This window comes from Gluconobacter sp. P5E10 (assembly GCF_018812145.1).
Taxonomy (GTDB): Bacteria; Pseudomonadota; Alphaproteobacteria; order Acetobacterales; family Acetobacteraceae; genus Gluconobacter; species Gluconobacter cerinus.
This window is the reverse complement of record NZ_JACRVZ010000003.1, coordinates 459,904-512,307: the sequence shown is the minus strand read 5'-3', so window position 1 is coordinate 512,307 and position 52,404 is coordinate 459,904. Positions and strand designations below refer to the sequence as shown.

49 protein-coding genes, 2 tRNA genes and 1 rRNA gene (1 of these 52 only partly in view) are annotated in these 52,404 nt (G+C 55.5%); 33 read left to right on the top strand and 19 right to left on the bottom strand.

Annotated elements, in window-relative coordinates:
• Together rrf and KP707_RS08915 are read left to right on the top strand one after the other, a co-directional pair.
• Positions 1 to 115: ribosomal RNA gene (gene rrf / locus KP707_RS08920) — 5S ribosomal RNA — on the top strand.
• Between the two features lie 48 nt (positions 116 to 163).
• A tRNA-Met gene (locus tag KP707_RS08915) sits at positions 164 to 240 on the top strand.
• Between the two features lie 59 nt (positions 241 to 299).
• On the opposite strand, the gene sodC is transcribed toward KP707_RS08915, so the two are convergent.
• Positions 300 to 830, bottom strand: a complete 531-nt coding sequence (gene sodC / locus KP707_RS08910; RefSeq protein ID WP_211502827.1) for a superoxide dismutase[Cu-Zn] — start codon at positions 828 to 830, stop codon at positions 300 to 302.
• Positions 831 to 1,192: 362 nt separating this feature from the next.
• Here sodC and KP707_RS08905 point away from each other — a divergent pair, with 362 nt between their 5' ends.
• Positions 1,193 to 2,395 (top strand): MFS transporter, encoded by a 1,203-nt coding sequence (locus KP707_RS08905; RefSeq protein ID WP_211502826.1) that lies wholly within the window; start codon positions 1,193 to 1,195, stop codon positions 2,393 to 2,395.
• 76 nt (positions 2,396 to 2,471) lie between these two features.
• Here the strand turns inward: KP707_RS08905 and KP707_RS08900 are convergent, their stop codons facing one another.
• From KP707_RS08900 to KP707_RS08890, 3 genes are all read right to left on the bottom strand, one after another.
• Positions 2,472 to 4,946 carry a TonB-dependent receptor gene (locus KP707_RS08900; RefSeq protein WP_086634254.1) on the bottom strand — a complete coding sequence of 825 codons (2,475 nt, stop codon included), beginning with the start codon at positions 4,944 to 4,946 and terminating at the stop codon, positions 2,472 to 2,474.
• Positions 4,947 to 5,083: 137 nt separating this feature from the next.
• A complete protein-coding gene (locus KP707_RS08895) occupies positions 5,084 to 6,355 on the bottom strand; it encodes an MFS transporter (protein ID WP_211502825.1) in 1,272 nt (423 codons plus the stop codon).
• Positions 6,355 to 7,248 carry a LysR family transcriptional regulator gene (locus KP707_RS08890; protein WP_249202871.1) on the bottom strand — a complete coding sequence of 298 codons (894 nt, stop codon included), beginning with the start codon at positions 7,246 to 7,248 and terminating at the stop codon, positions 6,355 to 6,357. Before KP707_RS08890 ends, KP707_RS08895 begins: the two co-directional genes overlap by 1 nt.
• A gap of 123 nt (positions 7,249 to 7,371) precedes the next feature.
• Here KP707_RS08890 and ggt point away from each other — a divergent pair, with 123 nt between their 5' ends.
• Genes ggt through KP707_RS08875 form a run of 3 tightly spaced genes read left to right on the top strand, consistent with a single transcriptional unit; the run spans position 7,372 to position 11,253 of the window.
• Positions 7,372 to 9,138 carry a gamma-glutamyltransferase gene (gene ggt, locus KP707_RS08885; RefSeq protein ID WP_249202870.1) on the top strand — a complete coding sequence of 589 codons (1,767 nt, stop codon included), beginning with the start codon at positions 7,372 to 7,374 and terminating at the stop codon, positions 9,136 to 9,138.
• 28 nt (positions 9,139 to 9,166) lie between these two features.
• Positions 9,167 to 10,474: a lipase family protein gene (locus KP707_RS08880; protein WP_211502823.1), complete on the top strand. Its 1,308-nt coding sequence runs from the start codon at positions 9,167 to 9,169 to the stop codon at positions 10,472 to 10,474.
• Between the two features lie 44 nt (positions 10,475 to 10,518).
• A complete protein-coding gene (locus KP707_RS08875) occupies positions 10,519 to 11,253 on the top strand; it encodes a copper homeostasis protein CutC (RefSeq protein ID WP_211502822.1) in 735 nt (244 codons plus the stop codon).
• Positions 11,254 to 11,362: 109 nt separating this feature from the next.
• On the opposite strand, the gene KP707_RS08870 is transcribed toward KP707_RS08875, so the two are convergent.
• The 3 genes from KP707_RS08870 to KP707_RS08860 form a co-directional block, all read right to left on the bottom strand.
• On the bottom strand, positions 11,363 to 12,643 hold the full coding sequence (locus KP707_RS08870) for a DEAD/DEAH box helicase (RefSeq protein WP_211502821.1): 1,281 nt from the start codon (positions 12,641 to 12,643) through the stop codon (positions 11,363 to 11,365).
• A 179-nt stretch (positions 12,644 to 12,822) separates the two neighbouring features.
• Entirely contained in the window at positions 12,823 to 13,260 is a 438-nt protein-coding gene (locus tag KP707_RS08865; protein WP_099212049.1) for a hypothetical protein, read from the bottom strand.
• Positions 13,261 to 13,556: 296 nt separating this feature from the next.
• Positions 13,557 to 17,300 (bottom strand): glycoside hydrolase family 99-like domain-containing protein, encoded by a 3,744-nt coding sequence (locus KP707_RS08860; protein WP_215751894.1) that lies wholly within the window; start codon positions 17,298 to 17,300, stop codon positions 13,557 to 13,559.
• A 151-nt stretch (positions 17,301 to 17,451) separates the two neighbouring features.
• Between KP707_RS08860 and KP707_RS08855 the strand changes: the two genes are divergently transcribed.
• The 3 genes from KP707_RS08855 (at position 17,452) to KP707_RS08845 (ending at position 20,990) form a co-directional block, all read left to right on the top strand.
• Positions 17,452 to 18,645: a homoserine O-acetyltransferase gene (locus tag KP707_RS08855; RefSeq protein ID WP_099212053.1), complete on the top strand. Its 1,194-nt coding sequence runs from the start codon at positions 17,452 to 17,454 to the stop codon at positions 18,643 to 18,645.
• The gene (metW, locus tag KP707_RS08850) at positions 18,645 to 19,244 is read left to right on the top strand and encodes a methionine biosynthesis protein MetW (protein ID WP_064273068.1); all 600 of its coding nucleotides are present in this window, start codon (positions 18,645 to 18,647) and stop codon (positions 19,242 to 19,244) included. The genes KP707_RS08855 and metW overlap by 1 nt, the downstream gene beginning before the upstream one ends.
• A 426-nt stretch (positions 19,245 to 19,670) precedes the next feature.
• Entirely contained in the window at positions 19,671 to 20,990 is a 1,320-nt protein-coding gene (locus tag KP707_RS08845) for a DEAD/DEAH box helicase (protein WP_211502819.1), read from the top strand.
• Between the two features lie 177 nt (positions 20,991 to 21,167).
• Here KP707_RS08845 and KP707_RS08840 read toward each other — a convergent pair whose 3' ends face one another.
• Both KP707_RS08840 and KP707_RS08835 read right to left on the bottom strand, forming a co-directional pair.
• Positions 21,168 to 21,923, bottom strand: a complete 756-nt coding sequence (locus KP707_RS08840; protein ID WP_211502818.1) for an anti-sigma factor — start codon at positions 21,921 to 21,923, stop codon at positions 21,168 to 21,170.
• On the bottom strand, positions 21,920 to 22,426 hold the full coding sequence (locus tag KP707_RS08835) for an RNA polymerase sigma factor (RefSeq protein ID WP_211497282.1): 507 nt from the start codon (positions 22,424 to 22,426) through the stop codon (positions 21,920 to 21,922). The genes KP707_RS08840 and KP707_RS08835 overlap by 4 nt, the downstream gene beginning before the upstream one ends.
• A gap of 174 nt (positions 22,427 to 22,600) precedes the next feature.
• Here KP707_RS08835 and KP707_RS08830 point away from each other — a divergent pair, with 174 nt between their 5' ends.
• The 7 genes from KP707_RS08830 to KP707_RS08800 all read left to right on the top strand — a co-directional run bounded on the left by KP707_RS08830 (position 22,601) and on the right by KP707_RS08800 (position 28,738).
• Positions 22,601 to 23,686, top strand: a complete 1,086-nt coding sequence (locus KP707_RS08830) for a catalase family peroxidase (protein ID WP_211497281.1) — start codon at positions 22,601 to 22,603, stop codon at positions 23,684 to 23,686.
• Positions 23,683 to 24,228, top strand: coding sequence for a cytochrome b (locus tag KP707_RS08825; protein ID WP_211502817.1), 546 nt, complete (start codon positions 23,683 to 23,685; stop codon positions 24,226 to 24,228). The genes KP707_RS08830 and KP707_RS08825 overlap by 4 nt, the downstream gene beginning before the upstream one ends.
• A gap of 539 nt (positions 24,229 to 24,767) precedes the next feature.
• Positions 24,768 to 26,060, top strand: coding sequence for a phage integrase central domain-containing protein (locus KP707_RS08820; RefSeq protein ID WP_215751893.1), 1,293 nt, complete (start codon positions 24,768 to 24,770; stop codon positions 26,058 to 26,060).
• A gap of 520 nt (positions 26,061 to 26,580) precedes the next feature.
• Positions 26,581 to 26,787 (top strand): hypothetical protein, encoded by a 207-nt coding sequence (locus KP707_RS08815; RefSeq protein WP_215751892.1) that lies wholly within the window; start codon positions 26,581 to 26,583, stop codon positions 26,785 to 26,787.
• A complete protein-coding gene (locus KP707_RS08810) occupies positions 26,784 to 27,374 on the top strand; it encodes a hypothetical protein (protein ID WP_215751891.1) in 591 nt (196 codons plus the stop codon). Before KP707_RS08815 ends, KP707_RS08810 begins: the two co-directional genes overlap by 4 nt.
• A 72-nt stretch (positions 27,375 to 27,446) precedes the next feature.
• Entirely contained in the window at positions 27,447 to 28,094 is a 648-nt protein-coding gene (locus KP707_RS08805) for a hypothetical protein (protein WP_215751890.1), read from the top strand.
• On the top strand, positions 28,091 to 28,738 hold the full coding sequence (locus tag KP707_RS08800; protein WP_215769413.1) for a hypothetical protein: 648 nt from the start codon (positions 28,091 to 28,093) through the stop codon (positions 28,736 to 28,738). The genes KP707_RS08805 and KP707_RS08800 overlap by 4 nt, the downstream gene beginning before the upstream one ends.
• Positions 28,739 to 28,874: 136 nt before the next feature.
• Here KP707_RS08800 and KP707_RS08795 read toward each other — a convergent pair whose 3' ends face one another.
• The 4 genes from KP707_RS08795 to KP707_RS08780 form a co-directional block, all read right to left on the bottom strand.
• On the bottom strand, positions 28,875 to 29,273 hold the full coding sequence (locus tag KP707_RS08795) for an outer membrane protein assembly factor BamE (protein ID WP_215751888.1): 399 nt from the start codon (positions 29,271 to 29,273) through the stop codon (positions 28,875 to 28,877).
• A gap of 86 nt (positions 29,274 to 29,359) precedes the next feature.
• Complete coding sequence (locus tag KP707_RS08790; RefSeq protein ID WP_099212183.1) at positions 29,360 to 29,656, bottom strand: hypothetical protein; 297 nt, start codon at positions 29,654 to 29,656, stop codon at positions 29,360 to 29,362.
• A 6-nt stretch (positions 29,657 to 29,662) separates the two neighbouring features.
• Entirely contained in the window at positions 29,663 to 29,839 is a 177-nt protein-coding gene (locus KP707_RS08785; protein WP_224777768.1) for a hypothetical protein, read from the bottom strand.
• Between the two features lie 213 nt (positions 29,840 to 30,052).
• Entirely contained in the window at positions 30,053 to 30,691 is a 639-nt protein-coding gene (locus KP707_RS08780; RefSeq protein WP_215751699.1) for a LexA family transcriptional regulator, read from the bottom strand.
• Between the two features lie 191 nt (positions 30,692 to 30,882).
• Here KP707_RS08780 and KP707_RS08775 point away from each other — a divergent pair, with 191 nt between their 5' ends.
• The 5 genes from KP707_RS08775 to KP707_RS08755 all read left to right on the top strand — a co-directional run bounded on the left by KP707_RS08775 (position 30,883) and on the right by KP707_RS08755 (position 38,003).
• Complete coding sequence (locus KP707_RS08775) at positions 30,883 to 31,125, top strand: hypothetical protein (RefSeq protein WP_007284186.1); 243 nt, start codon at positions 30,883 to 30,885, stop codon at positions 31,123 to 31,125.
• Between the two features lie 90 nt (positions 31,126 to 31,215).
• Positions 31,216 to 32,064 carry an FkbM family methyltransferase gene (locus KP707_RS08770; RefSeq protein WP_215751693.1) on the top strand — a complete coding sequence of 283 codons (849 nt, stop codon included), beginning with the start codon at positions 31,216 to 31,218 and terminating at the stop codon, positions 32,062 to 32,064.
• 284 nt (positions 32,065 to 32,348) lie between these two features.
• On the top strand, positions 32,349 to 34,754 hold the full coding sequence (locus KP707_RS08765; protein ID WP_306792305.1) for an ATP-dependent endonuclease: 2,406 nt from the start codon (positions 32,349 to 32,351) through the stop codon (positions 34,752 to 34,754).
• Positions 34,747 to 36,681: a UvrD-helicase domain-containing protein gene (locus KP707_RS08760; RefSeq protein ID WP_373687792.1), complete on the top strand. Its 1,935-nt coding sequence runs from the start codon at positions 34,747 to 34,749 to the stop codon at positions 36,679 to 36,681. Before KP707_RS08765 ends, KP707_RS08760 begins: the two co-directional genes overlap by 8 nt.
• Positions 36,682 to 37,121: 440 nt before the next feature.
• Entirely contained in the window at positions 37,122 to 38,003 is an 882-nt protein-coding gene (locus tag KP707_RS08755) for a hypothetical protein (protein WP_211508881.1), read from the top strand.
• 176 nt (positions 38,004 to 38,179) lie between these two features.
• Here KP707_RS08755 and KP707_RS08750 read toward each other — a convergent pair whose 3' ends face one another.
• From KP707_RS08750 to KP707_RS08740, 3 genes are all read right to left on the bottom strand, one after another.
• Positions 38,180 to 39,169 carry a hypothetical protein gene (locus KP707_RS08750; protein WP_211508880.1) on the bottom strand — a complete coding sequence of 330 codons (990 nt, stop codon included), beginning with the start codon at positions 39,167 to 39,169 and terminating at the stop codon, positions 38,180 to 38,182.
• A gap of 265 nt (positions 39,170 to 39,434) precedes the next feature.
• Positions 39,435 to 39,866 (bottom strand): isoprenylcysteine carboxylmethyltransferase family protein, encoded by a 432-nt coding sequence (locus KP707_RS08745; RefSeq protein WP_211508879.1) that lies wholly within the window; start codon positions 39,864 to 39,866, stop codon positions 39,435 to 39,437.
• Between the two features lie 439 nt (positions 39,867 to 40,305).
• A complete protein-coding gene (locus tag KP707_RS08740; protein ID WP_198942065.1) occupies positions 40,306 to 40,707 on the bottom strand; it encodes a helix-turn-helix domain-containing protein in 402 nt (133 codons plus the stop codon).
• Positions 40,708 to 40,807: 100 nt separating this feature from the next.
• Here KP707_RS08740 and KP707_RS08735 point away from each other — a divergent pair, with 100 nt between their 5' ends.
• Genes KP707_RS08735 through KP707_RS08725 form a run of 3 tightly spaced genes read left to right on the top strand, consistent with a single transcriptional unit; the run spans position 40,808 to position 43,446 of the window.
• Positions 40,808 to 41,827, top strand: coding sequence for a zinc-binding alcohol dehydrogenase family protein (locus KP707_RS08735; protein WP_215751690.1), 1,020 nt, complete (start codon positions 40,808 to 40,810; stop codon positions 41,825 to 41,827).
• A gap of 52 nt (positions 41,828 to 41,879) precedes the next feature.
• The gene (locus KP707_RS08730) at positions 41,880 to 42,314 is read left to right on the top strand and encodes a cupin domain-containing protein (RefSeq protein WP_215751689.1); all 435 of its coding nucleotides are present in this window, start codon (positions 41,880 to 41,882) and stop codon (positions 42,312 to 42,314) included.
• A 13-nt stretch (positions 42,315 to 42,327) separates the two neighbouring features.
• The gene (locus KP707_RS08725; protein ID WP_252348844.1) at positions 42,328 to 43,446 is read left to right on the top strand and encodes a major royal jelly family protein; all 1,119 of its coding nucleotides are present in this window, start codon (positions 42,328 to 42,330) and stop codon (positions 43,444 to 43,446) included.
• 85 nt (positions 43,447 to 43,531) lie between these two features.
• On the opposite strand, the gene KP707_RS16780 is transcribed toward KP707_RS08725, so the two are convergent.
• The 3 genes from KP707_RS16780 to KP707_RS08710 all read right to left on the bottom strand — a co-directional run bounded on the left by KP707_RS16780 (position 43,532) and on the right by KP707_RS08710 (position 45,028).
• Positions 43,532 to 44,224 carry a hypothetical protein gene (locus KP707_RS16780; RefSeq protein ID WP_252348843.1) on the bottom strand — a complete coding sequence of 231 codons (693 nt, stop codon included), beginning with the start codon at positions 44,222 to 44,224 and terminating at the stop codon, positions 43,532 to 43,534.
• 45 nt (positions 44,225 to 44,269) lie between these two features.
• On the bottom strand, positions 44,270 to 44,509 hold the full coding sequence (locus KP707_RS08715) for an AlpA family transcriptional regulator (RefSeq protein ID WP_215751688.1): 240 nt from the start codon (positions 44,507 to 44,509) through the stop codon (positions 44,270 to 44,272).
• A gap of 429 nt (positions 44,510 to 44,938) precedes the next feature.
• Positions 44,939 to 45,028 (bottom strand) — tRNA-Ser (locus KP707_RS08710).
• A 226-nt stretch (positions 45,029 to 45,254) separates the two neighbouring features.
• Here KP707_RS08710 and KP707_RS08705 point away from each other — a divergent pair.
• The 9 genes from KP707_RS08705 to leuB form a co-directional block, all read left to right on the top strand.
• A complete protein-coding gene (locus tag KP707_RS08705; RefSeq protein WP_215751687.1) occupies positions 45,255 to 45,776 on the top strand; it encodes a Spy/CpxP family protein refolding chaperone in 522 nt (173 codons plus the stop codon).
• Positions 45,777 to 45,905: 129 nt separating this feature from the next.
• The gene (gene ffh, locus KP707_RS08700) at positions 45,906 to 47,321 is read left to right on the top strand and encodes a signal recognition particle protein (protein WP_064273075.1); all 1,416 of its coding nucleotides are present in this window, start codon (positions 45,906 to 45,908) and stop codon (positions 47,319 to 47,321) included.
• Positions 47,322 to 47,361: 40 nt separating this feature from the next.
• Positions 47,362 to 47,712 (top strand): 30S ribosomal protein S16, encoded by a 351-nt coding sequence (rpsP, locus tag KP707_RS08695; RefSeq protein ID WP_099212690.1) that lies wholly within the window; start codon positions 47,362 to 47,364, stop codon positions 47,710 to 47,712.
• Positions 47,713 to 47,743: 31 nt separating this feature from the next.
• The gene (gene rimM, locus KP707_RS08690) at positions 47,744 to 48,286 is read left to right on the top strand and encodes a ribosome maturation factor RimM (RefSeq protein ID WP_086633643.1); all 543 of its coding nucleotides are present in this window, start codon (positions 47,744 to 47,746) and stop codon (positions 48,284 to 48,286) included.
• Positions 48,283 to 48,987 (top strand): tRNA (guanosine(37)-N1)-methyltransferase TrmD, encoded by a 705-nt coding sequence (gene trmD / locus KP707_RS08685; RefSeq protein ID WP_046901338.1) that lies wholly within the window; start codon positions 48,283 to 48,285, stop codon positions 48,985 to 48,987. Before rimM ends, trmD begins: the two co-directional genes overlap by 4 nt.
• A 24-nt stretch (positions 48,988 to 49,011) precedes the next feature.
• Positions 49,012 to 49,404, top strand: a complete 393-nt coding sequence (gene rplS, locus KP707_RS08680) for a 50S ribosomal protein L19 (protein WP_010504000.1) — start codon at positions 49,012 to 49,014, stop codon at positions 49,402 to 49,404.
• Positions 49,405 to 49,424: 20 nt separating this feature from the next.
• On the top strand, positions 49,425 to 50,852 hold the full coding sequence (leuC, locus tag KP707_RS08675) for a 3-isopropylmalate dehydratase large subunit (RefSeq protein WP_211502815.1): 1,428 nt from the start codon (positions 49,425 to 49,427) through the stop codon (positions 50,850 to 50,852).
• A complete protein-coding gene (gene leuD, locus KP707_RS08670; RefSeq protein ID WP_064273079.1) occupies positions 50,852 to 51,478 on the top strand; it encodes a 3-isopropylmalate dehydratase small subunit in 627 nt (208 codons plus the stop codon). Before leuC ends, leuD begins: the two co-directional genes overlap by 1 nt.
• On the top strand, positions 51,475 to 52,404 hold the 5' portion of the coding sequence (gene leuB / locus KP707_RS08665) for a 3-isopropylmalate dehydrogenase (RefSeq protein WP_086633647.1). Its footprint extends 180 nt past the window's final position; only the first 930 of its 1,110 coding nucleotides appear in the window; the start codon lies at positions 51,475 to 51,477; its stop codon lies off the right edge, out of view. Before leuD ends, leuB begins: the two co-directional genes overlap by 4 nt.

The window sequence follows — 52,404 nt, the reverse complement described above, 5'->3', positions numbered from 1 at the left end:
CCTGGTGGCCATTGCGAGGGCCCTACACCCGATCCCTTCCCGAACTCGGCCGTGAAATCCCTCAGCGCCTATGATACTGCACCTCAAGGTGCGGAAAAGTCGGTCGCCGCCAGGTCCCCTAGCCCACTCATCACTCCCACAACACCAACATCACCAATACCACCGCGGGGTGGAGCAGCCCGGTAGCTCGTCAGGCTCATAACCTGAAGGCCGTAGGTTCAAATCCTACCCCCGCAACCAGTGATTCAGTTTTAAACCCCCGCTATCTCATCGAGACAGCGGGGGTTTTGCGTTTTGCTCTACCGAACCACACCACAAATCACTCGAAGACCCGAACCACCAATCGGTTGACTCTGATAGTCATCAGCAGAAGCATGAATGACAAGAGACGAGCCGTCAGCATCCAATAGGGCCGGAAGGCCGTCTTGCCCCTTCAAAGATACAAATGTTGAATAAACTTCAGCTTTGGCCGTTCCGTCGCTGCCCGCATAAATGTTGGGAAGATCCCCAGAGTCATTTTCTCCGGCATTGAGCAGCCCATGCGTGACTGGTTTTGTGGTGTGCACATGCGAGCCTGCGCTGGTAAACGCAGGTGCGCTACAATTTCCTTTTTCATGAAAATGCATGCCATGCCAGCCAGGTGTCAGTCCACTGACTTCAATGTGGAGCACAACGCCCCTTGGAGCCTCAGTAATCTGTGCAGTGCCAACCGTTTTTCCGTCAGTTCCTGTGAGGGATGCGGTAGCTGTCTCTGCTGAGAATGCTAGTGAAGGCGTAAGAGCTATTGATCCCGCTACAAATGCGAGACGCTTTAAGCGTGCGAAAGTCATTGAAGTCTTTCTCCGGTCTGTAGATCGTTAGAACCATCTTATGACATGATTGGTTGGTAGTGGATTTTGTCGCAACTGCGACGCAATAGCAATAAGCGCATTTCATGCGCCCCGACATATCCGAGAGAACGCTAACCATTATCCCGCAATGCGACGTTCACATTGTCATGAGTTACAAAATTTCGGATGTGAGGCTGGTCGGCTACAGCCGATAAGTACTTTTATTATGTAACATAATGTTGGTAACGAGAGAAAAAAGAACCTTAAGTGAACTTCATTTCTTTCGTTTTGTTTTGGAAGAAAGCATGGCAGAAGGCGCGCTTGCGCAACGCGATTAATGCTGCACTGTATTCAGGGAAATTATGCTTTTCAAAACTCTCCCCAAGCAGACCATTATTGGTTTGTGCGCACTATTCGCGTGCACGTTCACGGCACTGACAAGCGAAGTGGCACCTGTCGGTCTACTGATTGATATGGCGCAGGGTTTTAGCATTACAGAAGGGCAGGCAGGACTGGCTGTAAGTGCTTTTGCTCTTATGGTTGCTTTGGGTGCAGTGCCTCTAACCATCCTGACTGCAAAGATTGACCGCAAGAAACTTATGCTCCTTTCATTGGGAGGATATGTTCTTTCCAATTTGATTGCAGCGGTTGCTCCGACATTCCTCATTTTATGTGCTGGGCGCGCTATCGGTGGAATCGCCCACGCCCTGCTGATGTCAATTGTCTCTGCCTATGCTGCCCGGCTTGTCCCACCCAAGATGACGGGAAGAGCTATTTCGTTTGTATATGGTGGGACCTCTCTTGGCTCCATTTTAGGTGTGCCTGGGGCAGCCGCCATTGGCCATTTTGCAAGCTGGCGTATTGCCATGCTTGTGATGACTGGTATTGCCGTTCTGCTGACGGTTTGCATTGCTGTTTTCCTGCCGCCAGTCGTAACGTCTGGAGATGCCAGCACGAACCTGCCATCGGTGGGGTCACGCAAGGCTATGAAGATCTTTCTCATAGTTGTGGCCATTGATGCGATCTTTTTCGTAGCTCACAACATGCTCTATACTTATGTTACGCCACTTCTTCTGGCGCATGGTCTTCCAAAAAGTGCTCTGAGTATCGCTCTCTTGTTGACAGGTGCCGTGAGTATTCTAGGGCTATGGGGGGCGGGTCAGATTGTTGATCGTTGGCCAGCTGCGGGCATGTTGGCAGGCGGAATGGCCATGCTTATCGGAATGGGCCTCATGTATGGTCACATTCTGTCTGGCTGGGGTTCTGTTGCATCTGTTGCGCTTTGGTGTACCGGCTATTCAGCACTCATTCCATTTGTGATGTCGGGCGCAATTCGTGCGAGAGCGACACGCCCGGATGTGGCGGGAGCAGCGATCAACGGCGGGAGTAATCTTGGGATTTTGCTCGGATCAGCACTTGGTGGTCAGGTGCTAACCTGGAATGGGTTTGGCGTTCTAACGCCAATTGCCATTGCCATTACGCTAACCGCTATCCTTCTGGCGATTTTTAATCCAGAGGCGTTTCCAAGAATACTGAACTCTTCAGAAGAAGAAGCTGCTTCCTGACAATGAGAAAGGGCCCCCGGATAGACATCCGGGGGCCCTTTTTTTATTTATCCAGTCTCGGTAGTACTGAAGCCGATCAGAATGATGTGGACAGTGTGCCCATCATCGCGAATGGCGGCATGATATAATAGGTCGGTGCCGTGTCCGCGCCGATCTTGTGACCATAGACGCCCGTTGTTGCCCGGGCATTATTCGAGAAGTAATAGACGCCACCCAGCTTGTACTGGCTGGTCAGGTTGGTGAAGTTCAGCTTGAAGGTCGGGGACTGTGCAATGAAGAACTTTGGCAGATGATAGCCAAGCGTCAGGGAGTCCGAGAAGTAAGACGGCATGTATTGATCGTTCATGAAGGATGATGCCTGCTTGGACGTGTAGTGCACGCTGGCATTCATGAAGAACGGGCCTTCATTATAGGTCAGACCAACGCTGCCTGAGAACTTCGGAGACATGACGGCCGTCTTGCCCTTGGTCCGTAGATAGTCAACGGAGCCATCGTCTGCCGTGGTCTGCAGGTTGTTGTCCATCGTTGTGTGCAGGTATTCGAACGCGAAATACGGGCTGAAACGATGGAACAGTGGGCGGGTGGACAGCATGACATCCACGCCGCGGATTGTCTCGCCACCTGCATTGATGGTCTGGCTGACCTGAACGTCATTGCTGAACATGTTAACGGACAGCAGACGGTTGGAGACGTTCATGTTGAAGAAGCTGATATCAGCCAGGAACAGATCGTCGCTGTAACGATAACCCAATTCTTCCTTGATCGAGTACTGCGGCTTTGCCCCTGCACCCGATGTTGTCATTTTGCCCGTGCTGGTGCTGTAGCGCGAGATCATGTTGATCGGGGAGGGCGCACGGAAATCGCCTTCAGCATTGATGTAAAGCTGATGATGAGGGGCGAAATTGTACGACCAGGAAAAGCGCGGCGTCGGCGAGACATAGGTGTGATTGGTGTGGCTGGCCGTGCTGGGCAGGTAGTCCTGACCTTCCAGCGTCATGGACGTCACCTTGATGCCTGCTGTGATGTTCATCTTGCGGTTCAGCAGGTGGACCGTGTCTTCCAGGAAGCCCGAGTTCAGGCTGTAAGACCCTAGGTAGTCAACGGAATTGTAAATGCTGCCGCTGGTTGTGCGGTAGTAGGACGACTTGTCCGTGTCCGACGGCTGCGCACCCGTTGTCTGGTTCATCTTGGACATAGGCGTCTTCAGGGAATAACGATATTCCTCGTGCCAATAGCCGATTTGACCGTCGTTATTCTCGGAGTGCCAACCCAGTGCAGCAACAACGCCGCCCTGCTGGGTCACGGACATGGAGTTTGTGGAGACTGCGGCACGCGTCGCCGTGCTGATCTTGCCGTCGCCGTTCAGGTCAACCCGCTGAAGCGCTGATCCGGCATAAGTATAGCCTTCCTGCAAACGGGATGCACTGTTCAACGTAATGTCGGAGCGCTCGTAGTATGGCGAGATGTTCAGCGTGAAGGTGTTGTTCAGCGCAAACTTCATCGGCATGGAGATGTAGAACTGGTCCTTGTCCGTACCGTGCACGCCATAATAGCTGCTCGGAGACGTGGCGCTGAACTGTGCATTGTAGCTCAGGGGCGTGGAGACCGGACGTCCATGCTTGTCGTTCTGGAAGTTTGCCAGCGTTGGATAACGGTTCAGGTAGTAGTGTGAGTGGTTATATCCGGCGAACAGATCAATGGAGCTCCGGTTGCCAATCAGCTTCTGGGCACGGAAATCCATATGCTTGCGATCGCTGTCGCCCGACCCGCGCCATGCGTCGGAGTGGGTGTTGGAAAACGACGCATAGCTTGTGATTCCGGTATGCCCGATTTCACCGGAGTCCACACGGATGAAGCCTCGTGTGCGGTTAAAGGACCCGTAGCTGCCGGACACCAGGCCGCCAAATTTCTTGGAGGGCGCGCGCGTGGTGATGCTCAGGGCGCCTGCGCCCGCTGAAGTCACGGGATCTTCCACGGAGATAGAGCCTGGGCTCATGCTCTCGGCAGAGATGTTGTTGCTGTCGATGTAGTTCTGGACGAAGTTTGAGGCTGATGACGTGCCGCCGTTTGCAATCGGCATGCCATTCAGCATGATGCCGATATCGTTGTCATACAGGCCGCGGCTCTGCATGGAACCGCCTTCATTGCCGCTCGGGTCCGGCGTCGTGATGTTCACGCTCGGCAGATTAGCAATCAGGTCGAGCGGGCTGCTCGTCGGGCTCTGCATTTCGATATAGTTCTGCGTCACGGTCTGTACAGCGCGGGATGCTGTTTCGGCGCGCATCATGCCACCGCCAGGCTGATGATGTGTTCCTGTGACGCTGATGGATTCTTTGCCTGCTTCAACTTCTGTGCGTGCTGCGTGCGCACGGTGCTTCGTAGGCTCTGTTGTCGCAGATGTTGCGGCATAGGCCGTTGGAACAGTCACGGAAAGACCGCTCAGAAACGTAGCTGCCGCAAGAGCTTTCTTTCCCGGCCCGAAAAGAGCGTTAAGCGGAACGGACATTCCGGAACGGCTGGAGCGACTGGGAGAGAAAGTACAGGAAGACATTTCTGGAACTCATTCTGCAGGAGACTAACGCTTCGATAGCGTTATGAATTTGGTAAACGAAGATAAAGGAGAGAATTATAAGAACATTCCAAAGAAAAAATTGATAGTTTCAATTTTTGTCTGAAGGGATGCCTGTGTCAGGAGCGGCGTGTCAGCAAAGGCTTAGCCAAAAGCACGCTCATGAAAGAAATAATGGCCGTCAGGATCATATAAAGTGCCGGAGCATGGTTCATACCGCTCCAGGCAATCAGCGCGGCGTTGGTCATGGGGGCGAGGCCTCCGAACAGCACCACGCCGAATGAATATCCCATGGTGAGGCCACGTCCTCGCCGTTCGCTAGGGAAGATCTGTCCGATGAAGCCATCGAGGGCTGCAAAATAGAAAAGCCCGCTCAGATTGAAGATTAGTGGCATGAGCAGCACTGTAGCCGGAGCAATGCGGATCAACTGAAATGCAGGCAATGGCAGAAGGATTAAAAAGGCACAGGACAGAAGCATGGGACGGATGCTGTGTGTTCTGTCAAAGCGGTCTGCCAGCTTCCAGCGCAGGGGCGTGAAAAGTAGTTGGCCGCCATAGGTCAGCAGTGGCGCAAGGGACGTGCTGATACTCGAGAGACTATACTGGCTGCGCGCATAATGCGGCATGTAGAGTCCGAGATATGTGATACCGCTTCCAAGCGCGACAGACCCCATGATGAGGGCAGTCCGCAGGATCGTGTCAGACTGGAAAAAGGGTGCCACAACAGCGGGGGCGGGCTGACGTATCGGCGGGTTCTGACGGTTCAGGACGAGGCGTAAAATCAACCCGCCCGTGCCCACAGCCGCACCAAGCCCTGTAGCGATACGAAAGGCATAGTCGTTGAATGCTGCTGTCGGGAGGCACAGGTTCAGAGCAAGGACGACAGTGGCAGCGCAAAGAGAGGCCGTAATTTGCCCGATAGCCTGCCAGCTTGCAGCACGCGCTTCATGGTGAGGCGCATGCTCGATCAGAAAAGATGTTGCGCTGCCAAATTCGCCACCAAGCGAGAAGCCGTGAATAAGCCGAGCTACGACAATCAGGACAGGTGCCGCAATGCCGATACTGGCGTAAGACGGCGTTACGGTAAGGAGTAGGCTGCCTGCCGCCATGAGAAGAATGCAGATCATCATGGTGGGGACGCGCCCCTGCCGATCTGCATAATTGCCCAGTACGATAGCTCCGAGCGGGCGGGCAAGAAGCGTCAGGCCGAACGTTGCAAGAGAAAGGCCAAGCTGCGACAGCGGAAGACCCGACGGAAAAAAGGTTCGGCCAATCGAGGCGGAAAAATACGCGTAGATGACGAAGTCGTAGTACTCAATGATATTGCCAATGATCGAAGCAATAACAGCCTGATCTGGTTTCTTTTGGAACAGGGTACCCGTCTTCGCCATCAACCCTGGATGCCCCCGAGTTTCTGGATCAGGAACTGAATGAACGAACGCAGTGTCGGCGCGGTGTAGCGCTCCTTGTGATACAGAAGATAAATAGGCCGAGACGGAAGCGTATAATCCGGAAGCAGGGCATGGAGTTTTCCGTCCCGGATATCTTCGCGCACCAGGTCTGAGGGCAACATGGCAATCCCCATGCCTGATAGTGCGGCGCGGCGCATGGCCTGCGTGTTATTGAAAAGACCCTTGCGGTGCATTTCTACCGAGACATGGCCTTGCGGTCCTTCAAAATGCCATTCCCGTCGAGCCCAGTGCCAAGGTGATGCGGGCGTGTAGGAAAAGGCCAGAGCGTCATGTGTCGCCAGTTGCTGAGGCGTTAGAAGCTCTTCACGGCGCGAAAGATACGCGGGAGAGGCGCAAAGCGTCATAGTGTAGTTGGAGAGCCGACGACAGATCAGGGAGGAAGGCTCCGGCACGCCCAGTCTGATGGCGATATCGAACTTCTCATGCGTCAGATCAACGCTGCGTTCCGTCAGGACAAGGTCGATATCCACGGAGGGATGCTCGTTCAGGTAATCCGCAATGCAGGGCGTGATGCTTTGTGTGCCATACGTGACCGGAGCGGTAATCCTCAGGGTGCCAGACGGGAGACTCTGGGCGGCTTCCGCCATGCGCTCCGTTTCGTCCAGCATGCTGAGAATTTTCTGGCATTTGGCGAAGTAGACGGCCCCGAATGCGGTCAGGCTCTGTCGACGCGTTGTACGTCTCAGCAGACTGGTGCCCAGTCGCTCCTCCAGCAGGCGCACGTAATTGCCCACCATTGTGGGTGAGATGCCGCATCGCTCTGCGGCAGACGTCATGCTTCCTGTTTCAACGACCGCGATAAAGGTCGTCATGGCCTGAAAAACGTTCATTGCAAACCGCAGATTAGTAATTATCGCACCATAACAGCATTTATCGAAGAGATCGAAGACCGTAACGGTTTGACGTAGATGCTCCCGATCAGGAACTGAAGGTTGATGTTTTCCATGCGTATCAGAAGTGCGGCTCTCTCCCAAAGAAAGCTTTCTGCCAGAACCCCGGTTCTTGTCGGCCTGCTTGGAGCAACGGCCCTCGGACTGAGCGCCTGTGCACAGCAGCTTCAACCTGCTCAGCCTGTATCCCAGCCCACAGTAGCCCATGATTTTATGGCTGCCACAGCCAATCCCATGGCATCCCGTGCTGCTTCTGATGTTCTGCAGAAGGGTGGAAGTGCAGTCGATGCTGCCATTGCGGCCCAGATGGTTCTGGCCGTGGTGGAGCCCCAGGCTTCCGGTCTGGGTGGTGGTTCCACCATCCTCTACTGGGATAAGGCGGCTGATCATCTAAGCTTCTTTGACGGTCTGGCCAGTGCCCCGGCCGGCATGCACCGGGACTACATGCATGATCGTAATGGCGTCCGGATTCCGGAAGTGACATTGCAGCGGACGGGCCGTGTGGTTGGCGTTCCCGGAACCTTGCGAACGCTGGCACTTCTGCATGAGCGCTATGGCAAGCTGCCTTGGAGCGACCTTTTTCAGCCTGCAATTTCAGCTGCCAGAGACGGCTTTCCGCTTGCCGGATATCTGCATCTTGTCCTGACCGAACGTCCGGAACTCGCGAAAGAACCGCAGTTTTCGGCATATTTTGATGCCAGTGGTCAGCCGCTGCCTAAAGGTACGATCCTGCACAATGCCGACCTGGCAGGCACGCTTGAACATGTAGCGCACGATGGGGCGGAATACTTCTATACGGGCGCTTTTGCGAAAAAGCTGTCCGCTGCGGTTACGAGTGGCGCTTATCCCGGGGCACTGTCTCCTGAGGATTTGAAGAACTACAAGGTGCGTGAGCGGGCCCCTCTGTGTGTTACGGCCTTTAATCGTCGCATCTGCTCCGCGGCTCCTCCGGTTGCGGGTGGACTGTCTGTTCTGCAACAGCTTGCCATTCTGGATCGTCTGAACATTGGTCAGTACAAGCCGGGCAGTGTGGAAGCTGCCCATCTGCTGCTTGAAGCCTCCCGTCTGGCCGAGGCCGATCGCCGGAAATATGCTGCGGATCCGGATTACACGCGCGTGGATACGGCAGCCATGCTTGATCCAGCGTATCTCGATCGCCGGGCGAAGCTTGTGTCAACGGGTGAAGCGGCCAATCGCGTGGTGGCAGGGCAACTTGCCGGGAAGCTGGCGCTTTTGCCATCGTCCGACCCGATGACTGTGCCTGCAACAACGCATCTGTCCATCCGTGATGCATCTGGCAATGCGCTGTCTTTCACAACCACGATCAATCTGAATTTCGGATCGGATATCATTGTGGATGGTGTCGTCCTGAACAATGCCATCACGAATTTTGCGTCGCATCCTTTCGTGAATGGGCAGCCTGCGGCCAATATTGCAGCACCGGGGAAGCGTCCTATCACCACCATGTCTCCAACCATCGTCTTTGGGCAGAACGGGCAGCCTGAAGTCATCGTTGGTGCAGGCGGTGGTGCCCGGATTATTGATTCTGTCGTGCAGACGCTGGTGGGCTATCTGGCGTGGGGACAAAATATCCGCACGGCTATTGAGCAGCCTCGGATTGGGGCCCAGAATCATGCCGAGGAACTGGAGCAGGGCACATCTGCCGCCGGACTTGCTTCTGCTTTGAGTGCGATGGGACACCACCCGAAAATTGACGTCATGAATGCCGCCGTGCAGGGCATCACCATTCATTCGGACGGCCTCACGGGATGGGGTGACCCGCACCGTGACGGCGTGGCCGTCGGTCAGTAATATCTGCCTCGATCTGCTGGAGACCATAATGAAGCTTTCTTTCCGCGCTGCCCTCAGCGCTGCCACACTCCTGTCTCTCGCGGCCTGTGCCGAACCCGCCCAGACTGCAAAGCCTGCCGGTGTGGCAGAGGTGGATCGTGCTCTGGGTGACGGCGGAGTCAGCGATTTTTACATACCGCCCGCTCAGGTGCCGGCAACGGTGGGTCAGATGATCCGCACACAGCCTATTACCGATCGTCCGCTGCCGGAAAATGCAGGCCAGGCCGTGCGGACGCTTTACACGTCCATCAGTGGGGTGAATGCTCCTGATCCCGTCACGGTTTCCGGTCAGATCATCTTTCCCAAGGGTACGCCCCCTAAAGGTGGCTGGCCTGTTGTGGCATGGGAACACGGCACAACAGGGATTGCGGATATCTGCGCCCCGTCCTGGCGGGGATATCTCTCCCGGGATCGTGCCTATCTGGATCATTGGCTGAAGGCGGGCTTTGCCGTTGTGGCCAGTGATTATCAAGGACTGGGAACACCGGGCCCGCATCCGTATCTGATGTACCGGCCGGAAGGTTACAGCGTTCTGAACGGGTTGCGCGCCGCTCTGGCTCAGTACAAGGGCACGCTTCAGAACCGTATCATTCTTGTTGGTCAGTCACAGGGCGGTGGCGCTGCGTTAGGTACGGCCTGGCTTTCCCCCAAATATGCACCGGATCTGCATGTCCTTGGAACGGTTGCAACTGGCGTCGTAACGCAATTCAAGCTGCCGGATCATCCCAAGCATGATCCGCTTCCACGCCTGAATGTCGAACCACCGCACATGGCTGCGGCTTTTGGTATCCTGACGATTGAGGGATCCCGGAAGAGCCTGCATCCTGAGGTGGATGTCCGTGCAAACATGACGGATAAGGGCAAGGACCTGTCTCATCAGGCCCGTCAGACCTGCCTTGGCGATCTGTTCCGATATACGGAGGCGCATGACATCACCGAAGACAATGCGTACGCAGGTGATACATCCAGGCTTGAAGCTGACTTTCAGGACGCATTCACCATCCCGGATGCGCACATGACGATGCCGGTTTTCGTGGGTACAGGCCTCGCCGATAATGAAGCGGGTGTGGCCCAGCAGTATAACGCTGTTGCGGCCATGTGTGACGCAGGTACGAACGTAACGTGGAAGACCTATTCGGGTCTGACTCACAACGGGGCAGTGAACGGCTCTGCGGCTGATTCTGTTCCGTTTGCGCTGGCGCTGCTGAAAAGCCATCATCCGAAAGGAAACTGTGCAACGATCAAGCCCGTTTCCGAAGTGGAGAAGGCATTGCCGGGAATTCGCTGGAACAACTGAGTTCTGTCGGCCTGTGCGTTCTCCCGTCTGGGAAAGGAACGTTTATGCCGACGCTTGAAATCTGTGTTGAAGATGCCGTTGGGTTGCAAACAGCCCAGCGGCCTGGCGTCTCGCGGATTGAACTGTGTTCCGCTCTGGCGCTGGGTGGCCTGACCCCTTCGGCAGGGCTGATGCACCTTGCTGCAAAATCGACGGTCCCAGTTTACGCCATGATCCGCCCCCGAGAGGGCGGCTTTGTGTTTGCCGAAGCGGAAATTGATCAGATGCTGGCGGACATTGATGCCGCTCGTGCAGCAGGGCTGGCTGGTGTGGTTCTCGGAGCGTCTCTGGACGATCACACGCTTGATATCGCGACCCTGAAGCGTCTGTCTGAGGCCGCCGGGTCAATGGGGCGCACGCTTCATCGCATCTTCGATCTCACGCCTAACCCACTCATGGCCGTGGATCAGGCGGTTGAGTTGGGTTTTGAAAGAATACTGACGTCTGGGCAGGCAATTAGCGCCCCCAAGGGACATTCTGTTCTGAAGAATATTGTGCATCATGCCGCCGGGCGTATCGAAATCATGGCGGGAAGTGGTGTGCGTGTGGGGAACGCGCGTGATCTTCTGCGCAACACAGGTGTCACCAGTCTTCATGCCTCCTGCCGGGGGCCATCTGTCGGGCAGGCCTGTCGCGTCTGGGACCTGGGGTTTGGGCGACTGGCATCCCGAACCAGTGGTCGGATTATCGACCAGATGCTGGCTATTTTGGCTGAAGAAACAGCATCGGCAGATGCTTGAAGAAGAGTGATCCCAGACGTCACTCAGCGGTTTTCATGAAAACCGCAATGACGCTAACGGATTACTATAATCCGTTAGCGTCGAAGAAAAACCGAAAGCTAAATTAGCTTCAGGCTCTCTTGGCGGCCTCACGTGCGGCAAGCTTTTCTTCTTCAGTCCAGACTTTTCGCTCCCGCTTGACTTGTGGTTTGACCTGCTTGACCGGGCCACCCCCTAAGACGGGAGCGCGCATGGTGGAGTGCCGTGCGGTTTCTGAGTGCCATGGATGGTCGGTGTGAACCGTCAATGTACGACCGATTTCTCGTTCCACATCGTGCAGCCACGCACGTTGTTCGGCATCGCACAAAGTGATGGCGAAACCACTGCGCCCGGCGCGCCCGGTGCGGCCGATGCGATGGACATAGCTTTCAGGCAGACTTGGAAGATCGTGGTTGAAAACATGTGTGACGGTGTCAACGTCGATGCCACGGGCGGCGATATCCGTGGCAACGAGGACTTGTACGGTTCCGTCACGGAATGCGCTGAGTGCGCGTTCCCGCTGGCCCTGGGACCTGTTGCCGTGCAAGGCTTCTGCGGTGATCCCGGCCTCGGTCAGGAAAGCACAGACCTCATTGGCAATATTCTTTTGAAGTGTGAAAACGACGGCCTGACCGACATCCTGTGTTTCAAGCTGGGCTAGGAGAGCCGTTTTTTTGTGAGCTGCATCCATAAACATCACGGATTGCTCAATGCGGTCCACGGTGGTTGATGGAGGAGCAATTTCGACTTTTACCGGATCATTGAGAAGGCTCTCAACCAATGCCGCGATAGATTTCGGCATCGTGGCCGAAAACAGAACGGTATGCCGATCTTTCGGTAGTGTTGCGACGATACGCTCAATCGGTTTTGCGAAGCCCATATCCAGCATCTGATCGGCCTCATCAAGTACAAGCGCTTCAAGCTGCGATAGATCGCATAAGCCTTGCTCGATAAGATCCAGAAGCCGCCCTGGGGCGGCGACAATAATGTCCACGCCATTCTCAAGTGCATTCACCTGATGAAACTGGCTGACACCGCCGAAAATCGTCGTCACGCGAAGATTCAGATGACGACCAAAGCTCTCAAAGCCATCCGCAATCTGGGAGACAAGCTCGCGTGTCGGTGCGAGCACGAGGACGCGTGCGCCACTCTTTGGGGCTGTGCGAGGATTAGCCGCGAGGCGGTGCAACAGTGGAAGAGCGAAAGATGCCGTCTTTCCTGTACCTGTCTGGGCCATGCCCAATAGGTCACGGCCCTCCAGCAGCATGGGAATTGACTGTGCCTGGATAGGGGTAGGTGTGACATATCCTTCTTCAGCCAGAGCGCTCAGAAGAGTGGGCGCCAAGCAAAGATCGGCGAAAGTCATGGACATGGACACGCGGCGCCTCCGGCGCTCAATAATGCTGCGCCTGGTTGGGCTTCGCTGTTTCAGAACGCGGAGTTCTACGGGTGATGCCGGCCTGGGTCAACGCGCTACAGCGGCTCTTTTATCTCCGTGGAAGCATCGAATTTCCAGTCATCCTCACGACTGCATTCGTCCATGATCATAATTTATGATTTGGCGACATCACGCATCGCAACCACCAGATTCATATGAGAGGCTAGAAGGCGCTGGGGAAGCGTGGGGAGATAAATGCGGATGGCTTCCAGTCTTTTTGACTCTGGCAGAGTAGCAAAAGGCGGACGCGAGCCTTCGCCATCGCTGCCCGCATCGTAGCTCTTAGCGATCGCATTAATGAGGGAGGCAGGCACAGAAGCCAGTAGTGTCCTTTGGGCAGGACTTAAAACTTTGTCCCGAAGAGGTCCAGATAAGGTTCGAATTTCAGAAACTTTTGGAGGTTCGTAAGGCTTCAGCTGAGACAGTGGGAATTCAACTTCCACACCATTGCTTTGCATCACGTAGCCAGTGGAACCTTCAATATCCACAAGCTTGCCATCATGGGCGCCTTTGAGGTCTGAAACATGATCGCCGATTGATAACTGTGCCATGGCTAATTTCCCAGTAAGATGCTTCATAGGGGGCCATGAAGTGCCTGACCGTCAAGCAGGCAACGCCATCTGAGGCGCGTTTCTTCCTCTCGCATCGGGATCGTTTGTGGTTGCGTCCCTTCGGTGGATATTTCTGGTAGTCAGCAATGCCGGTATGACACGCTCATTTCCCAGGGCCCATGCACCAGTCATTTGGGCTCGCGTACTTGATATGTTTGTGATTCGTAATTTATACAAATAATAATCGTTTGTTCTTTAGTGATTAAAAATCAAAAATTATATTTTATACAAATAAATTATAAGCCGAACTGCTGGAAGATTTTATGGCGATAGAGAGCTTGCTTCTCAAGCCGCTCTTGCGAAAAAGGTAATCGCTTCGCAAAAAGCTCATGCATAAAATTTATTTCTTCGAGATGAGCAGTCTGATTTAACGTATGAGTCGAAGACGACTGATGTCGTCTATGGATGTTCATGGCATCGCTGACATAGACAACGCCAACGTCGGGACTATCGAGCAACTCAAGATAGGCTCGCCAGTCACCAGCCACTTTCAAGGTTTTCAAATCTTTTTTGCACGTTCTGAGCGCCGCTTGCATAGCCGTTCGTTGGAAAATTGCGCCGCTGACATTGAGAACCAGATTGCGCTCAGACAGGCATGTTTGCAGAAAATCCCGCCCGCTGAACTGGCCATCATGCTCAAGAAGATTTCCAGCCGCCTCTACACAGTATGGCTGATAGGAGGCGGAGAGAGGCGCGCCGGTCTCATCTATTGAGCGGCTATCGCAGAACGCCATGACCGCATTCGGACACTGGTGCACAGCGTGAACAAGCTTTTCCAGAAAATGAGGGTCGCAAAGGTCATCTGCTTCCGCGATCCAGACCCATTCCCCTTGTGCCTGTTGGAGTGCTTTCTGCCATTGAGCAAAGACGGACCCGGAAGACCGTCTTCCTTTAATAATACGAACGTCACGCCCCCATTCGGCGGCAGCGGCCATGGCGATTTCGATACTGTTATCCTCGGATGCATCATCAAGGACGATAATTTCCAGGACTGGGAATGTCTGCGTGAAAATAGAGACGAGCCGGGCTTCTAAATAACGCGCATAATTATACGACGGTACCACGACGGAAATTGAAGGAATTTTTGGTGCGGCCAAGCGCAGGAGTTGCTGGGCATAGGGGCGGAAAAGAAACGATTTTCCAAGTTTGCGTGCGGCAGCCTGTCGGGTGTTTTGACCGCGAGCTTTTGACCACTCGGCAAGCTCCAGCGCCGCCAAACTCATGGCTCTCACATCTGCGAACGGAACGACCATATTGAAAGTCGTCGGATCGTTTTGAAGGCTTTTAAGTAACTCTGGAATGCCGCCATTATCGGCAAAAGATGTGCATGGCAGGCCTGATGCCAGAGCCTCAAGGACGACAGAAGGGTAGGGGTCTTCGCGGGAGGTCAAAGTAAAGACGTCTGAAGCAGACAGCCAGTCCGCAACATTATGAACGCGACCCGGCATATGGAAGGTGCCGCTTGCGCGGGCATGACCGATTTCGGTTCTCAAACCATCCTGAAGAACCGGGTCAATCGCGCCGACCCATACACAGTGCGCTTTCTCGGCCAGCTTCCGCCAGAGCTGGAGAAACAGGTCAAAGCCTTTCCGCATATCCGCGTAGCCAACGCCAATGACCAGCAGATCCTGAGCGTTAAGGCCCAACTGCGATCTGAGTGCTTCCCGGGAAGACCCGTGGAAGGTTGTCTGATCATACAGGCCTTGAGGCAGGATCGTTATGTGAGGGTGTTTCTCCAATCCCAGGCGCGCTGCACAGGAGTGTGCGGGGACGACAATTGATTGTGCCGCCTCGCATGCGTCCCGCATGGCTTTCCGTAGATCTCGGCTTTGCAGGAGGTGGGGCAACTCATGAATGAGGAATGTGTAGGTGATTGCATTGTTATGCAGTGCAGGAGCAATGGCTGATGATGCCGCGCTGTTCAATATCGCACATTCAAAACCTTCTGCCCGCAACGTGTTCAGGCGCGCCATAACGTCGCTGGAGGTGGGAGACAGGATTTCAACAGGAGCAACAGCCCTGTAGTCTTCCATCATTGCGCCCCCTTCGAGGAGCACGAAGCGGATATCAACACCGAAAGATCGCCGGAACGTACGGCCTGTCTCCAGAAGGAGTTTTTGGGCTCCAGCCGGGAAGGCATCGTGGCCAATCAGCAGCAGGCGTACCTTATTTGAGGAGCTTTTGAAGCCCGTGCAGGCTCTTGCTGTTGCATTCAGGTAGGCGCTGCCGAAGTGAACGTCAGGCTCCAGATAGGCACCTTCTGCCCATTCGTTCCACGCGTTAACGCAGACAATAGATTCCCCGAAAAAGCGGTGTTTCTGCGCTGAATTGACGAGGCCATTGAGCCATTTCTCATAAAGCTCCGGAGTTGACCCGTGCATGACGAGGCCGTTGCCCTGACGTCGTGCGTCATTATCCCATGAAGGCGCCGCTGTACGGATAAGGGGAAAAGACGGACTTGGCTGTCGGAGCGCATTTTCTACAATATCGGCGTAATCGTAGATCTGCCCTCTGAAGTCTTCGTCAAGAATTTGAACGTTTTCATTGATGAGGCGGCAGTCGGAAACAACTTTGTGGGGGGGAAATTCGATGGCTCCTTCAACACCAAAGGAATGAGGGTCTTCATCTCCAAAGGCCTGCCCCATAATAAAGATAGGGTTAATGCCGTGCCTCTCCCGAAAGAGTTCACGCCAGCGCGCAAAGGCTTGGCGTGCATTAGGAATGGTTCCAGGGCGATACACCATGAGGAGGGGGCGATCCCCAATCCTGATATATCGGGGATCGTGCATATGCCTGGCGAAGCAATCTACGAGAGCGTTGTCGTCCGTGTCTCTGTAGTGCTGGGCAATCAGAATATCATCTTCTGACCCGTCCCAGCGGCGGCTCCAGTTTTCGTTGGCCCACATCAGGCAGAATGGAAGGTCAATCTGAGGGTTGGCCAGAAGCATTTCCAGCGGCCCATCAAGAAGGCGTTTTTGATTGAACCAGTAAAAATAGAAGACAAAACCTTCAATTCCGGCGGCCTTGGCCATTCTGACCTGACGGTCGAGAAGGTCTGGAGAATTCAGAGTGTAATGACCCAGATCACGTGGAATGCGGGGTTGATAATGGTCTGCGAAACGAGGGAGCGCACGTGACGTGTTGGTCCACTCCGTAAAACCCTTTCCCCACCATTCATCGTTTTCTGCTGTGGCATGATATTGGGGCAAGTAATACGCAAGGACACGGGCGCGTCTGATCGCGCTCTGGGGAAGTGGGTTGAAATCCTCAAATGAAGGTCCTGGCGCGCTACGCCGGCGAACTTCCCGAAAGACCGTGACTTCATTCGCCGGGCACGAGGAATGAATTCCCGAACGGTTCTTGTTTTCCAGATAGTGAAGAAGCGGATTACTTTCCGGCGCATGCCGTAGATAATTCTTCCGGTAGTAAACCGGATCAAAGCCTTCGAACGGCTGCCTGGCCTCACGAAAGCCCTGGATCATGTAATGTTCCAGCGGGTCGAGGCCGGCGGCGGCTACATCGGGGTAGGTTTTCAAATAGAAGGCTGGATCAAACTCAGCGATGGGTTTCAGTTTCTGTGTATGTCGGTTGAGCAGATAATGAGCGAGCGCCAGCATCCCTTGCGGAATGGCGTAAGTCTGAGTGTACCAGCCAGGATCAAACCAACCGATTGGTCGGCGGCCTTCTTTCTCGCCTTTTGTGACGTAATGTAAAAGAGGGTCTCCCAGAACATCCCGATTTTGGGCGACATACCAGTGAGGATCAAAAAACGGATTGGGTTTACGACCCTCTCTCCAGCCATGCTGGTGATAATGCCTGAGAGCTGCTGTTCCGAGGTTGTGGAGGTCCGGATTGCTCTTCAGATAATATGTGGCGTCAAATACTCCCGAATACCCAAGAATTTGGAGCGCACTTGGTGCGAAGGCATCCGAGGCTGCAGGAACGGCTGGGCTGGATGAATCCGGGCGGGCGTGAAGCATGAAACGGTTTTTTACTGTTTCTTAATGAATTTCAAGTGCGTTAATTTATCGTCAATAAGAAGGGTGATTTGCCGTAGGGTGCGGAGAATGTCATACCGTCGGCCCCGAAGGGCATCGACGCCCTCCCGTCGGCATCGGAGGTGGAAGACTGATGGACCGCAGTGTGTCTTCCTTTGAGGAAGATAGTCCCGTTTACACGCATCAGACCATGTACCTGGAAGAGGGGATGGATCTGGAATGTGGCGTTCATCTTGCGCCGCTCGAAGTTGCTTACTGCACCTATGGCACCCTCGCGCCTGATCGCGGCAACGCCATACTGGTCTGTCACGCTCTGACCGGAGATCAGTATTTAGCCGAGCCTAATCCATTGACTGGCAAGCCAGGCTGGTGGAACCGCATGGTTGGGCCTGGCCTACCAATCGATACGGACAGATTTTTTGTCATCTGCCCCAATGTATTGGGCGGGTGCATGGGATCTACCGGTCCAAAGTCCATTCGGGCAGAGACCGGGCGGCCGTGGGATAGTGAATTTCCTCCCATCACCATGCACGACATCGTCGCCTCTCAGGCATGCCTGTTGGACCACTTGGGCATCCAGCGTCTTTTCGCTGTCGTGGGCGGCTCCATGGGAGGCATGCAGGCACTGACGTGGATTGCCGATTATCCCGAGCGCGTTTTTGCGGCTTTGCCGATTGCAACGTCGCCGTTCCACTCAGCTCAGAATATTGCATTCAACGAAGTCAGCCGTCAGGCGATCTTTGCGGATCCTGACTGGCATGATGGCCATTACAGAGACTTCGGCGCCATTCCGGCGCGTGGCTTGGGGGTCGCCCGGATGATGGCCCACATTACTTATCTGTCTGAAGAGGCTCTGAGCCGGAAGTTTGGACGTAAAGTTCGAAGTGAAGCTCCGACAGCTGTGCCGGCTGCCAGCAGTCCTTCTCTGTTTGGTGAGATGTTCGAAGTTGAGAGTTATCTGCGGCATCAGGGCTCAACCTTCGTGCGCCGGTTTGATGCAAATTCGTATCTGACAGTAACGCGGGCGATGGATTATTTTGATCTGGCCGCCGAGCATGATGGCGATCTTTCGGCACCGTTTCGCAAGTGCGAGACGCGTTTTTGCGTTGTGTCTTTCAGTTCAGACTGGCTTTTCCCCACGTCTCAGTCCCGTCTTCTGGTGCGGGCTTTGAATAAAGCCGGAGCAAACGTATCTTTTGTGGAAATCGAGAGCGATCGTGGACATGACGCGTTCCTGCTGGACGAGCCGGATCTGGATCGAACGGTTCGGGGTTTCCTGAATGGTGCAGCTGAGCACGCAGGTCTGACGAAAGTGGAGGGGGTCTGATGCGGCTGGATCAGCGTCTGATTGCGGAGATGATTCCAACCCGGGCCCGCGTTCTGGATGTCGGCAGTGGTGACGGTACGCTCATCGATTATCTTTACCGGACGCGAAACTGCGACGCTCGCGGCATTGAAATCGACATGCAGAGCGTGACGCAATCCGTTGCCCATGGTCTGCCGGTTATGCACGGAGATGCAGATCACGATCTGTCCTACTATCCCGATGACTCGTTTGACTATGTTGTTCTGCAAAGAACACTTCAGGCGGTTGAGCGTCCCCGGGAGGTGTTACGGCAAATGTTGCGGATAGGGCGCCATGCGATCATCTCCTTTCCGAATTTTGGTCATTGGAGACTGCGTTTGCAGCTTTTGACCACCGGCCGCATGCCGATGACATCAGTATGGAGTACGCCTTGGTATTCCACGCCCAATATCCATCCATGCACCATTCGGGATTTTCTCGCGTTATGTGAGGAGGAGGGGTACATTGTGCAGCAGTGGCTCGCCATCGACGAGGATGGATTGAAGGCTCCGTGGCGCCGCTCAATCCGCTTCGCAAACCTTTTCGGTGAACAGGCGCTTTTTCTGCTGCGACGCGGGTAGAGGGTCAGTTCTTTTCTCTCTGTGCATCATTGATGCGCAGGAAGTTCGCGATTTTGCAAAACGCGTTAAATAATAATGATTTTTTAGAAATCGGACCTCTCAACTCCCTTGCAGGGCAAGGGAAGCTGCCTTACATCCGTTTGCAGATATCCTTGTGTGAAAGCAGGGAGATGCTGACGGTCTCTTCGTCATGCTGGTCGATTGAGCACACGGTGCTTTGCTTCTCTGACTTTGGTGGGAAAAGTGAAGTGGGCAATGTGCAGGGCTTTTTTTGGCTCTTGCACATGTCCAGCTGTGTGTCTGCGTCTTAGTTTGAAGGTTCGTCTTTCATCAACTTTCTAGGCTCAAAGCAGGCATTTCATTCGTGCATTCAAAAGTGCGAACTAGCTGTGCGAGCCAGGCCTTGTTATCCCTCAGGAGGGGTCCATGACCAGTTTCGCAGAGCTCAAACTTGCCGAGCCACTTCAGAAAGCACTTGCTGAAGAAGGTTACACCACGCCAACGCCGATTCAGGCTGGCTCTATTCCTTACCTTCTGGAAGGCCGTGACCTTCTTGGTCTGGCTCAGACCGGCACGGGTAAGACAGCTGCCTTCGCGCTGCCAATTCTGGACTACCTGCTGCGGCATCGCCGCCCGGCAGCTCCCAAGAGTGTCCGGGTGCTGGTTCTGGCGCCGACGCGTGAGCTGGCTTCCCAGATCGACGAGAGCTTTGCTGCATACGCACGCCACATGAAGCTGACGCATGCAGTTGTGTTCGGTGGGGTCGGGCAGGGACGCCAGGTCGAGGCAACGCGCCGTGGCGTGGATGTTCTCGTGGCTGCGCCGGGCCGTCTGCTGGATCTGGTTGGGCAGGGTCACATCGACCTTTCTGCCCTGGAGGTTCTGGTGCTGGACGAAGCGGATCGTATGCTCGACATGGGCTTCGTTCGTGATATCCGCCGCATCATGGCTCTCTTGCCTGCGCGTCGTCAGACGGTTCTGTTCTCGGCAACGATGCCGCAGTCCATCAGCGATCTTGCGCATTCCCTGCTGAAGGACCCTGCTACTGTTCAGGTAACGCCTGAATCCAGCACGGTTGATCGCATCCGTCAGGCTGTGATGTTCGTGGAGACGGACAAGAAAAAGGATGCGACACTGATGCTCGTTGAGAGCTCAAATGTCGTACGTGCAGTCGTGTTCACGCTGATGAAGCATGAAGCGAACAAGGTTGCGGAATTCCTAAACAAGAACGGCATTACGTCCGAAGCACTGCACGGGAACAAGTCCCAGGGGGCGCGTGAACGTGCCATGGCTGGCTTCCGCAACGGGACGATCAAGGTCCTGGTCGCGACGGATATTGCCGCACGTGGCATCGACGTTGATGATGTTTCTCATGTCTTCAATTACGATCTGCCAAATGTCCCTGAATCTTACGTTCATCGTATCGGTCGTACCGCGCGTGCAGGCCGTGATGGCTGGGCAGTATCGCTCTGTGATGCAGAACAGCGCGCATGGCTTCGGGATATTGAGAAAAAGATCGACAAGGCTATTCCTGTCGTAACTGATCATCCGTACCACTCTGACGCGGCTCAGAATTCCACAATGCGTCCGCCAGTGCTTGGTGGTGGTCGTGGTGGTGGCGGTCAGCGAGGAGGTGGTGGAAATGGCGGCGGGCGCCGTCGTTCCGGCCCTCCTGCTGGTGGACGCAGTGGCGACGCCGCTCGCCGTGGCGGCGGTGGTGGTGGCCGTCCGACGGGGCGTCGTTGATCTGTCAAATATGAAGTGATTGCGCGCAATCCTCAGAAAATTTTCTACGTCTCCGCTCGGGTATTCGGGCGGAGATTTTTTATATATGGCGCATGACATTCACGATTAATTTGAAATTAAGTAGTAATTTTATTTTCTAATCTAGGTAATATTCCTTATTTTTAAATATCGCCTCCATTAACTTGGTTGCCCCATCAGTTCTCGTGCGTGATTAGCCAGTGTATGCAGGCTACTCATGGAAGTGTCTGCTACCATACTAATTCCCAAACCGTCTTGCGCCCAAAGATAGCCTGGCAGATGCCGCATCGGCCGCATAGGCGCCGTGACATCCACGCCGTACATCGGCCGCACGAAGAGAGAAATTCTGGCGCCGCTGTCATCCTTGTAGAAAAAAACGCAAGCTGGCCCATGATCCGTTGTGACCAGTTGTCCCCCTGTCAGGCGATAACCCGCTGCAGACAGGTCCGGTGGTCGTACAGGACGGCCTAGTGTTCTTCCTCCCCATGCTGCCAGTTGTGCAACATTACCTTCCGTAATTGTGCTCCCTTGGCTGGCCTTTCGCACGATCGCCGCTTCCTGTTCAACGGCTGCCAGTCCCACTGGTACGCGTCGATCTCGGAGAAACCACCCGCTGCCAAAACCTATGGATAAGGCAAGGACAATCGAAGCTGCCATGCGAGGCATGTTTGAGCGGGTGCTCTGTCGTTGCTTCAACTGTGGGACGTTGAAGCGCGCTGGGAGGGGGTGTTCAAGCTCCGGATCAAGTCCTGCGCGAAGGGCATCTCGCTCGCGCTTCCATGCCAAAACACGGCGCAATGTATCTGGATGACTTTCAAGCCACGTCTCGACTGCCTGTAGTCGTTCAGGTGACAGAAACCCGTCAACCCAACCCTGCAGATCTTCTTCGGTCACGGGGCGATCAGGTTGTGTCATTTGACTCTCCGAAGAGTGGGGCGTTCCTCGTGTTCGACAAGATTGTGCAGAGCGGTGCGTGCCCGGGAAAGGCGCGACATGACAGTCCCCAGCGGTAGGTCCAAAATTTCTGCAACCACCCCATATTGGAGCCCCTCAACACCAACTAGCAGCATGATTTGACGGTGATCATCGGACAAACGTTCAAACGCGTGCACCACATCCTGCCATTCGAGATGTGAGATCTGCGCTTCTTTTTGTGGTGTGTCAGGGACAGATGCGTCTGTCAGGGACACAAAGCGACGTAACCGTCGCCAATGATTTACGTTCAGACGATGTGCAATCGTGAACAGCCACGGGCGAAGATCAGGCAAATCACGGACTTGGTGTAGTCGCGTGAGGGCACGTTCCAGGCAGTCTTGGACAAGGTCATCTGCCTGAGATGGATCGCGGGTCAGCACGCGCGCGTACCGTCTCAATGCCGGAATAGCGGTTTGTAGCCTGATGTCCGCGTCATCACTCAAGTCCGTCTTTGCCTTTCACACGATCATCTTTCACAGACAAAGACGTTCTGTGGGCCAGTTTATTCCCTCTAAAGAACAGATATACTGAAATATTCTTTGGTGGTGCGTTTTCTGGGGAATAAATCCAGCGTGGCTGACGTCTTCAAGGAAGATAGCTGCATTGGATAGAAACCCATGGATCAAAAATACGCAGGTTCCTTAACCACCGCTGCCCGCTGGTTCGGTGTTATTGCTGCGCCCGCGGCGCTTGCGTTGGCTTTTCTTTGGGCGGGAGGCTGTTTTTCTCCTGACCGTGTTACGCAGAACCGTTTGATGGGAGAATTGCATAACGCCGGGAGCTATGGACATGGCTTTCGCAGGGCCCACGCCAAAGGCGTCTGCGTCAGCGGATGGTTTGATGCGAGTGGTGACGCCGCAAATTTGTCACAAGCTGCGGTCTTTCGTGAACAGCATGTACCGGTCATTGGGCGGTTCGCTCTCGGTGTCGGGCAGCCTTATGCTCCGGATATTGCCGCCACTGTGCGAAGCATGGCGTTGCGGTTTATGCCGCGTGATGCTCCTGAATGGCGGACTGGCATGAACGATCCGCCAGTTCTTCCACTGCGTGATGCGCACGACGTCGCAGATTTTTTTGCATCTCAACAAATCGATCCCGCAACTGGAAAGCCTAACCCTTCGCGCACAAATGCGTTCGGTGCGACGCATCCCTGGCTCAAGTCTGCGGCTGAGGAAAATGCTCATCGCGTTATTTCATCAGGGTTCGCAGACGATACGTTTCACAGTCTTGATAGCTTTATACTGGTCACTGCAGATGGTTCGAAAACGGCCGTGCGCTGGGCCATGATGCCGATGCAGCCCGTCGAGCCGACCAACGGAAAGGCGAGGGACCATGACTATCTATTTCGTAAACTGATCGGCGATATTCACGAGCATCCTCTGCAATGGCGTCTGATGGTGACCGTAGCAGGTGCGCATGATGTCATTGACGATCCCAGTCAGATCTGGGCACGCGATGACCGGATGGTTGATGCCGGAACTCTGACCTTGGTCTCTACTGAAAGCGAAGATGGCGGCCCTTGTACGGGTATTACCTTTGACCCTCTCATTTTGCCGCCGGGCATTGAGCCGTCGGGTGATCCGATCCTTCAGGTCCGGTCCGCCGCCTATATGCGGTCGTTTCTACTGCGTTCTGGCGAAAAGCGTGGCCCGAGCGCGGTTACGCCCAGTCTGATACAGTCTTCCGAAAGCAAGAAATCATGAACCAAGTGGCATCATTTTCGCTTTTATCGCGCGTGCTGCACTGGCTCATGGCTGTAATGATTATGTGCATGTTGTTCATTGGTCTGTTCATGGCCTCTTCAGTAGGGCCCAGTTATCATCGGCTAGTGACGTTGCATCGCCCTCTGGGGATGGCGATTTTCGTGCTGGCTATCCTGCGTTTGGGAAATCGTCTTGGATCATCCGCCCCAACGCTACCAAATGATCTACCCCGTCTTTTAAAGTATGCGGCTACAGCTTCGCATGTCCTGCTTTACGGTTTGATGATTGCGCTGCCTCTTGTGGGCTGGGGAATGCTCTCCGCCGGTGGCTTTCCCATTCCTTTGTGGGGGCAGTCAGTTATTCTTCCGTCAATTCTGCCGCATGATCCGGCTGTTTGGTCGTGGCTCCGTTTTAGTCACTCGATACTGGCTTTTGCACTTTTCGGGCTTGTTTTGGTCCATATCGGGGCCGCCCAGTTTCATGGCCTGATCCGCCATGACGGAATGTTTGGAAGTATGGCCTGGGCAAAACGCGTAAAGTAGATCGTGTTCAGTGGAGGGGCGGTTGTTGGGCTTAATGCCCTACAACCGTGTAATTTTCGCAGCGAGACGTCTGAAGCAAAAGCTATTATTTTAAAACAGTAGTGTAGTTGATTACCCGTCAATCTATGGTCACGCGTGCCGAATTTTTTCTCGGGCAGGCTCATGCTTTATCTTAAAGCGGATGAGGACAGTTAAGCAGAACGTTTTGCTCAGTGAGCCCGTTTCATTTCATCGGCTCGAGCATCGCAGTGTCAGACAAATTACTCTGACTTGTTGTGTAAGCCTCAAGCCGTTGTCGGGACTGCAAATCACAAGGGACAGCAGTGAGAGTGGCGACTGTAAAAACATAATTTTATGGGAAATTTTTGAGTTATCTGGCGGAGAGGGTGTCCGCCGATCTGGGGCGTCATGAAAGGGCGGATCAACGCAATAACCCTTGTTTTTCATGGTTTTACAGAAATCCATACCATCCTGAAGAAGCAGATAGACGCATTGAAGCCCATGCCGTAAGGTGGGACGGAAGATGGGATTGAAACGCCATGAGCAAGCTTCCGCCGAATCAGATGAATGCCCGCAAGGTCGCCTCCCTCAAGGACGGGGTTCACGGCGATGGCGGAAATCTATGGATCACCGTCCGGGGCGACACCCGGGCCTGGACCTTTCGCTATAAAAGCCCAAAGACCGGTAAAAGACGGGAGATGGGACTCGGTCCCGCCCGGGATATTTCTCTGGCCGATGCCCGGCTCCGGGCGACCGAGAACCGGCGCCTGCTTCTGGAAGGGCTCGACCCTCTCGAAGAGAAAGCCCGGCAGAAGGGAGAAACCGTTCAGGAGCGCACCTTCGCGCAGGTTGCCGAGCAGTACATCACCGAGCAGGCTCCCGGCTGGAAGGATCCGCGCTCGGCGCCCATGTGGCGCAGCTCTCTAGAGCGTCATGTTTATCCCGTCCTCGGCCTGAGACCGATTGGCAGCGTGCAGACAGAGGATGTGCTCGCTGTCCTGCGACCGATCTGGGAGAGCACGACCGAAACCGCAACACGGCTGCGTGGACGGATGGAGCGTATTCTGGACTATGCGCAGAGCCATCACTGGCGCGAGGGTGAGAACCCGGCCCGCTGGCGGGGGCACCTGGCCAACATCCTTCCCAAACCCACGGCCGTCACGAAGGTGGTGCACCATGCCGCCTTGCCCTATCGCGATCTCCCGCCGGTCTACAGTCGGCTCAGCGCCGAGCATGGGGTAGGAGCTCTTGCTGCACGGTTCGTCTGCCTGACCGCCACCCGGTCTGGCGAGGTCCGCAAGGCCCTGTGGTCGGAGATCGATCTGAAGAAAAAGATCTGGACCATCCCGGCCGAGCGGATGAAGGCCGGGCGGGAGCATCGTGTGCCCCTGACGAACGGAGCTATGGCGCTCCTGTATAAAGTCCAGACTCTGAGATCCTGTTCCGGTGAGGACAGTTTCGTGTTTCCCGGTGGCCGGGTCGGATCACCGCTGAGCGATGTCGCGGTCTCCAAGGCCCTCCATCAGGCCGCAGGCACGAAGGATGTGACGATCCATGGTTTGCGCTCCAGCTTCCGGGACTGGGCGGCCGAGGAAACCGACTTTCCACGCGAGGTCGCCGAAATGGCGTTGGCCCATGCCATCGGTGACAAGGTCGAGGCGGCCTATCGCCGCGGGGATCTCTTCAACAGGCGTTCAGAGATGATGTTTGCCTGGGAACGCTTCTGTGCCGGGCAATCCAGTGAGGCGGTCGCAAAGCCTTCGCGTCCCAATCCTGACAGCGCCCCGCTCTTCACCTGGAAAGACTCTGAAACCGGGGATCCAGATGCCTGAAGGCCCGTCAGAAGCCCAATGACGCGTCACGGATTGCGTCGTACCGGTCCGCACAATCTCAGTGACGCGTCATCAATGCGCTATGTCGCCATTCCATGAGCAGCTCAAAAGCATTGCACTGCGCCATGAAATCGTGCTGTCAGATCGCTTGAGATGGCACGATAACAGGTTTTTGGAGCAAGGCTCCAAAAACCCTTTTAAAACAGCACCTTAAAACCGTTTCATGTTCGTGCCCCGCCGGGGGCGTCCGCATCACGTTGTGACGCGTCATCCGGACCTGCACGCGCCCCCGTTCCGGGGTCGCGCCGCCCGGAGGGCGGCGGTGCAGAACTCAACCTTTCTCGCTCTCTCATGACGGGAAATGATCAGGGGGGGGTCTGTCGTTTTTTTGGCTTCGCAAGGGAGGACCGGGCTGGTCCTCACCCCAGAGGGCTCACGCGGGGCGTGAGCTGGAATGGTCGCCGTGCGACCAGAACGGTCTGTTCTCTCTGGAGCTTCCTTCTTTCTGGAGCCTTTCGCAATGACCAGATCAGTCACCGAACTCGACACGCTTTTTGACACCCACGCCGTCCTGGCAGGCGTCGTTCTTCCCACCCTGCGCGATGTGATCGCACAGCCTGGAGCGTTTACCAGCGACACGCGGCTTGAGGGTACGCTCATCGTTCTGGCGCAGACTGTCCGTTCCCTGAACCAAGCACTAACGGAGAACGCAGGAGACCGGACATGACGTCCTTCCGGCGCACGGACCTGGCTGTCCGCCTGATGGGTCTTGTCTCCTCCCGTGATCGCCCGGACGCTCCGCTCCGGCCGACCGGGACTGCCGTCTGTCTGTACGATCTTGTTCTGTCCCGGGCCGAACCCGTGCCCGTGGCTGAGCGGTTGGGCCTGTGGTTTCCCTGTCAGGAGGCCGATCAGGACCCGGCACACAGACAGGCTCTGCGGGACCAGATCCTGCAGCAGCCCATGCCGTTACCAGTCGGTGCAGCGGAGGACACTGAAGATGGCGCTTTTCTTTCTCCTGGCCTGCTTCCAGATCTCGTTCTGCTCATGGGGGTGCAGGAGACGGCCTGGCTTGGTCCCTGCTCAACGAAAACAGCGCAGGTCATGACCCTTGCCGATCTGATGCACCAGCTTGCGCCAGAGTTGGCAGGGATTGGAGATGATCCGGAAAGACTTCTGGCCCGGTTTGCAGCGGAAGACCGCTCGGGCGTCCATCCGGCTTCCGATCTCGTCCGCATTCATGCCGCGGCAAGACTGATCGAGGCGCTTTGGACCGGACAGATGCTTGGGAGCGGCCTCCCGTATCGCCTGTAACGCCTGACACCGACAGGCCCGACAGCGTCGGCCTGTCCCTTCATTTCATCTTCTCAAAAATCTGGAGGCTTCATGCTTCTTACAAAAACCCCGGTCGCTACTGCGACCGCGCGCCGTCACGCGCGCTCTTTCTTCGAGCCCACGGATGACGATCTCGATCTGTATCGCGACATTAGCTTCAGACTGAAGGCACAACCGCCCTCAAGCCTGTTCCGCTACCTTCAGCCGGCGGGGCGGCATCTCACGCAACTGGGTGATGAAGGACCCGGCGTCTGGGCCGGTCTCCTGCGCACGGTCGAGCAGCGCTGGCCGTGTCTGCCCAGCCATGGCCGCGTTGCCTCTGACGGAACGCGGCTGAATTCAACCCCGGAGCGGATTGCCTATGAGGCGATCAAACCCGTCGTTCCGCGAGATGTTGCGCTGGATCTGGAAATTGCCCTCGACCCGTTGCAGCAGCCGCGGTTCTATTCCGATTTCGCCATCCGTCACGGCTCGCGTGTGATGCATATCGAGATCGTGGGCGCCTGCGGTGCGGACCGCGTGACACGCAATGACTGGGAAGCGCATCTGCTGGCCCAGTTTGACCGAAGGCTGGAGGTCTACCGGCAGCAGCGCCTTACGCCCGAGATCTGGTATCTCAACGACCTCCTTGAGCCAGCGCAGTTACAGAAGCGTTTCCTCGCCCTTGTGGCGCATCTGCGCGCGGGAGGCGGGTCATGACCCAAGGTCCGATCCGGCTGCCGCGCTGGCCCATCACGCGCCTGAAACTGCTCGATATCACGCCGGATCAGAAAGGAGCGCCCTATGCGGGCGCTCCCGTCACGCTGCTGCAAAGGGATGGCTTCGTCGAAGGGCGCAGCCTGCTCTGGCTCGGCGCCCCCCGGCGTTCCTCGGGTCATCTGGAAGAAAGCCCCGACGAGCATGGGCAGCCTGCCCTGACCATCAGCGATCCTCTGTTCCGGGCCGTGATGCCGGTGGATGCCCCGCGACCCTTTGTTATGGCGGGATTTYACATGTCGTTCCTGCGCCGTGTGATGGGCGGACCGCAGGATCGGCCACCGTATGATCTCTGCCTGTACCGGCTCGCACGACAGCGGGCGTCCTGGTTACGGCCGTGTGGGTTGCAGGAATCCGTCCTCGAACTGCGGACAGACCTGATGACAGAACTGACGCAGGACAGCCCTTTTCTGCGTTTGAACTGCGCAACGGCTCTGCTTGAAACACTTCTTGAGTGGGAGCCGCTGAACCGGCTGCTGGTGCTGTCAGGCAATGTCGTCTCTCCACCGCCTGGCGAGGAGGAACCCTTCGGTCAGGCCGCAGAGTGGGCCTGTCTTCCTCAAGGCCCCGCCATGCTGGAAGAGTAAGTCATCAACCTACATTTCCATTCTAGCAGAGAGCTGTTTTCAATATTCCATTGGATCGGACGAGGCCTTCCGGTCTTCCCCGGCCTGAATCATCCCCTCTGCTTTCAACAGCAGAGGGGACTTTGCTTCTGAAAGCTCAGAACAACCCGCTGCCGGTTTTGACAGCGGAGGCATTCATGGTGTGGTGCCAGACGACATCGCCGTTGAAAATCACCGTCAGGGTCTTTTCCGTGCCATGGGTGCCCTGATGCAGATCGCCATAGAGCGGAATGAAGTTGGCAGCGTCAGACGAGGCGTTGGTGAACGCATAGCGCCACTGTTCATGGCCGCTGTCGGTGAACGTGCTCTCGCGCGGGTCTCCGAACAGGGCCCGGATCTGCTCTTTGGTGGTCACGCCATCATGGATCTTCTGATCGATGGACGCACCAGTCTCGTTTTTAAGGGTTTCGTTTCCTTCCGAGGCACAGCCTGTCAGGGCGACCAGTCCGGTGAGAGACAATGTGACGGCAAGAGTTCTGAGAAGACGCACAGACATGAGACATCCTTTGTTAATTTTACAAACAGTTACTGAATAAAGAATTAGAGAAAAGCCCACAACCTGCCAAAAACGAACGGACCGTCTCAGTCCAGCCCGCGAAGCCTGCGGCGGTCTTCAGCGGCTTTCAGTTTTCGGAGAAACGGTTCTCGCGGAGCCGTCCAGCAGCTCATGCCCACAACGAATGCAAAGAGCGGATGCCAGGGCAGAGCCAGGGCGATGCCGCACAAAAGACAGGCGCCCGCTCCGAACCACGAGACGTATCTCAGCAGAAGCCGTGTCTCATCTTCCTCGGCACCATACTCTTCGAGATAGGCAGCCAGACGGGCCGCGCGTTTTGCTTCGGTCGCCTCGCTATACAGGCCGTCTGTTGAAGACGTCATGAGCGCTTATCTCCCCCAGTGGGCATGGAAGACGACCCGGATCACCAACGCCGTACCCAGCATCAGAGCTGCAGGCGGCAGAATGTCGCGGGCCTTCAGCCAGGCGAACAGTCTGACCGACGATCCGAGCGCCAGCACCAGCAGGAGAAGAACGATCAGCACAAGAAGGAGGGAGACGACCATGTCAGGCGCCCCCTGATAGCCAAGAACAGGGACCAGACCGGAAGACACAACGGGACAGAGACATCATCGCCAGCTCCTTGCAGTTCCTGTGCGACAGGACAGCCCTGCACACACGACGAACTCAACAAGCCAAATGATCTACGATTTCCCGTGTATCGTCAATACGGATGTGCGCCTGTTTATAAAAGCAGGTTCCCGTATATCGCGAGCACCTCAGGGATGAGGCACGCCGCCGATCCAGACCACTTCGCCGAGCAGCTTGAAGCAGTCCAGGCGATCGGCGTCGACATCCTGGGGCGGGTAGCGATGATTGTCAGCAATCACCCGGACCCCGCCACCGAGTTTGGGATCAAGGCGACGGATCAGAACAGTGCCACCACTCTCCAGCGCATAGAGCGCGCTGCCCGTCACGGTCGTGACGCTCCGGTCCACGATGACCAGATCACCCGAGGACAGGGTCGGCTCCATCGCATCGCCTGCATTGCTGATGAGGCAGAGGGACGCAAGATCCCGGGGAATGACGCTCTGCAACCAGTCGCGGCCAATCCGCAGACCGTCTTCATGATGATCATACCAGGGTACGACGATCTGACGGGTCGACGTGGTCTGGACCGCTGTCGCCCCGGAAGGTGAACCGCCAGCCGCGCCAAAGGCGATCCAGTCCAGGGACACGCCGCAGACCCGGGCCAGTGACGCAAGAGCGGAGAATTTCATCTCCCCGCCATTCATGTAGTCTCTCAGGGTCGTATACGGCACGCCCGCTGCCTTGGCGGCATGGGTGATGCCAATACTCTGCGCCGCTTCGCGGAGGCGCTCGCCGCGCTCGCGCATCAGGCGGATCTGGTCATCCATGAGTTTACGCTTTCGCCTGGAATGTCGGGGCACGCAGAAGTTCCTCATTCGGAAATGAGGCATGAATACGATATTCCGCTTAATATGGAAGTCGGAAAACCGTATCTCTTGGCATTGAAATGTTGCGTGGCCCGTGACTCGTCATGGTCAGATCCTCGCATGAAACCGACATTTTTGTCCAAGGGATTGTCATGCCTGAAGATCCACTGTTGCCACCACCCCGTCCAGCCGGTCTCGAGGACCTGCATGCCGGTCTGCATGACGTGCTGCGTCTGATCGAGATCGAGCATGCGCTGCTCAAAGGGCGGCTGGAGAGTCTGCGGGCGGATACGGAAGGCGCGCGCCTGCTGGAAGGCGTGATGGTGCTCGGCGCCGTGCTGCAGCAGCGGATGGGCGGTCTGCTCCAGCTCTGCCGCGAGGTCGGGAAGCTGTGACGGAGCGCTCCATCGGACATAACGCGTCCTGACCCTGCCGCCGACTTCGTCGAAGCCCCGTTGTTCCCTTCCATACGGTCATCATCTTTTATGTCAGAACACTCAGACCCGTCTTCTGAGCACATTGTGCTGGACGGACACTGTCCTGCACGTGTGCTTCCCTTTGGCACCTATCCGCTGACGGACGTGCAGAAGACGATCCGGAAGGTCTTCTTCAACACGCCCTTGGGGTACAGTCGTTTGCGTCGGCCGTTCATTGAACGGTTCAAACGCGACTGCTGCGCAGATCCTGTTGATGCGACCCTGTTCGGGTTGAAGGTGCGGTTTTATCCGCAGGACAACCAGACGGACGCAAAATCGGCGGTGTGTGGCGCGTGCTACAATCATCGTGAGCTGAAATGGCTGCGGCGCCATCTGCCGAAAGGCGGCACGTTTGTGGATGTCGGTGCGAATATGGGGTTCTTTTCCCTGTATGCCGCCCAGCGGGAAGCCCGTGTCATCGCCATCGAGCCGAACCCGGTGCTGTTCGAGCGCCTGACAACCAATCTGAGGCTGAACGGGATGCAGGCCGATCTCTTCCGTGTGGCCGTGGGCGATCAGGACGGCTCTTGTCAGCTTGTGCAGGTGAACGGGGATTTTGGCGGCGGTCGGATCGGTGCGGGACACGGTGCTGCGGTGCGGATACGTCCGCTTGTAGATATTCTGCAGGCCTGCGATGTGACGGCCGTGCATGTTCTGAAGATCGACATCGAAGGTTATGAAGACCGAGCGCTGCTACCGTTTTTTCGCGAGGCCCCTGCGACGCTATGGCCCGATCATCTCATCATGGAAGACACCGAGCATGGCCGGTGGGCCCAGGACGTCTTTCCGGTGCTGCGGCGCTGTGGGTATGAACGCCGCTCCCGCAGCCGGGGGAATATCCTGCTCTCCAGGTTTTGAGGGGATCTGGTGAGGAGAAGCTTGTCAGCTAAGGGGGGTAGACGGAATGTCGGCTATCGGGAAGCAACAGCCGAATACAGACATAGCCTGCGCCCATGTTCATGACGCCTACTGACCGAGTTGCGTCGTTCGCTGGTCGCGCTTTTAACAACAGCTTCTGCCGCTACCTGTCGCTCGATTGGTGTTACGCCGCCTGGCAGCACTCGCTCCAAAAGTAACCGTCCAATTGGCTACAAGCGGATCGGAGAATCTACAGTCTTCTTCGAGGCTCGCACTACATCCGAATGAGTACGATCAGCGGATCAACGATGCGCTGTAGTCGTAACTCGCAGAAAGTCGGTACGGAACTTAAATATCGAATCAGTGCGTATTTCAGATTTCCATGCGGGATACCAACCGGTAGTCTCTCCCTACGAGGGGGCACTATGCACTTACATTCCTACCGGCTTCGGAATTTTCGGCGGCTTCGTGACGTGCATGTTGAACTTGCGTCCGACATCTCTATTTTCGTCGGGGCCAACAACAGCGGGAAAACATCTGCCACGCAGGCGATGCAAATGTTCCTTTCCGGCGGTAAGGACAGCTTCTCGCTATACGATTTCAGTTCGCACGTTTGGCCGGTTCTGGACGAAATTGGCGAGCGCGTGGGCGAGATTTCGGACAACGATGTGCCAAGCGTCTCGCTCGACCTTTGGTTCGAAGTAGGGGCCGACGATCTCTACCTCGTTATCCCTATTCTGCCTTCGACCGCGTGGGCCGGAACGCTTGTTGGCGTCCGCATCGAACTCGCGCCGAAGAGCGTTCCGGAATTAATACAGCGTTATCGTTCCGCGCGTGACGATGGCCGCGCAAAAGCGGCAGCGCTAGACAACGGCCCTGGCGATTACGTGCCTTGGCCGAAATCGCTTTCCGACTATCTGCTGCAAGAACTGAAGCGCGAATACGAGCTGCGCTATTTCGTTCTTGATCACATGCAATTCGACGCGGCGTTCCAAGCCGTGGCGGGGTACGAACCCTTACCGCTCGGCAACGATCCGGGGGGTGCTGCAGTGCTAAAGTCCCTAATCAAGGTCGATTTCTTGAACGCTCAGCGGCATCTTGCAGACCCGTCCACAGCCCCCGGGGGTGGCCGCTCAGAAGATTTGTCGAAACGGCTGAGCCGCTTCTATCAACGCAATCTCGATCAACGTCAGGACGATCATCAGGCACTCAAAGCGCTCTTCGATTCTGAAGTGGGTCTCAACAAGCATCTCGCCGAAGTTTTCAAAGACACGTTGGAGCGGTTGGGGCGGTTAGGCTATCCCGGTCTCAACAACCCGCGCCTCGAAATTAAGTCGGCCCTCAACCCCGCATCCATCATGACTCAGGATGCGCGCGTTCACTACATCGTCGGTGGGGGCGCGCAGCCCATCACGCTGCCCGACACCTACAATGGGCTCGGCTTCAAAAATCTGATCTATATGGTAGTCGAGGTGCTCGACCTTCAGGAGCGCTGGAAAGCCGAGGAGGAGAAGCGAGCGCCGCTGCATCTCATTCTCATTGAAGAGCCCGAAGCGCATCTCCACGCGCAATTGCAGCAGGTGTTCATCCGCAACATTCTTGAGTTGTTGGACATACCGGATGAGGCGGGTGGCTCATTTACGAGCCAAGCCGTCATTACGACGCATTCCCCGCACATCCTGTACGAACGGGGTTTCAAACCCATTCGCTACTTCCGGCGTGATCTTATCGGGACCGACCAGATTACGGAGGTGCTGAACCTCTCCGCCTTTTACGCGCAGGAAACCGAGCATCGCGACTTCTTGCAACGGTATCTGAAACTCACCCATTGCGACTTGTTTTTCTCCGATGCCGCTGTGCTCGTGGAGGGCAACGTCGAACGACTGCTCCTTCCGAGTATGATCGAAAAGGCAGCGAAATCGCTGCGATCCTCCTGCATCTGCATTCTGGAAGTTGGCGGAGCATTCGGCCACAAATTCAAGTCGCTGATCGAATTCCTTGGGATTGTCACGTTGATAATCACCGACGTGGACAGCGTTTCCTTGCTGCCCGCCGATCACGCGGGCGACGATGAGGACGATGACGAGCTTGAGGTCGAAGTTGAAGCGCCAACGGCCGAGGCAGCCAACGAATTCGATGAATTGCTGGGAGGCGCTGCCCGCGCGCCAGCCCCGCGGTACGGGAAGAAGTGCCTGCCGAGCGTGTCGGGGGCGGTGTCGTCCAATCAAACTCTCGTGAAATGGCTTCCGGCGAAGCAGACTATCGCCGAGCTTTTTGCCGCCCCGGATCACGAAAAGGAAACGCCGCAGGAGGGAAAGACCCGTGTTCGCGTGACCTATCAAACGCCCGTTCCCGTCGCATGGAACGGTCAAAACGCAGAGCTTGCCGGTCGGACTTTGGAGGAAGCCTTCGGGCTTGAGAACGCCGCATGGTGCCAAAGCGTCGATCAGAGAAAATTGGGCCTTCGCCTGCGAAGCGCGGTAGCGGACCCCGCGGCGCTGGCGACGGGATTGCACAAGCGTGTCAGTGGCGCGAAGTTCGACAAAACGAAGTTTGCACTTGGTGTGCTTACCGCGCCACCGGAACAGTGGGAGGTGCCGGCTTACATCAGCGATGGCCTCACATGGCTCAAGGCTCAGGTCGATCTTGAAACTGAAGCCGAGCTTGACGGGGCGATGCTCGGTGAGTAATCGCGCCCAACAACCCGACACGCAGGCTGATTTGGATCTTCGGGATTGCCTTCAGGCGCAGCCGCCGACCAGCTTCAACATGGTGGCGGGAGCGGGCTCCGGAAAAACCACCTCACTGATTAAAGGCCTGGCTTCAATACTCGCGATCCACGGCGAGCGCCTTCGCCTTCGCAGGCAGCGTGTGGCGTGCATCACCTACACAGAGATTGCGGCGGGAGAGATTTGGGCAGACGTAGGAAATAATCCACTCATCCACGTTTCCACAATCCACAGTTTCTCATGGTCGATCGCGCGCGGTTTTCAGCGGGACATTGCGGCTTGGGTGGCGAACAGGATTGAGGAGCGGATCGGCGAATTGCAGCAAGCAGCCGCCGGTTTCGGGCCGCGCGTTCAGCAGAAAACGAGGGACAAAAACGCCCGCGATATTGTGCGTTATCAGCAGCAAAGTGAAGCCATCACAACGGTCGGCAGCTTCACTTACGGAACCGGTAGCGATTACGCCAAAGGTATCCTGGGCCACGACGATATTATCAAAATGTCGTCGCAGTTGATGATCCGTCGCCCGTTGTTTCGTACGCTCGTGGCTCAGCAATTCCCGTTCGTATTCGTGGACGAGAGCCAAGATACCTTCCCGGTCATCGTGGAAGCGCTGATGGCAGTTCAAAAGCAAGAACAGGCGCGTTTCTGCTTGGGCTTTTTCGGCGATCCCATGCAGCGCATCTATCCCACCGGCATCGGTACTATTCCTAAACCGGACGATTGGCGAGCAATTCCGAAGCCTGAAAACTTCCGATCACCCTCTGCGGTGTTGGCCCTCGCAAACGCCATCCGCCGCGGTGGCGACGATCTGGTTCAGGTGGGGGGGCGGAAGCAGAAAGATGGCGAGCAGGAGGTGCCGGTCATCGGCACTGCTCGCTTGTTCGTGCTTCCAGCAGACGACCATCGCGACGAGCGTGTAGCGCAGGTTCGGACTTGGATTGCTCATGCGAATAGGGATGAACTATGGCAGTCCGACGCAAACAACGATCCCGTCAAAATGCTGGTGGTCGTGCATCGCATGGCAGCCAAGCGGCTGGGCTTCGGAGACCTTTATGCGGCGTTGAATGACAGAGCGCCGGAGGCTTTCAAGAACGGCTTTCTGGACGCGACTGCTTGGCCGTTGCGGCCTTTGATTTCGTTTCTCCTCCCCATTGCGGAAGCTGTCCGTGATGGCCGGGACTTCGATGCGATGCGGTTACTTCGGACTCACTCGCCGCTTCTGGCAAAGGACAACCTGAAAGGGGTAAATGTCGCCCAGAGGCTCAATGAACTCCGCGAGGTGAGCAATCAACTGGCGGAGTTGATGGGGCCCCAGTCGCAGGCGACCATTCGCGACGTGTTGGCGCTTGCCAAACAACATCGGCTTTTCGCTTTTGATCCAAGGCTCGCCGCCTACCTCGAAGACATGGAAGCCGATGCAGCCGACGAGGATCGGCCCGAAGACGAGGAAGGGGAAAAAGAGGAAGACCCTTCGAATGAGATCAACGCCATGGCTGCGTTTCTCGCCTGCCCGGCCAATCAGCTCCGACCCTACCAAGTATACGTCAATGAAGAGTCGCCTTTCTCTACGCAGCAAGGCGTGAAAGGCGCGGAGTTTGATCGCGTACTCGTCGTGCTCGACGACGACGAGGGAACCCACTTTCAGTTTTCTTATGAAAAATACTTGGGACTGAAAGAGCTTTCGACCCGTGACAAAAAAAACCTGAAGGAAGGGGTAGAAACCGGCGTCGAGCGGACAAGACGTCTCTTCTACGTTTGTTGCACACGCGCTCGACAGGATCTGGTGGTCGTTCTCTTCGTGCCTGACCCCACCGCCGCGATAGCACATATTCGCGGCCTCGGGCTTTTTCCGGAAGCAGACATCTTAGCCCAGAATGCTCTCGCCTAAGGCTAGCATTGAACGTCTGATTCTGACAAAACTGCTGTTGCGCAGGCCGTGCGCGATCGGCGGAAATGACCCAAACGTGGTCTATCGCGGGTCGCATGGCAATGTCGGYTTTAGGGCAACCGCCATTACTACTTCGACGTCCGATATGGGGCGTAAGCGGACCTACTGCTTACGCCTCCATCTCAGACATACAGGCGCTTGACACGGCTTCCCGAGAACTGACACTCGCATGCTTATCTCAATCGGTTGGGTTGGAGACAGCCGCGACCTTCCGATTCTGTTGATGATCATCCATGAAGCCGATGTCAACGACGCTAGCCTTAATGCCTCCTGTCTTCCATAGTCCGTTCAGGCCGATCAGAGTTGGTCGATATTTCGTTAGCGGCCAAACCAAGCTTGTTGTCCTAGAACAGACGCGGTTCGCAATTGAAAGGACCAACATGTCAACGAATGAATCAACTACCGCTGATCAAAGGTTTGACCTTAACCAATTGCGACCTTACCTCGGGGACAAGATCGTCGACACGATGCATGCGATCAATGCAATCTCCGGTTACGAAATGCCCCCCAGACTACGATCACCATTTGTCGATTTTAGAACTTGGCTCAATACAAAGCCATATTTTATCGAGCAATGGCGCTTGTCTAAGAGCGACGAAATTAAAAAATATGGACGCTTTTCGAATGGCGTCGAATATTGTGAACGGGCCATGGCAGAGTGCTATTATAGGCTAGACTTGATCCGGGACATGGATACTCGCTTACGCAAAGAACTCGCGGAAAGAAATATTTCAAGTCAGATCCTTCCTGGATCGACAATGTGCATAGGAAATACGGCGAAAATCGATTTCGAGTATAGATCGTTCGTCCTGTCGTACCGAAGGGCGCTCGATTATCTATCCTATGGCTTGTCGACATATTTCAATGAATCTCAGGATTCGTTCAATCGGTTTGCGAAGAATATCCTGAAGTCCCATCCGACTGCCGTATCAGCGGTCCTGGCCCCTATTCTGAAAAGATATATGCTCCATTTCTCCTTCGTCATTGGTGATGAGAAGGGCCGTTCCACTCGCGATATAATTGCTCACAAAGTTGCGCTGGATGCCGGATCGATCAACATCAGAAATAATGGGTTTGTGTTGTTTGGTGGTGGCGAAAATCTCGGGATCAACACGGAACGCGGTGATGATTTTCTCAACCCGCCGACTTTGCCTGATGTTCTTGAAACTAGAATGGTGAATTTACAAGGGTGTGTCTCTGATCTTTTGGTAGGCCTCCGGGAGGCGATTACCGATTACGAAAAATCCCGAGGATGGCGCTAGGAAAGACCTTTCACAATGAACTACGCTACGTCTACAGAGACCATTTGATTTAAGCCCAACAGCCACTGACGGTTCGATGAACGCAACCGACTGATCTGAATGACTGCTCTTCTTATCTCACCACCAGACAGCCGACATTCTGCTCTCCCCCCTTAACAGGCATCTATTTGATATTTCTATTTTTTAGATGGGGAAAGCCAAAGCGCCTCGCGTGCATAGTCAATTGTTATCTTAAGTTTCCCGTAAATGTTTGCCCCCGCTGCGCCTACGACGGTCTGCCCCATCCACATGCTCATTCCTTTCGGCCCAAAATTCTTGTCCGGCCGTTCGGTAAACCAGACTGGTCCGACGCGCACTTTCCCGAAATACACTTCAGGCACCATGATGATACGTGTATCCGGTATGAGATGATCCCCTTGCTCAACGACTTGCCATTCTGGATGATGGAAATGCCACCGGTTGAAAATACTCTTAGTGATATAAGACGTCACACCCTCTCCGTTGACTGTCTCGATTTGCTGCGCAGCCAGCCCCGCGGGGGTAGGGAACGCTGTTGCACCAGTATCAAGTAACAAATGAACTGGTGCTCCATCGATCGTTAGATTTACCCCAGGAAAGTCACTCTCTCGCTTTCCCTGCGCGTTATGAGGGAAAATTAAAGGGATTTGTTCCGCACCAGCAGCAGGACGCCAATCGTCGGGCTCCATCTTCAGTTGGTGGACGGGGTAATCAAATGTCACGATGAAACGCGCAAGATAGCCGGCCCCGAGCATGCCATCAAAAGTATCGTCTCCAACCTTGTTATCAACGCTCATGGCATCCGCCATACAGGGCCGTGTGGTTGTAACCGGAGCTAGACCGGCATCCGGAAGAAAAGACACCGAGCGAACAACATCAATGCTGAAATTGTCTAATTTACACTTGGTAAGTGTTGCGTTGAGACGGCTCACTGCGCTTTTTTTGAGCACGTATAGCCCACCAAACCCGGCCCCTCCCGTATCCACAAGCAGGCGGATTTTCTGACCATTTAATGCCGTCGGGGTGGCGTAAAAATGCCCCGCCTCGAACACGGTCGGTATAATTCTCTCGTTGGCGGCCGCTTGCGATGTCGCAACAATCGCAAAGCCCGCAGGGATGCAGAAGGCTTTGAGGAATAATCGGCTCATGAGGGTAATTGTTCCGTCTGTATGTCTTTACAATCGAACCGGATTCGAGACTAAAATGCAAGCACAATTCCTTTTGAAGAAAAGGATTTTTACTTGGGCGCGCCGTGGGTTAACTGTATATTTAACCGATTTAATGGCACTAAAGACAAACTATTATTCACTAAGAAACCACTGCGTAGCCAAGGGCATCTGCACGGTTCATGCCAGTTATTGATACCAGGCTGAGGTCAGATAGCAGACGATCCGAAATCCCCAACTTTGGACATCAGTAAACCCACGGAACCAGACGCCAGGTCTGTGAGCGGTAATCCACCCACTGTGATCCGAACGCCTTCGAAAGAACCCGCTCCTCAACACGAATACGATGCAGGAACATGAGTAGAGGTGGAATGGTCATAAGAAACAAAGCCGAGGCATTTCCAAGCAAAATACCAATCCCTGCCAGCGTCATCAGTGCTCCGGTATAGGATGGGTTACGCACGAAACGATAAGGCCCTTTGCGCATCAGAACCTGGTCTTGTGACAATGCGACATCGACCGTAAACCACTGACCCAGACGATGGATTGCATACCAACGCAAAATAAGACCTAGCGAGGCTAGTAGCGCACCAGCAGGAAGCAGGCTGAACGGGAGAGGGAAACTTTCTAACGGAGGGAGCTTCAGAGTTTGAAATGCCAGATATATCGAGACTGGCAATACAATCCAAAAAGCTGACAATGTGTTTCTGTCAGAGATAACTCCTGTCTTTTTGGCTCTTCTCTTCAGGAGAAGGAATATTTCACCAATAGTAAAAACAATACAAAAAGACAACGCGACATTTAACATAGTTTATCTTTCTATAATGCGCTCGATGAATATAATTAATAATAACATATAATAGGAAACAAATTTTCGAAATGAACATTTGTCATTTAATAGGATGACAAATGTCATATAGTTATGAAGGTTTTTATTAACAATCATTAAGAGATGACTGAACGAGAAGATGATGCTGTAGATCGTCTAACTCTTGTTTGTGGCAGGAGTAAACTGCGCTGATATTGGCGGAGATGTCCGCTTCCAAGCGTACGTGCCGAGAAGCCGACATTCCGGATACCCCCCCAATTCCGCCATTAGCCAAATAACTGCTCAGCAATCATTCAGTCCCCTTTGCGGCAGGCGAGAGTATGCCATCCTGATCTGCACAGGCCTCAGGACCGTGCCTGAATTCTGTGTGCTCGTCGCCCCAGGCCTTGAGAGCCATGATGACGGGTTCAAGGGTTCGGCCACGTGGGGTCAGGCTGTACTCCACCTTTGGCGGAACTTCCGGATAAACCGTCCGTAACACGAACCCGTCACGCTCCAGCTCGCGAAGCTGGGTTGTCAGCATTCTCTGTGTGATGTTGGGCAGGCGCTTTCGGATGGCGTTGAAGCGTAAGGTCCCCTGAAGCAGGTGATAGAGGATCACGCCTTTCCATTTTCCGTCGATGAGCTGAAGCGTTGCTTCAACAGCGCAGCCGGGGCTGCAATCGAGCGACTGATGGCGGATGCGGGTCATAACGGTATCATTTCCGACACTATGGGCGTTAAAAGTGCGTTCTTGTCTGAAAACAGCATAGTGCTCACTCTTCTCCTCATTCAACAGAGGATCAGACATCATGCGGGCTATCGGTTATCAGACGCCGCTTCCCATCGAAAATCCGGCGTCTCTTCAGGATATTGATCTACCGAAACCTGTTCCTTCGGGTCGGGATCTTCTGGTGGAGATCAGGGCCGTGTCGGTCAATCCGGTTGATACCAAAGTCCGTCGCAGCGCGACACCGGAGGCGGGTCAGTGGCGCGTTCTGGGCTGGGATGCCGCAGGCGTTGTTGTAGGAACCGGACCGGACGTCACGGATTTTTCTGTCGGCGACGAGGTCTTTTATGCGGGCGCAATTAATCGCCCGGGGACCAACGCGGAGTTTCATCTGGTCGATGAGCGGATTGTCGGTCGCAAACCCCGCTCCCTGAACTGGGCCGAAGCCGCGGCCTTACCGCTGACAGCAATCACCGCCTGGGAGATGCTTTTCGATCGCCTGGACGTTCGTCGGCCTGTCCCGGGAACGACGCCGTCCCTATTGATCATCGGGGGCGCAGGCGGGGTCAGTTCCATGGTGATCCAGCTGGCCAAGGTTCTGACTGATATCACGGTCATTGCTACGGCGTCGCGCCCCGAAACGCAGGACTGGGTCACATCTCTCGGGGCAGATTACGTGATCGATCACAGCAAGCCTCTGGCGGAACAGGTTGCTGGCCTTCCTACGGGCGCTCCCGGTTTTGTCTTTTCGACGACGCAGACGGATCGCCACTTGGCAGAGATCGTCGAACTTCTTGCCCCTCAGGGACATTTCGGCCTGATTGATGATCCGGCTGAACTCAATGTCGTACCGCTCAAGCGCAAAAGCCTGTCCCTGCATTGGGAACTGATGTTCACCCGCTCACTGTTCGGGACGGCAGATATTAGCGCCCAGGGAAAGCTTCTGAACGACGTGTCGCGGCTCGTAGAGGAAGGACGTCTTCGGACGACGCTCGGCAAAAATCTTGGCGCGATCACCGCCGCCAATCTGCGAGAGGCTCACGCCCTGATCGAGAGTGGTCAGGCCAAAGGCAAAATCGTGCTCGCAGGTTTCCCGGCCTGAACTGAGAGAGCCATGACGAAAACAGCCAAAGCAGTTGAGAGGAGCAGACCTCATGAATGACGAAGAACATCTGATGACCCTGAACCGGACGGGAGGGCGCTTCGATCTGAATAAAATTGCCGCTGCGTTCCCTGAAACGGCGGACACGATGCTGCTGGACACCTATCTGACCGACAAGCCGGAAGCCAGTATCCGGGTCTTCCGGATCTATCGGGATGTGCCGCCGCATTATCATACCCAGTGCGATGAAGTGCTTCATGTCCTGTCCGGGACAGGCACATTCTGGATTGGTGACCCCAAGGAGGAGGCCCCGTTTGCCCCCGGCCATCTTCTGGTGTTCCCCCGTCGGGCCGTGCATGCCGTACCCCGCATTCTGAGCCATCCCGTTGTTTTTCTGGCTATCGACACGCCGCGACGGGCCCCGGATGACGTGGTGTTCGTGGATCCTGCCGATGGTACGCCGTCCGGCTTTATTGCCGGGATCTGAAGGCATGGGAGTCATGAAACAGCGTCCACGGCAGGCTTTCCCAAAAAGAGGCCTTCGCAGGATCGCCATTGCCGTTTTCACGGGATTCGTTGCAGTCTGCGCGCATTCCGCCCCGTTGCGTGCCCAGACCATCAGGATTGAGGCGACCACTACGGCCATGGACTGGAACGCCGTAGCCCTTGCTGGCGGTCATGTGTTTGTCTCAGGCCCTCGCTGGACCGGGTTTTCCGGACCGGCCGTGGGTCTTCTGACGAAAAGCAAAGAGATAGAGCCGTTTCCGAATGCTGACTGGAATGGCTGGAAACCCGGACGGAATGCGACGCATCGGTTTGTCAGCGTCAACGCCCTCCATGTCGCTCCTGACGGCACGCTCTGGGTTGTTGATACTGGAACTCCGTCTTTTGGAGGTCCACCCGTACTTGGAGGAGCCAAACTGGTCCGTATTGATCCGGCGACAGGTCATGTGCTGCGGATCTATCCTCTGGGTCCAGAGATCGCGCAGGCAGGCAGTTATATCGACGATATCCGTTTCAACGGAAGGCATGCCTATCTTACGGATGCGGGCAAGGCCGCGCTGATCGTTCTTGATGTCGAAACAGGTCATACACGTCGTGTTCTGGACAACGATGTTTCCACACGCGCACGGACAGATCGACCGATTGTCATGGATGGACACGTCGTGGAGAAGGGTCTGCATCAGCCACTTCTGGTGAATGTCGATCCGCTTGAAGTGAGTCCGGACGGGAAATGGCTGTATTTCGGACCGCTTGAAGGGCCGTGGTCTCAAGTCCCGACAGTGTTGCTTGATGATCCCGATGTGTCATCAACCGATCTGTCTGCAGCTGTAAAACCTTGGGCAGATTTACCTCCAATCGGAGGAAGCGCCATGGATGCTGCAGGAAATCTCTATTTCACCAATCTGAAGGATAATGGCGTCTATCGGAGAGACGTTTCCGGAAAGATCACGAAACTAATCTCGGATTCACGTCTGCACTGGGCTGATGCGCCTTGCCTTGCTCCGAATGGCCGTCTCTGGCTGCCAGTCGCGCAACTGGATCGTCTTCCGATGTTCCATCAGGGACATTCCCGCAGTCACCAACCATTTTTGCTGGTATCTATCGATCTTCGATGACCATCAAACGCTATGATAATCGCCTGCGGGATGTTTTCTCTCGTGCAAAGGTACTCGCGAAGTCGCTGTGTTTTGGCGGACATCGTCACCTGTAATACCATCGAAGTTTGCCGGGATCTTTTGTCGGAAAGTCAGGGGGAGCAATCCATCGGCGTGTCTGGGCGGTACGATGCCGTCGCCATCCAAGATATGTCAAAGCACGGGCAAGAATAAGCTGCTCGTCAGATCGTATCGGCCTTTTATAAAACAGGACTTGCTCCGCGATAACGTTCAGCGGCAGCCCTCCAGGCGGGGACTGATCATGGACCTGGATCATCCTGCCAGAAGTCAGCTGCGGCAGGAGATCTTTAATCGTCAGTCTATCTGACCAATGCGAAGCACGGGCAAACAAAAGCTCCATGATTTCATCTATCGTTGGCTGTGCAACCGTAGATTTGTTTTTCAGAAAAAGAAATGTATTGAGGATTTCAAAAAGCTTAGTGTCTGAAAAATTACCGTTTATCATTTTGAATAGAGACCACCCTTCAGAAATCTCCAAAGGAGATGCCCAGAACAAGTTATGTAAGTCGTTTACGGTAGTTGGTGGCGAAAATAAATTATCGGGATTATCTACTTTGTAGCAATTAGTCTTGTAATAGGGATCAATCTCTCGAGTAACATCACAAAGGATCCAGAAAACAATATCCTGATAGACGCATTTCATTTCCAGGGAGTCCCAAGGGCTGTCCCAAGCAAAGTCAATCTCAGCGACGTCAAACATAGCGCTAGCTTTCATCATGGAAAGGAAAGATCCGCAGATATCCTGCGTTGATGAAATCAGCAGCTACGACCAGTCGTTGCTCAGTGTCGGCATCGCGGAAAAAGCGCTGCCGTCACGACGGACGAGCCTTTCGACATCGCGCAGTCGAAACAGAGTCCGCCTTGTACCGATTTTCAATCGTTCGAGCTCGCCCGCTGCGACATATCTGTCGATTGTCGAGAGGGACACGCGTAGTCGCTCGGAAGCTTCCCGACGCGTTATAAAGATGTCGTCAGAGCGACGAAGGGGGAAAACAGAACTCATGATACGCCTTTCCAACCAGCCCCTCACGGGACCAACGATGATACTAGTTTCGTTTGGTTTTTTCGGCGTTCAGTGTTCTACAGGGTCTCTGCTTGAAGCAGTGGCAGAGAGCCCTCTGGGCTTGCTAGAAGTTTTTCGTACTGTAGTGTCAGCTAACTCAAGAACGTTAGCCGAACACGGACGACGATTTCAAGAAATTTCTGAGCGTTTTTTTTCGTGGGTCGCTGTTTCAGTCGCGCCTTCAGATCATCTAGATGTCTCTGGAGAAAGCAGGACATCAGTTAGCAGGTCACATCGGGAAGTTTATAAACGACGCATATCGCGTCCGAGCGCCGCGCGATGACGCATTTTTTAAGATGGGTCTCAAGGTGGGATGAATTTCGACAAATCAAATAACTCTATAAAAAATATGGAAATTTTTGATTTATCTGGCGGAGAGGGTGGGATTCGAACCCACGGTACGCTTCCACGCACGGCGGTTTTCAAGACCGCTGCCTTAAACCACTCGGCCACCTCTCCTGACCCCGACCGTAAAATCGGGAGTCGTGTCCTGCGTGCAGGACGTGGGCGGCTACATGCGATGAGATGGCGCTCACGTCAAGCCTCCTTCTTTGTTACATACCTTGGAGGGGTTTACTCTTCGAAACAGGACATGGGGCGTTTTGTAACGAAAAAACTGTCATCTTGAAGGGAATGGGGCGGGAACGCTTTTTCGCCTCTCATCACCATCAAGGATATAGCATCCATGACGGCATTTCGTCTTTCTGTTCTCCTTCCGGCTCTAGCTTCCGTTGGGCTGCTGGCCGGTTCCGCTCTGGCACACGCCCATCCGGGTGCGCCTGGACCGCAGCCTGATGGCACGCATGGCAGGCCGGGTCCTGGGGGCATGCTTCCGCCTTTCCCGCCGGGGATAACTCTGACTGAGGCCCAGAAGGCTCAGGTCCATAAGATTTTCAGCCAAGGCCATGAGGAGATGAAGGCTCGGCATGAAAAGCTGAAGGCTCTTCGGGACAAGATCCGCACGGCGCTTTCTGTGGAGGGTGATCTGGATCGTACGCTCCTTGCTGATCTGACCAAGCAGGAATCCGACCTGCATGTACAGGAAGCGCAGGCTCGACTGGAGACGCAGGAGAAGCTTCATGATATCCTGACGCCTGAGCAGCGCCGCCAAGCGAACGCGACCATGGAGAAAATTCGTTCGCTCCATGATCAGTTGGACGCCATTATGGGCCATCCGCCCGAAGACGGGCCGCCGCCTGCACCCTGATTTCTAAGGTTGAGGCGCTCTATTGCTTGACGTCCGCGTCGCGAAGCGATAGAGCGAACCTGTTTCCGGACACGCCACATCGCGAAGGCTCGCGCAGTGGCGTGTTTCTGCTTGCTATAAGGTGGCCCGTTGTTCGATCAACTCTCAGGTAAGATGTCCGGTGTCCTCGAAGGGCTTTCCAAAAATGGAAAGCTCTCGGAGGCTGATGTCACCGAGGCCATGCGTGAAGTTCGTCTCGCGATGCTGGAGGCGGACGTCGCGCTGCCTGTCGTGCGGGACTTCGTCAATAAGGTGCGTGAGCGTGCAGTTGGTCATGAAGTGCTGGAAAGCGTTTCTCCTGGCCAGGCTGTCGCCAAAATCGTTAACGATGCCCTGATTGACGCGCTCGGCGGCGCCGGTGTTGCTCCTCTGAATCTCTCAGCCGTGCCGCCAGTTCCATTACTGATGGTTGGTCTGCAGGGTTCGGGAAAGACCACGACGTCGGGTAAGATCGCCCTGCGTCTCTCTTCCCGTGAGCGCAAGAAGATTCTTCTGGCGAGCCTGGATGTGCAGCGTCCAGCAGCGCAGCTCCAGCTTCAGCAGCTTGCTGAGCGCGTCAACGCGATTACAGGGCTGGTAAAGTCTCTGCCAATCGTAGCGGGGCAGTCGCCGGTAGATATCGCGAAGCGTGCGCTGGAAACAGCCCGTCGCGAAGGCTACGATATCGTCATTCTCGATACCGCTGGCCGACTGTCTATCGACGAAGCTCTGATGGACGAGGTTCGCGAGATCCGTTCTGTCACGAACCCGGCAGAAACGCTGTTGGTCGTGGACGCGATGACGGGGCAGGATGCGGTCAATACAGCCAAGTCCTTCAATGAAGCCGTCGGTATTACCGGCGTCGTCATGAGTCGAATGGATGGTGACGCCCGTGGCGGTGCCGCACTGTCCATGAAGGCCATTACGGGCGCACCGATCAAGCTGACGGGTTCTGGCGAAAAGCTGGAAGCGCTCGAAGAATTCCATCCGGAACGTGTGGCTGGCCGCATTCTGGGGTTGGGTGACGTTGCTGGCCTCGTGGAACGCGCAGCGGAAACGCTCGACCACGAAGAAGGCGAGCGCGTAGCCAAAAAGATGCTCGCCGGTAAGTTTGATCTGGATGACTACGTGTCCCAGATCAACCAGATCAACCGTATGGGGTCGATCTCGGGCATTCTCGGCATGCTTCCTGGTATGGGCAAGATCAAGGATATGCTGGGTGACAAGGAGATCGACACATCGATCTTCAAACGTCACAAGGCCATCATTTCTTCGATGACCAAGCAGGAGCGCAAAACGCCGGGAATCATCAAGGCATCTCGTAAAAAACGGATCGCCTCAGGTTCTGGAACGACGGTTCAGGAAGTGAACCGTTTGCTCAAGCAGTTTGACGACATGTCCACAATGATGAAGCGCATCAGCAAAATGGGCCTTGGTGGCCTGATGCGCGGAATGGGTGGGGCAGGTGGTCTGGCCGACATGATGAAGGGAATGGGCAAGCCCGGTGGGCGCCCGCCTTTCGTCTGATCAGCATCAAGTTTTCAAGTTTGTCTTTCAGGAGTTTTTCATGAGCCTCAAGATTCGTCTTTCACGCGCTGGTGCCAAGAAGCGTCCGTACTACCACATCGTCGTTGCAGACAGCCGCAGCCCGCGCGATGGCCGTTTCATCGAAAAGGTTGGCGCATACAACCCGATGCTGCCGTCCGACCATGCTGATCGTATCCGCCTTGACGGCGAGCGCATCCAGCATTGGCTGTCCAACGGCGCGCAGGCAACCGACCGCGTTGCACGTTTCCTCGGTAACGCTGGTCTGGCTCCGAAGCCTGCTTACAGCGAGCAGCCGAAGAAGTCCGCTCCGAAGGCCAAGGCTCAGGCTCGCGCTGCAGAAGCAGCCGCTGCTGCAGCTGCCGCAGCCTGATCTACTGCTGACGTTTCAGGACGCTTGATCCGTGCCACCCTTTAAACCTGACAGTGATGTCCTGATCGCGACCATCGGTCGTCCGCATGGCGTACGCGGTCTGGTTCATCTTCATGCAGCTACTGATGATCCGGCTTCTGTCGAGATGTTCGGTGCGCTGCATGATGAGCGTGGGGTTGTATGGACAGCAAGCTGGGTTTCTCCGGGAGTGGCTGCTCTGACAGACGCTCAGGGGAACACTCTGCCAGACCGCACAGCTGCCGAACGACTGGTTAACCGTCGTTTGTATGTTGCGCGTGAACTTCTGCCGGCCGTCGAGGAAGACGAGTTCTATCATGCCGACCTGATCGGCATGACTGCAGTTTCCGAAGATGGCGAAGTGCTTGGAACCGTCTCCATAGTTCATGACTATGGTGCGGGTGTCAGCATCGAGATTGATCGAGGTCTGATTGTTCCATTCACGCTGGCCTGTGTGCCGCATGTCGATCTCGCGCACCGTCGCGTCACCGTCGTGCCGCCAGTTGAAGTCGAGGTCGAAGGTGATCTCGATGGAGAGGTACAGGTCCGGGCATGAGTTGGCGCGCTGACATCCTGACCCTGTTTCCGGACATGTTTCCGGGGCCGCTTGGATTTTCCTTGGCGGGCAGGGCGCTCGAACGTGGCATCTGGTCCTGTGAAGCGCATGATCTGCGCGCTCACGGACAGGGCCGCCATCGTGCGGTGGATGATACGCCATTTGGTGGTGGAGCCGGCATGGTGATGCGGGCGGATGTCTTGGATACGGCTCTCTCGGCGCTTCCCGCGCTGGATGGTCGACCCGTCATCTACCCGACACCCCGCGGACGTCGTCTCTCGCATGAAGATGCAGAGCGGTTTGTGGCTGGCCCAGGTGTTGTCGTCCTCTGCGGGCGTTTTGAAGGGGTAGACGAGCGCGTACTGGAAAAGCACGACATCGAACAGTTCAGTATGGGCGATGTCGTACTGTCAGGCGGAGAAATTCCTGCTCTGACTCTTCTGGATGCGTGTGTACGGCTGCTTCCCGGAGTTATGGGGTCTGAGATCAGCGGACAGGACGAGAGTTTTGCCGAAGGTCTGCTAGAATACCCGCAATATACCAAGCCGGCAGTCTGGGATGGGCGCGAAGTGCCTGAAATCCTTCTGTCCGGTCATCACGGCGCCATTGCCCGCTGGCGTCATGAACAGTCAATCGCAGTCACGAAGGCGCGTCGCCCCGATCTCTGGGATGCGTACCTGGCGCGACAGCAGGTTCATTGAATTTTTGTTTCCAGGAGTTTGGTCATGAACATTATCCAGCAGTACGAGGCGCGCGAAATCGAGCGTCTTTCCGCGGCTCGCGCCGTTCCGGAATTCATCGCAGGTGACACGGTTCGCGTTGGCGTCCGCGTTGTTGAAGGTACGCGTGAGCGCGTGCAGAACTTCGAAGGCGTTGTCATTGCCCGTTCCAACAAGGGCCTGAACAGCAACTTCACGGTTCGCAAGATTTCCAACGGTGAAGGCGTGGAGCGTGTATTCCCGCTGTACGCTCCGTCCCTCGCCAGCATCGAAGTGGTGCGTCGTGGTAAGGTGCGTCGCGCAAAGCTATACTACCTGCGTGGCCGTTCGGGTAAGTCTGCACGTATTGCAGAGCGCCCGCGCGATCTGCCGAAGGCTGGCGAAAAAGCCGCTTCCTAAGTCAAGGTTGGAGTATAAGGATGCCCGTTTCTTCTTCGCCCAGAACACTGTTTGACAAGATCTGGGCCGATCACGTTGTTGACCGCCTCGAAGACGGGACGTGCATCCTATACATCGACCGTCACCTCGTTCATGAGGTGACAAGCCCGCAGGCTTTTGAAGGTCTGCGGATGGCCGGACGTCGCCTGCGCCGTCCGGACGCAACAGTCGCCGTGGTGGACCACAACGTCCCCACGTCCGACCGTTCCCGGCCGATTGAAGAGCCGGAAAGCCGCCTCCAGATCGAAACGCTGGAGAAGAATGTCGCTGAGTTCGGCGTTCCCTATTTCCCGCTGCGTTCCGCGTCTCAGGGCATCGTTCACGTTGTCGGGCCAGAGCAGGGCATTTCCCTGCCAGGCATGACGATCGTTTGCGGTGACAGTCATACCTCGACGCACGGCGCCCTCGGCGCCCTTGCATTTGGTATTGGCACCTCCGAAGTCGAACACGTCATGGCGACCCAGACGCTGCTCCAGAAGCCCGCAAAGAACATGCGTGTTTCTGTTGAGGGCAAAGTGGGTCCGGGCGTGACAGCCAAGGACATCATGCTGGCCATTATCGGCAAGATCGGTACGGCAGGCGGCACCGGGCATGTGATTGAATTTGCCGGCTCTGCAATCCGCGATCTGGACATGGCAGGGCGCATGACGCTCTGCAATATGTCCATTGAGGGCGGTGCAAAGGCTGGTCTGGTCGCACCCGACGAAACGACTTTCGCATACGTAAATGGCCGTCCGTTTGCGCCGAAGGGTGAAGCGTTCGAGCAGGCCTGTGCTTACTGGCGTACGCTGGCATCGGATGAAGGCGCCCATTTCGACACGGAAGTGACGTTGAAGGCCGAAGACATTGTGCCTTCCATCACATGGGGTAACAGCCCGCAGGACGTTCTGCCGATTGATGGCATCGTGCCGTCCCCATCAGATTTCAAAGACCCGGCTCAGGCTGCGCAGGTTCAGCGCGCTCTTGATTACATGGGCCTCACGGCTGGCCAGAAGATTGCCGGAACGCCAGTAGATGTCGTGTTCATCGGCTCCTGCACCAACAGCCGTCTGGAAGATTTGCGTGCTGCTGCTGAAGTTGTGCGCGGGCGTCATGTTGCAGCAACGGTTCGTGCCATGATCGTTCCAGGCTCAGGCCTTGTGAAGGCTGCTGCCGAAGCCGAAGGGCTGGACAAGATTTTCCTTGATGCCGGTTTTGAATGGCGTGAGGCAGGCTGCTCGATGTGTCTGGGAATGAACCCGGATCGTCTAACGCCGGGACAGCGTTGCGCTTCTACGTCCAATCGTAACTTTGAGGGTCGTCAGGGGCCGGGCGGCAGAACGCATCTGTGTTCACCATCCATGGCTGCCGCGGCGGCTGTCATGGGCAAGCTATGTGATGTGCGTGAGCTGATGAAGGAAACCGTCTGATGGACAAGTTCACGGAACTGACCGCCATTGCGGCTCCGATGCCGAACGAAAACATCGATACCGATCAGATCATTCCGGCACGCTTCCTGAAGACCATCCAGCGCACGGGTCTTGGCAAGAACGCCTTTGCCGCGCAGCGCTACGACGAGAATGGCAACGAGAACCCGGACTTTGTGCTGAACAAAGAGCCGTATCGTCAGGCTGAAATCCTCATCACCTATGACAATCTCGGTTGCGGCTCGTCTCGTGAGCATGCGCCGTGGGCTCTGCTGGATTTCGGCATCCGTTGTGTCATCGCGCCGAGCTTTGCCGATATTTTTTTCAATAACTGTTTCAAGAACGGTATCCTGCCGATCCGTTTGCCACGGGAAATCTGTGACGAACTGATGGGTGATGCACGCCAGGGTTCGAATTCCCGTCTGACGGTCGATCTGGAAAAGCAGATCATCATTCGCCCCGACGGGAATGTTGTGCCGTTTGAAGTTGATCCCTTCCGCCGTCACATGCTGCTCGAAGGTCTGGACGATATTGGCCAGACGCTGGCGCATGATGCGGAAATCAGCAGCTTTGAACATCAGGCCAGCCGTGCATGGGTGCCGTCAATCAGCATGGGAACTGCAAAATGAGTGAAGCCCACAAGCTTCTTGTTCTTGCCGGTGATGGTATCGGCCCGGAAGTCATGCGTGAAGTTGCACGGATTGTGCATTGGCTGGACGCAAACCGTGGCCTGAAGCTGGACATCACGGAAGAGCTCGTTGGCGCGGCTTCCCTTGCAGTTCATGGTGTTCCTATCCGTGATGAGGTTATCGACCTTGCCCGGAAGTCTGATGCGGTTCTGTTTGGCTCGGTTGGTGATCCGGCCTGGGGCCATGTCGGGTTCGACAAGCGCCCTGAAGTAGCCATTCTGAAGCTGCGCAAGGAGCTTGAGCTTTTCGCAAACCTTCGTCCGGCCCAGCTTTTTGATGCGCTGATCGATGCATCTGCCCTGAAGCCGGAAGTGGTTCGCGGTCTGGATATCATGATCGTCCGTGAGACGGTTGGTGGTATCTATTTCGGTGAGCCGCGTGGCATTGAGACGCTTCCGGATGGTTCCCGTCGTGGAATCAACACGGAAGTTTACACGACGTCTGAGATCGAGCGTGTTGCCCGCGTTGCTTTCGAGATGGCCCGTCAGCGCGGCAATCGCGTCTGTTCCGTCGAGAAGTGCAATGTGATGGAAAGTGGCCTCCTGTGGAAGGAAGTCGTCACTGATCTGCACAAGCGCGAATATCAGGATGTGGAATTGTCCCACATGCTGGCCGATAACTGCGCTATGCAGCTCGTTCGTAACCCGAACCAGTTTGATGTGATCGTTACGGGCAACCTGTTCGGCGATATTCTGTCCGATCTGGCGTCGATGCTCACGGGTTCTCTGGGTATGCTTCCGTCTGCAACGCTCGGTATCGTGCGTGAAGATGGCAAGCGCAATGCGCTGTATGAGCCGATTCATGGCAGCGCGCCGGATATCGCTGGCAAAGGCATTGCAAACCCGCTGGCGCAGATCCTGTCTTTC

Excerpts from the sequence above, each read along its gene's own strand:
- sodC (WP_211502827.1), bottom strand. The coding sequence starts at position 830 with ATGACTTTCGCACGCTTAAAGCGTCTCGCATTTGTAGCGGGATCAATA.
- KP707_RS08905 (WP_211502826.1), top strand. The coding sequence starts at position 1,193 with ATGCTTTTCAAAACTCTCCCCAAGCAGACCATTATTGGTTTGTGCGCA.
- KP707_RS08900 (WP_086634254.1), bottom strand. The coding sequence starts at position 4,946 with ATGTCTTCCTGTACTTTCTCTCCCAGTCGCTCCAGCCGTTCCGGAATG.
- KP707_RS08895 (WP_211502825.1), bottom strand. The coding sequence starts at position 6,355 with ATGGCGAAGACGGGTACCCTGTTCCAAAAGAAACCAGATCAGGCTGTT.
- KP707_RS08890 (WP_249202871.1), bottom strand. The coding sequence starts at position 7,248 with ATGACGACCTTTATCGCGGTCGTTGAAACAGGAAGCATGACGTCTGCC.
- ggt (WP_249202870.1), top strand. The coding sequence starts at position 7,372 with ATGTTTTCCATGCGTATCAGAAGTGCGGCTCTCTCCCAAAGAAAGCTT.
- KP707_RS08880 (WP_211502823.1), top strand. The coding sequence starts at position 9,167 with ATGAAGCTTTCTTTCCGCGCTGCCCTCAGCGCTGCCACACTCCTGTCT.
- KP707_RS08875 (WP_211502822.1), top strand. The coding sequence starts at position 10,519 with ATGCCGACGCTTGAAATCTGTGTTGAAGATGCCGTTGGGTTGCAAACA.
- KP707_RS08870 (WP_211502821.1), bottom strand. The coding sequence starts at position 12,643 with ATGTCCATGACTTTCGCCGATCTTTGCTTGGCGCCCACTCTTCTGAGC.
- KP707_RS08865 (WP_099212049.1), bottom strand. The coding sequence starts at position 13,260 with ATGGCACAGTTATCAATCGGCGATCATGTTTCAGACCTCAAAGGCGCC.
- KP707_RS08860 (WP_215751894.1), bottom strand. The coding sequence starts at position 17,300 with ATGCTTCACGCCCGCCCGGATTCATCCAGCCCAGCCGTTCCTGCAGCC.
- KP707_RS08855 (WP_099212053.1), top strand. The coding sequence starts at position 17,452 with ATGGACCGCAGTGTGTCTTCCTTTGAGGAAGATAGTCCCGTTTACACG.
- metW (WP_064273068.1), top strand. The coding sequence starts at position 18,645 with ATGCGGCTGGATCAGCGTCTGATTGCGGAGATGATTCCAACCCGGGCC.
- KP707_RS08845 (WP_211502819.1), top strand. The coding sequence starts at position 19,671 with ATGACCAGTTTCGCAGAGCTCAAACTTGCCGAGCCACTTCAGAAAGCA.
- KP707_RS08840 (WP_211502818.1), bottom strand. The coding sequence starts at position 21,923 with ATGACACAACCTGATCGCCCCGTGACCGAAGAAGATCTGCAGGGTTGG.
- KP707_RS08830 (WP_211497281.1), top strand. The coding sequence starts at position 22,601 with ATGGATCAAAAATACGCAGGTTCCTTAACCACCGCTGCCCGCTGGTTC.
- KP707_RS08825 (WP_211502817.1), top strand. The coding sequence starts at position 23,683 with ATGAACCAAGTGGCATCATTTTCGCTTTTATCGCGCGTGCTGCACTGG.
- KP707_RS08820 (WP_215751893.1), top strand. The coding sequence starts at position 24,768 with ATGAGCAAGCTTCCGCCGAATCAGATGAATGCCCGCAAGGTCGCCTCC.
- KP707_RS08815 (WP_215751892.1), top strand. The coding sequence starts at position 26,581 with ATGACCAGATCAGTCACCGAACTCGACACGCTTTTTGACACCCACGCC.
- KP707_RS08810 (WP_215751891.1), top strand. The coding sequence starts at position 26,784 with ATGACGTCCTTCCGGCGCACGGACCTGGCTGTCCGCCTGATGGGTCTT.
- KP707_RS08805 (WP_215751890.1), top strand. The coding sequence starts at position 27,447 with ATGCTTCTTACAAAAACCCCGGTCGCTACTGCGACCGCGCGCCGTCAC.
- KP707_RS08795 (WP_215751888.1), bottom strand. The coding sequence starts at position 29,273 with ATGTCTGTGCGTCTTCTCAGAACTCTTGCCGTCACATTGTCTCTCACC.
- KP707_RS08790 (WP_099212183.1), bottom strand. The coding sequence starts at position 29,656 with ATGACGTCTTCAACAGACGGCCTGTATAGCGAGGCGACCGAAGCAAAA.
- KP707_RS08785 (WP_224777768.1), bottom strand. The coding sequence starts at position 29,839 with ATGGTCGTCTCCCTCCTTCTTGTGCTGATCGTTCTTCTCCTGCTGGTG.
- KP707_RS08780 (WP_215751699.1), bottom strand. The coding sequence starts at position 30,691 with ATGGATGACCAGATCCGCCTGATGCGCGAGCGCGGCGAGCGCCTCCGC.
- KP707_RS08775 (WP_007284186.1), top strand. The coding sequence starts at position 30,883 with ATGCCTGAAGATCCACTGTTGCCACCACCCCGTCCAGCCGGTCTCGAG.
- KP707_RS08770 (WP_215751693.1), top strand. The coding sequence starts at position 31,216 with ATGTCAGAACACTCAGACCCGTCTTCTGAGCACATTGTGCTGGACGGA.
- KP707_RS08765 (WP_306792305.1), top strand. The coding sequence starts at position 32,349 with ATGAGTACGATCAGCGGATCAACGATGCGCTGTAGTCGTAACTCGCAG.
- KP707_RS08755 (WP_211508881.1), top strand. The coding sequence starts at position 37,122 with ATGTCAACGAATGAATCAACTACCGCTGATCAAAGGTTTGACCTTAAC.
- KP707_RS08750 (WP_211508880.1), bottom strand. The coding sequence starts at position 39,169 with ATGAGCCGATTATTCCTCAAAGCCTTCTGCATCCCTGCGGGCTTTGCG.
- KP707_RS08740 (WP_198942065.1), bottom strand. The coding sequence starts at position 40,707 with ATGACCCGCATCCGCCATCAGTCGCTCGATTGCAGCCCCGGCTGCGCT.
- KP707_RS08735 (WP_215751690.1), top strand. The coding sequence starts at position 40,808 with ATGCGGGCTATCGGTTATCAGACGCCGCTTCCCATCGAAAATCCGGCG.
- KP707_RS08730 (WP_215751689.1), top strand. The coding sequence starts at position 41,880 with ATGAATGACGAAGAACATCTGATGACCCTGAACCGGACGGGAGGGCGC.
- KP707_RS08725 (WP_252348844.1), top strand. The coding sequence starts at position 42,328 with ATGAAACAGCGTCCACGGCAGGCTTTCCCAAAAAGAGGCCTTCGCAGG.
- KP707_RS16780 (WP_252348843.1), bottom strand. The coding sequence starts at position 44,224 with ATGATGAAAGCTAGCGCTATGTTTGACGTCGCTGAGATTGACTTTGCT.
- KP707_RS08715 (WP_215751688.1), bottom strand. The coding sequence starts at position 44,509 with ATGAGTTCTGTTTTCCCCCTTCGTCGCTCTGACGACATCTTTATAACG.
- KP707_RS08705 (WP_215751687.1), top strand. The coding sequence starts at position 45,255 with ATGACGGCATTTCGTCTTTCTGTTCTCCTTCCGGCTCTAGCTTCCGTT.
- rpsP (WP_099212690.1), top strand. The coding sequence starts at position 47,362 with ATGAGCCTCAAGATTCGTCTTTCACGCGCTGGTGCCAAGAAGCGTCCG.
- trmD (WP_046901338.1), top strand. The coding sequence starts at position 48,283 with ATGAGTTGGCGCGCTGACATCCTGACCCTGTTTCCGGACATGTTTCCG.
- rplS (WP_010504000.1), top strand. The coding sequence starts at position 49,012 with ATGAACATTATCCAGCAGTACGAGGCGCGCGAAATCGAGCGTCTTTCC.
- leuC (WP_211502815.1), top strand. The coding sequence starts at position 49,425 with ATGCCCGTTTCTTCTTCGCCCAGAACACTGTTTGACAAGATCTGGGCC.
- leuD (WP_064273079.1), top strand. The coding sequence starts at position 50,852 with ATGGACAAGTTCACGGAACTGACCGCCATTGCGGCTCCGATGCCGAAC.